The sequence below is a fragment of the Janibacter sp. YB324 genome (assembly GCF_014217915.1).
Taxonomy (GTDB): domain Bacteria; phylum Actinomycetota; class Actinomycetes; order Actinomycetales; family Dermatophilaceae; genus Janibacter; species Janibacter indicus.
In genome coordinates this window covers 3,325,531-3,369,845 of record NZ_CP060120.1, presented here as the reverse complement: position 1 = coordinate 3,369,845, position 44,315 = coordinate 3,325,531, and the positions used below count along the sequence as shown (strand labels likewise).

Annotated in this window: 38 protein-coding genes; 27 read left to right on the top strand and 11 right to left on the bottom strand. The window is 72.0% G+C overall.

Annotated features, from left to right (window positions below; all coding sequences use genetic code 11):
• Nucleotides 1-225 precede the first annotated feature (225 nt).
• The 8 genes from rpmH to H7A72_RS16495 all read left to right on the top strand — a co-directional run bounded on the left by rpmH (nt 226) and on the right by H7A72_RS16495 (nt 5,989).
• Nucleotides 226-363, top strand: coding sequence for a 50S ribosomal protein L34 (rpmH, locus tag H7A72_RS16530; RefSeq protein WP_072626039.1), 138 nt, complete (start codon nt 226-228; stop codon nt 361-363).
• Nucleotides 364-374: 11 nt separating this feature from the next.
• On the top strand, nt 375-749 hold the full coding sequence (gene rnpA / locus H7A72_RS16525) for a ribonuclease P protein component (protein WP_084450999.1): 375 nt from the start codon (nt 375-377) through the stop codon (nt 747-749).
• Nucleotides 746-1,078 (top strand): membrane protein insertion efficiency factor YidD, encoded by a 333-nt coding sequence (gene yidD, locus H7A72_RS16520; protein WP_185221198.1) that lies wholly within the window; start codon nt 746-748, stop codon nt 1,076-1,078. Before rnpA ends, yidD begins: the two co-directional genes overlap by 4 nt.
• Nucleotides 1,075-2,115, top strand: coding sequence for a membrane protein insertase YidC (gene yidC, locus H7A72_RS16515; protein WP_185221197.1), 1,041 nt, complete (start codon nt 1,075-1,077; stop codon nt 2,113-2,115). Before yidD ends, yidC begins: the two co-directional genes overlap by 4 nt.
• Nucleotides 2,116-2,169: 54 nt before the next feature.
• The gene (locus H7A72_RS16510; RefSeq protein WP_223277700.1) at nt 2,170-2,817 is read left to right on the top strand and encodes a R3H domain-containing nucleic acid-binding protein; all 648 of its coding nucleotides are present in this window, start codon (nt 2,170-2,172) and stop codon (nt 2,815-2,817) included.
• A 30-nt stretch (nt 2,818-2,847) separates the two neighbouring features.
• On the top strand, nt 2,848-3,492 hold the full coding sequence (rsmG, locus tag H7A72_RS16505) for a 16S rRNA (guanine(527)-N(7))-methyltransferase RsmG (RefSeq protein WP_185221196.1): 645 nt from the start codon (nt 2,848-2,850) through the stop codon (nt 3,490-3,492).
• Between the two features lie 254 nt (nt 3,493-3,746).
• Entirely contained in the window at nt 3,747-4,838 is a 1,092-nt protein-coding gene (locus tag H7A72_RS16500; RefSeq protein WP_305066837.1) for a ParA family protein, read from the top strand.
• Nucleotides 4,835-5,989, top strand: a complete 1,155-nt coding sequence (locus H7A72_RS16495) for a ParB/RepB/Spo0J family partition protein (protein WP_185221194.1) — start codon at nt 4,835-4,837, stop codon at nt 5,987-5,989. Before H7A72_RS16500 ends, H7A72_RS16495 begins: the two co-directional genes overlap by 4 nt.
• 96 nt (nt 5,990-6,085) lie before the next feature.
• On the opposite strand, the gene trxA is transcribed toward H7A72_RS16495, so the two are convergent.
• From trxA to H7A72_RS16455, 8 genes are all read right to left on the bottom strand, one after another.
• The gene (gene trxA / locus H7A72_RS16490; protein WP_084451009.1) at nt 6,086-6,409 is read right to left on the bottom strand and encodes a thioredoxin; all 324 of its coding nucleotides are present in this window, start codon (nt 6,407-6,409) and stop codon (nt 6,086-6,088) included.
• Between the two features lie 54 nt (nt 6,410-6,463).
• Nucleotides 6,464-7,483 carry a thioredoxin-disulfide reductase gene (gene trxB / locus H7A72_RS16485; protein ID WP_185221193.1) on the bottom strand — a complete coding sequence of 340 codons (1,020 nt, stop codon included), beginning with the start codon at nt 7,481-7,483 and terminating at the stop codon, nt 6,464-6,466.
• Between the two features lie 134 nt (nt 7,484-7,617).
• Complete coding sequence (locus H7A72_RS16480; RefSeq protein WP_185221192.1) at nt 7,618-8,379, bottom strand: hypothetical protein; 762 nt, start codon at nt 8,377-8,379, stop codon at nt 7,618-7,620.
• Complete coding sequence (gene sigM / locus H7A72_RS16475) at nt 8,376-9,002, bottom strand: RNA polymerase sigma factor SigM (protein WP_072626030.1); 627 nt, start codon at nt 9,000-9,002, stop codon at nt 8,376-8,378. The genes H7A72_RS16480 and sigM overlap by 4 nt, the downstream gene beginning before the upstream one ends.
• An 11-nt stretch (nt 9,003-9,013) precedes the next feature.
• Nucleotides 9,014-11,026: a hypothetical protein gene (locus H7A72_RS16470; RefSeq protein WP_185221191.1), complete on the bottom strand. Its 2,013-nt coding sequence runs from the start codon at nt 11,024-11,026 to the stop codon at nt 9,014-9,016.
• 93 nt (nt 11,027-11,119) lie between these two features.
• Nucleotides 11,120-12,796, bottom strand: a complete 1,677-nt coding sequence (murJ, locus tag H7A72_RS16465) for a murein biosynthesis integral membrane protein MurJ (protein WP_185221190.1) — start codon at nt 12,794-12,796, stop codon at nt 11,120-11,122.
• 3 nt (nt 12,797-12,799) lie between these two features.
• Nucleotides 12,800-14,842 (bottom strand): DUF6049 family protein, encoded by a 2,043-nt coding sequence (locus tag H7A72_RS16460; protein ID WP_185221189.1) that lies wholly within the window; start codon nt 14,840-14,842, stop codon nt 12,800-12,802.
• A complete protein-coding gene (locus H7A72_RS16455; RefSeq protein ID WP_072626027.1) occupies nt 14,815-15,297 on the bottom strand; it encodes an NUDIX hydrolase in 483 nt (160 codons plus the stop codon). The genes H7A72_RS16460 and H7A72_RS16455 overlap by 28 nt, the downstream gene beginning before the upstream one ends.
• A 358-nt stretch (nt 15,298-15,655) precedes the next feature.
• Between H7A72_RS16455 and H7A72_RS16450 the strand changes: the two genes are divergently transcribed.
• The 16 genes from H7A72_RS16450 to H7A72_RS16375 all read left to right on the top strand — a co-directional run bounded on the left by H7A72_RS16450 (nt 15,656) and on the right by H7A72_RS16375 (nt 36,977).
• The gene (locus tag H7A72_RS16450; RefSeq protein ID WP_185221188.1) at nt 15,656-17,122 is read left to right on the top strand and encodes a CCA tRNA nucleotidyltransferase; all 1,467 of its coding nucleotides are present in this window, start codon (nt 15,656-15,658) and stop codon (nt 17,120-17,122) included.
• Nucleotides 17,123-17,232: 110 nt separating this feature from the next.
• Complete coding sequence (locus H7A72_RS16445) at nt 17,233-18,546, top strand: hypothetical protein (protein WP_185221187.1); 1,314 nt, start codon at nt 17,233-17,235, stop codon at nt 18,544-18,546.
• A gap of 67 nt (nt 18,547-18,613) precedes the next feature.
• Nucleotides 18,614-19,090: a hypothetical protein gene (locus H7A72_RS16440; RefSeq protein WP_185221186.1), complete on the top strand. Its 477-nt coding sequence runs from the start codon at nt 18,614-18,616 to the stop codon at nt 19,088-19,090.
• Nucleotides 19,091-19,106: 16 nt separating this feature from the next.
• The gene (locus H7A72_RS16435) at nt 19,107-19,580 is read left to right on the top strand and encodes a hypothetical protein (RefSeq protein ID WP_072626022.1); all 474 of its coding nucleotides are present in this window, start codon (nt 19,107-19,109) and stop codon (nt 19,578-19,580) included.
• A 35-nt stretch (nt 19,581-19,615) separates the two neighbouring features.
• Nucleotides 19,616-20,416, top strand: a complete 801-nt coding sequence (locus H7A72_RS16430; protein ID WP_084451026.1) for a PP2C family serine/threonine-protein phosphatase — start codon at nt 19,616-19,618, stop codon at nt 20,414-20,416.
• A 2-nt stretch (nt 20,417-20,418) separates the two neighbouring features.
• The gene (locus H7A72_RS16425) at nt 20,419-22,641 is read left to right on the top strand and encodes an FHA domain-containing protein (RefSeq protein WP_185221185.1); all 2,223 of its coding nucleotides are present in this window, start codon (nt 20,419-20,421) and stop codon (nt 22,639-22,641) included.
• 7 nt (nt 22,642-22,648) lie between these two features.
• Complete coding sequence (locus H7A72_RS16840) at nt 22,649-24,346, top strand: serine/threonine-protein kinase (RefSeq protein ID WP_223277699.1); 1,698 nt, start codon at nt 22,649-22,651, stop codon at nt 24,344-24,346.
• A 5-nt stretch (nt 24,347-24,351) separates the two neighbouring features.
• Complete coding sequence (locus H7A72_RS16415; protein WP_084451030.1) at nt 24,352-24,840, top strand: hypothetical protein; 489 nt, start codon at nt 24,352-24,354, stop codon at nt 24,838-24,840.
• Nucleotides 24,840-25,556: a hypothetical protein gene (locus H7A72_RS16410; RefSeq protein ID WP_072626018.1), complete on the top strand. Its 717-nt coding sequence runs from the start codon at nt 24,840-24,842 to the stop codon at nt 25,554-25,556. Before H7A72_RS16415 ends, H7A72_RS16410 begins: the two co-directional genes overlap by 1 nt.
• 7 nt (nt 25,557-25,563) lie before the next feature.
• Complete coding sequence (locus H7A72_RS16405; protein ID WP_185221184.1) at nt 25,564-26,943, top strand: hypothetical protein; 1,380 nt, start codon at nt 25,564-25,566, stop codon at nt 26,941-26,943.
• Between the two features lie 13 nt (nt 26,944-26,956).
• Entirely contained in the window at nt 26,957-27,925 is a 969-nt protein-coding gene (locus H7A72_RS16400; RefSeq protein ID WP_072626016.1) for a MoxR family ATPase, read from the top strand.
• A gap of 19 nt (nt 27,926-27,944) precedes the next feature.
• Nucleotides 27,945-29,363: a DUF58 domain-containing protein gene (locus H7A72_RS16395; protein ID WP_185221183.1), complete on the top strand. Its 1,419-nt coding sequence runs from the start codon at nt 27,945-27,947 to the stop codon at nt 29,361-29,363.
• The gene (locus H7A72_RS16390; protein ID WP_185221182.1) at nt 29,360-31,789 is read left to right on the top strand and encodes a transglutaminase-like domain-containing protein; all 2,430 of its coding nucleotides are present in this window, start codon (nt 29,360-29,362) and stop codon (nt 31,787-31,789) included. The genes H7A72_RS16395 and H7A72_RS16390 overlap by 4 nt, the downstream gene beginning before the upstream one ends.
• Before the next feature lie 5 nt (nt 31,790-31,794).
• Nucleotides 31,795-36,198 carry an FtsK/SpoIIIE domain-containing protein gene (locus H7A72_RS16385; RefSeq protein WP_185221181.1) on the top strand — a complete coding sequence of 1,468 codons (4,404 nt, stop codon included), beginning with the start codon at nt 31,795-31,797 and terminating at the stop codon, nt 36,196-36,198.
• A 182-nt stretch (nt 36,199-36,380) separates the two neighbouring features.
• Nucleotides 36,381-36,653 (top strand): WXG100 family type VII secretion target, encoded by a 273-nt coding sequence (locus H7A72_RS16380; protein ID WP_159451182.1) that lies wholly within the window; start codon nt 36,381-36,383, stop codon nt 36,651-36,653.
• A 45-nt stretch (nt 36,654-36,698) separates the two neighbouring features.
• The gene (locus tag H7A72_RS16375) at nt 36,699-36,977 is read left to right on the top strand and encodes a WXG100 family type VII secretion target (protein ID WP_125932886.1); all 279 of its coding nucleotides are present in this window, start codon (nt 36,699-36,701) and stop codon (nt 36,975-36,977) included.
• Nucleotides 36,978-37,061: 84 nt separating this feature from the next.
• Here the strand turns inward: H7A72_RS16375 and H7A72_RS16370 are convergent, their stop codons facing one another.
• Complete coding sequence (locus H7A72_RS16370) at nt 37,062-37,280, bottom strand: biotin/lipoyl-binding carrier protein (protein WP_072626011.1); 219 nt, start codon at nt 37,278-37,280, stop codon at nt 37,062-37,064.
• 67 nt (nt 37,281-37,347) lie between these two features.
• Here H7A72_RS16370 and H7A72_RS16365 point away from each other — a divergent pair, with 67 nt between their 5' ends.
• Entirely contained in the window at nt 37,348-38,550 is a 1,203-nt protein-coding gene (locus tag H7A72_RS16365) for a cytochrome P450 (RefSeq protein WP_185221180.1), read from the top strand.
• Nucleotides 38,551-38,649: 99 nt separating this feature from the next.
• Here H7A72_RS16365 and H7A72_RS16360 read toward each other — a convergent pair whose 3' ends face one another.
• Entirely contained in the window at nt 38,650-39,744 is a 1,095-nt protein-coding gene (locus H7A72_RS16360) for an inositol-3-phosphate synthase (protein ID WP_072626009.1), read from the bottom strand.
• On the bottom strand, nt 39,741-40,349 hold the full coding sequence (locus tag H7A72_RS16355; RefSeq protein ID WP_223277698.1) for a PadR family transcriptional regulator: 609 nt from the start codon (nt 40,347-40,349) through the stop codon (nt 39,741-39,743). Before H7A72_RS16355 ends, H7A72_RS16360 begins: the two co-directional genes overlap by 4 nt.
• Nucleotides 40,350-40,536: 187 nt before the next feature.
• Between H7A72_RS16355 and H7A72_RS16350 the strand changes: the two genes are divergently transcribed.
• Together H7A72_RS16350 and H7A72_RS16345 are read left to right on the top strand one after the other, a co-directional pair.
• Nucleotides 40,537-42,894, top strand: coding sequence for a transglycosylase domain-containing protein (locus H7A72_RS16350; protein ID WP_185221179.1), 2,358 nt, complete (start codon nt 40,537-40,539; stop codon nt 42,892-42,894).
• Nucleotides 42,894-44,234 carry a hypothetical protein gene (locus tag H7A72_RS16345; protein ID WP_185221178.1) on the top strand — a complete coding sequence of 447 codons (1,341 nt, stop codon included), beginning with the start codon at nt 42,894-42,896 and terminating at the stop codon, nt 44,232-44,234. The genes H7A72_RS16350 and H7A72_RS16345 overlap by 1 nt, the downstream gene beginning before the upstream one ends.
• Nucleotides 44,235-44,315 lie beyond the last annotated feature (81 nt).

Below are 44,315 nucleotides of genomic sequence, written 5' to 3'. Positions count from 1 at the left end.
GTTGGCATCGTGCTCGGTTTCGTCGCGTGCGCGAGGACCCCGGTCATGGTTTGACCCCGCGCAGAGGCGTCCCGTACCGTGGACGTCGGCCTGTCGGCCGCTTTCGCATGCCCACGATCTCGCTCGGGACTCTTTCGGCGCCGGACGTGGGTTTCCGATCGCGGCCGAAGCCGCCCACCAGACCTCAGCACCGGGCCCTGGGCCCACTGATCATCGGAGACCGCCATGAGCAAGCGCACCTTCCAGCCCAACAACCGTCGCCGCGCCAAGACGCACGGTTTCCGTCTGCGCATGCGCACCCGCGCCGGCCGGGCCATCCTCAGCAACCGCCGCGCCAAGGGCCGCTCGAAGATCTCTGCCTGACGAGCCGCCCGGTGCTGCCCACGCGGCACCGCCTGACGGAGCGTAGGGACTTCGCGACGACGATCCGGGGCCGCGGCGCTCGACGCCAGGGCTCCTCGTTGCTCGTGGTCCACGCCCGAGTGGCGGACGCGACCCAGACCGACGCCCGGGGGGACGACTCCCCGCGCGTCGGTCTCGTCGTGTCCACGGCCGTGGGCAATGCGGTGACCCGCACCCGGGTCAAGCGCAGGCTGCGGGCCCAGGTGGCACCGCTCCTGACGGACCTGCCGCCCGGCACCGACGTCGTGATCCGGGCCAACCCCGCGGCCGCCGACGCCGACTCGCACGAGCTGGGCGCCGCCCTTCGGCACTGTCTGCGCTCGGTGCTCGTTGAGCGGGCGAGATGACTCTCCTCGCCCAGCCCCTCATCTGGCTCGTTCGCGGCTACCAGGTGCTCGTGTCTCCGCTGCTGCCGCAGTCCTGCCGCTACTTCCCCAGCTGCTCCGCCTACGGGCTGACCGCCCTGCGGCGCTTCGGGTTGGTGCGAGGCGGCTACCTGACCGTGCACCGCATCGTGCGGTGCAACCCCTGGTCCGCCGGGGGCATCGACCACGTGCCCGAGACCTGGGCGCAGCGCGGATCGCCTGACCTGGCCAAGCCGCGCTTCGCCGATGTCGAGGGCCACGACGACGGCGTCGGCACCGACGCCACCGACCGAAGGACGTTCACCACGTGAGCTTCAGCGACATCATGTACCCCTTCGAGTGGCTCGTCGCCTGGATCATGTATCTGTGGCACGGGGCGCTCACGGCGATCGGGCTGCCCGAGGCCGGCGGCTGGACCTGGACCCTGTCCATCGTCGGTCTCGTGATCGTCATGCGGGCGGCGCTCATCCCGCTCTTCGTCAAGCAGATCCACGCCTCGCGCAAGATGCAGCTCATCCAGCCCGAGATGCAGAAGATCCAGGCGAAGTACAAGGGCAAGACCGACCCCGACTCCCGGCAGAAGATGACCGAGGAGACGATGGCGCTGTACAAGGACAGCGGCACCAACCCCTTCTCCTCGTGTCTGCCGATCTTCGTGCAGATGCCCTTCTTCTTCGGCCTCTTCCGCGTCCTGAACAGCCTCGACGAGATCGGCTCCGGCGCCAAGGCCGGCATCGGCCCGATCACCCAGCAGGTGGCCGCCCAGGCGGAGTCCTCGTCGATCTTCGGCGCCCAGCTGTCCGCGCAATTCCTCGGGACCGGGGGCGGGATCAGCGTCAAGGTCGTGACGATCACGCTGATCATCCTCATGTCGCTGACGACCTTCACCACGCAGTACCAGCTGATGCGCAAGAACATGCCCGCGGCGGCTCTCGAGGGGCCCTTCGCGCAGCAGCAGAAGATGATGCTGTACCTCTTCCCGATCATCTTCGCCGTCTCTGGCGTGTACTTCCCGATCGGTGTGCTCATCTACTGGTTCACGACCAACGTGTGGACCATGTGCCAGCAGTTCTACGTGATCCGGCGCATGCCGGCCCCGGGCTCCGCGGCTGAGAAGGCCATGCAGGACCGCCGCCGCAAGGCCGGGAAGTCGATCGACACCCCGGAGGAGACGCGCGAGCGCAAGCACGACGCCGAGATGGCCCAGGAGTTGGAGGCCAAGGGCGTCATCTCCGGGCAGCGCCAGCAGCCGACCTCGAAGAAGCGGGCCAAGAAGAAGGGCGGCCCGCCGCCGAAGTCCGGCTCGAGCTCCGCGGTGGACGAAGATCGCCCCCGGACCGACAACTGACCCCCGATGGGCCCGGAGGTCCGGGCCCGTCGACCGCCACACGCAGGAGAGACCATGAGCGACAACCTGACGACCGAGGTCGTCGAGGACCAGGCCGACGCGCCCGCAGAGCAGGCGCCGGCCCCGAAGAAGAACCGACGCCAGCTCCTGGAGCGCGAAGGGGAGGTCGCTGCCGACTTCCTCGAGACGCTTCTCGACATCGCTGACCTCGACGGCGACATCGACCTGGACATCGACGGCGACCGCGCCGCCGTGGCCATCGTCGACTCCGACGAGGGCCGCGTGCCACGCCGCCTCGTCGGGCAGGACGGCAAGGTGCTCGAGGCACTGCAGGAGCTGACGCGCCTGGCCGTGCAGTCGGCCACCGGTGACCGCAGCCGCTTGATGCTCGACGTCGCCGGTCACCGCGCAGCCCGTCGGGCCGAGCTCGTCGAGATCGCCCGCACCGCGATCGAGGAGGTCAAGACCTCCGGCGACTCGGTCGACCTCGAGCCGATGAGTGCCTTCGAGCGCAAGGTCGTCCACGACGAGGTGCTCGCCGCGGGCCTCGCGTCGGACTCCTCCGGCACCGAGCCGCGACGATTCGTCGTCGTTCACCCCGCACAGGTGGCCCCTGCCGCTGGCGAGAGCGCCGAGCCTGTCGACGGGGAGTCCGTGGCGGAGACCACGGGCGAGGCCGAGCCCGATGCATCCGAGGTGTGAGCATCCCGTTTCACGTGAAACGCTAGGGGCATGACGATCGACATCCCCGAGGCACCCGAAGGCGCCCGCCGATTCTTCGGCGGGCGCCTTCCTCGTGCCGAGACATTCGCCGCAGTGCTCGCGGACACGGGCGTGAGTCACGGACTCATCGGTCCGCGCGAGCTCCCGATCCTGTGGGAGCGGCACATCCTCAACTGCGCCGTCATCGAGGACGCCTTCACCGAGGGGGGGAAGGTCATCGACGTCGGCTCGGGAGCGGGCCTTCCGGGCCTCGCCTTGGCCATCGCCCGACCCGACCTCGACGTGCACCTGGTCGAGCCGATGCAACGGCGCACGGAGTGGTTGGGTGCCGCGACCGAGGCCATCGGCCTGGACAACGTCACGGTGCACCGGGGTCGCGCCGAGGAGTTCCACGGGGTCCTGTCCGCTCCGTATGTCACCGCGCGTGCGGTGGCGGCCCTCGACAAGCTGGCGCGCTGGTGCTGCCCGATGGTGGCTCCCGGCGGGCGGCTCGTGGCGATGAAGGGACAGTCGGCCTCGGCCGAGATCGACAAGGCGACCAAGGTGCTGCGGCGACTGGGTGTCACCGCAACCACGATCACCGAGCACGGCGCGGACGTCCTCCCCACCCCCACGCTCACGGTCGACTGCACCGTCGGGATCGCGCGGACCTGAGGCGCGCGCTCCTGACGGCCGCGCGTTTCACGTGAAACGCATCCGGCAATGGGTGTGCCATCCCTCGATGAACTCCTGCGCCCGGCCGTGAACACCCATCCAGTTGTCCACTGATTCTGTGGACAACACGACTGATTCGGTGGAAAACCCCCGAAATGCCCCCCACTTGTCCACAGCCCGCTCCCCGTTTGGCGTGTCGTCCCGGTCTGGGGTTGTATGGCTGGGCTCGCAGTCCCCTGAGGAGGAATGTCTCGGTGACCACACCACGCGCCGTCATCCCGGGTATCGGGTGGCCGACCCTCGGGGTTCCCACCGACACCGCACCGATCGGCTGGCTCGGAGTGCACCCAGCGCCCTCGGAGACCGTGCCCGAGACACCCGACGCGAGCACCGTCGGCACGCTGGTACCGGATGACAGGGTCCACGAGGCCAACGATGACGAGGAGTGTCCAGTGGACCCCACGACCAGCCAACCGGAGGTCGTCGACGGCTCGTCCACGGCACCACGTGTCACCACGGCGCTGCCCCGCCCCCCGCAGCCGCGCATCATCACGGTGTCCAACCAGAAGGGTGGGGTCGGCAAGACGACGACCGCGGTGAACATCGCAGCGGCTCTGGCTGACGCGGGGCTGCAGGTCCTGCTCATCGACACCGACCCCCAGGGCAACGCCAGCACCGCGCTCAACATCGAGCACCACGCCGAGGTGCCGAGCATCTACGACGTGCTCGTCGACGGCACACCGATCTCCGAGGTCATGCAGGCCTGCCCCGACGTCGACAACCTCTGGTGCGTCCCCGCGACGATCGACCTCGCCGGTGCGGAGATCGAGCTGGTCTCCCTCGTCGCCCGCGAGAGCCGTCTGACCAAGGCCATCGCGGCGTGGATGGCCGAGCGTGAGGAGGCCGGGGATCCTCGTATCGACTACGTACTCATTGACTGCCCGCCGAGTCTCGGGCTGCTCACGGTCAACGCCTTCGTGGCCGCGCGTGAGGTGCTCATCCCGATCCAGTGCGAGTACTACGCCCTCGAGGGCCTGAGCCAGCTGCTGAAGAACATCGACCTCATCCGCACGCACCTCAACCCGGCGTTGCACGTGTCGACGATCCTGCTGACCATGTACGACGGCCGCACCCGGCTGTCCGCCCAGGTCGCCCAGGAGGTGCGCGAGCACTTCCCCGAGCAGGTCCTCAGCTCCACCGTCCCCCGATCCGTTCGCGTCTCCGAGGCGCCAAGTCACGGGCAGACGGTCATCACCTACGACCCCCAGAGCACGGGCGCCCGGTCCTATACCGACGCGGCCACCGAGATCGCCCGCCGCGGCGCAGAGCAGAAGGACAACGCATGAGTGACAAGCGACGCGGACTCGGACGTGGCCTCGGCGCCCTGATCCCTGACTCGGGGGCCACCGGCCGGTCTGCAGAGCGACCGGTGGACGTCTTCTTCCGTGACCAGGAGCGGCCCACTGCCCTGCCCAACACCGTCGCCGGCAAGATCGCCGAGGCGACCGCCCAGGCGCCGGCCACCCCGGTCCCCGCGGACCATGACGCCGTGACCATGGACGTCTCGCCCGAGACGGGTACTGAGGGCTCGGTGAGCGGCCCCTCGACCGCCGACGAGGCTCCGGGCACCACGGCCACGACGGACGACCCCGGCGACGGCCTCGCGCCCGTCCCCGGCGCCAGCTTCGCGGAGATCCCGCTCGACGCGATCCGGCCCAACCCACGCCAGCCGCGCACCGTCTTCGACGAGGACGACATGAGCGAGCTGGTCCACTCGATCCGGGAGATCGGGGTCCTGCAGCCGATCGTCGTGCGCCGGGTGACCGATGGTGACGACGGCGCCGACTTCGAGCTCATCATGGGTGAGCGTCGCTGGCGTGCCAGCAGAGCCGCGGAGCGCGAGAGCATCCCGGCGATCGTCAAGGCCACCGAGGACGACGACCTCCTGCGTGACGCGCTCCTCGAAAACCTCCACCGCAGCAACCTCAACCCCCTGGAGGAGGCGGCCGCCTACCAGCAGCTCCTCGACGACTTCGGCTGCACCAAGGAAGAGCTCGCCGGCCGCATCGGCCGGTCGCGGCCGCAGATCTCCAACACGCTGCGCCTGCTGCGGCTGCCGCCGATGGTGGCTCGCCGCGTGGCGGCGGGTGTGCTCAGCGCTGGTCACGCGCGAGCGCTCCTCACCCTCGACGACGGGGAGCAGATGGAGCGGCTGGCGCAGCGCATCGTCGCCGAGGGCCTGTCCGTGCGCAGCGTCGAGGAGATCGTCGCTCTGGGCCTGGCCCCGGAGAAGGAGCGGCGGACGGCTCCGCGCGCCGGTCGCCACCACCCCCAGCTCGACGACCTCGCCGGTCGGGTGAGTGACCGCCTGGACACCCGGGTCAAGATCAACCTCGGGCAGCGCAAGGGCCGGATGACGATCGAGTTCGCCTCGATGGAGGATCTGCATCGCGTCCTCGGTCAGATGGGCGTGGCCTCCGAGGACGTCGACGGCTGAGCTGGACCCCGACATGCGAGAGGGCCCCACGGTGACATCACCGTGGGGCCCTCTCACATGGTCAACGAGACGAATCTCGTTGTGCCCCAAGCAAACTCAGCCGACGAAGGGCTCGAGCTCCTTGACCAGCTTGGGCTTGGGCATGGCGCCCACGAGGGTCTTGACGATCTCGCCGTCCTTGAAGACGTGCATCGTCGGGATCGACGTGATGCCGTAGCGCGCCGTGATCTGCGGGTTGGCGTCGGTGTCGAGCTTGACGATCTTCAGCTTGCCGTCGTACTGACCGGACAGCTCCTCGAGGACGGGGGCGACAGCGCGGCACGGGCCGCACCAGGTGGCCCAGAAGTCGACGAGGACCGGGGTGTCGCTCTTGAGGACGTCCTGGTCGAAGGTGGCGTCGGTGGTGGGGGAGGTGGCCATGGGGGTCCTTCTCTCTCGGTGGGTGTGGTCTGGGGGTCGGTGCGGCAGGACCGCTCAGCGGGCGCCGACGGTGCCGGCGACGGGGTTGTCCTGGGCGGTCAGGGCCTGGTCCACGGCGGGAGCCGCAGCCTCCTCGTGGGCCGCGAGCCAGCGCTCGGCGTCGAGCGCGGCTGCGCAGCCGGAGCCGGCGGCCGTGATCGCCTGACGATAGGTGTGGTCGACGAGGTCACCGGCGGCGAAGACGCCGTCGAGGTTGGTCCGGGAGGACCGGCCCTCGGTGAGCACGTAGCCCTCGTCGTCGAGGTCGACGACGCCCTGGACGAGCTCGTTGCGCGGGTCGTGGCCGATGGCCACGAAGAGCCCGGTGGCCTCGATCTCGCGGGTCTCGCCGGTGACGGTGTCGCGCAGGGTCAGGCCGGTGACCTTGTCGTCGCCGTGGATCGCGGCGACCTCGGAGTTCCACGCGAAGTGGATCTTGTCGTTGGAGTGGGCACGGTCGGCCATGATCTTGCTGGCGCGCAGCTCGTCGCGGCGGTGGACGATGGTCACCGAACGGGCGAACTTCGTCAGGAAGGTGGCCTCCTCGACGGCGGAGTCCCCGCCGCCGACGACGACGATGTCCTGCTCACGGAAGAAGAAGCCGTCGCACGTCGCGCACCAGCTGACGCCGTGCCCGGACAGGCGCTTCTCGTCGGGGAGACCGAGCTCGCGGTAGGCCGACCCCATCGCGAGGATGACGGCGCGGGCCCGGTGGGTGTTGCCCTCACCGTCGGTGACCACCTTGACCGGGCCGGTGAGCTCGACCGCGGTCACGTCGTCGGTGACGATCTCGGTGCCGAAGCGCTCGGCCTGGGCGCGCATGTTGAGCATGAGGTCGGGGCCCATGATGCCCTCGGTGAAGCCGGGGAAGTTCTCGACGTCGGTCGTGTTCATCAGGGCGCCGCCGGCGGTGACGGACCCCTCGAACATCAACGGCTCGAGGTTGGCGCGGGCGGCGTAGACGGCCGCGGTGTATCCCGCGGGGCCGGAACCGATGATGATGACATTGCGGATGTCGGTGCTGGCGTCGGCCACGGGGTGAGTCCTTGGGGTCGGGTGAAGTCGGTCTGAGGTGACAACGTCATCGTAGGCGCGGTCTGTTCCATGGTCGTCCACTGCACGACGAAGGGGGATCACCGCACCGGCCGCCGACCCGCCCGCGGGTCGGGCTACTGCGGGACGGCGACCGAGTCGGGCCAGATCGGCTCGCACCCGGAGGTGATCGCCCAGGCCCGGGCCTCGCCGTCGGGCGGGGTCTGCGCGATGAGCAGCAACCCGTCCTTGCCCTCGAAGGTCGCCACGTCGATGACGACGGCCTGTAGCTGTGGCTGACCCAGGCGGGTGAGGCAGTCCGTCGCCCCGGCCGCGGTCGTCAGGGTGCCGAGGACCTTGTCGTTCTTGGGCTCGGGGGCCTGCGTCGGGTCCTCGAGCAGCGTGGCCGCCTCGGACCCCAGCGACGAGCGCGTGTAGTCGGTGCCGCTGGCGGTGATCGAGAAGGCCGGGACCTCACCCCCAGCTTCGCTGCCGTCCGCGGCCGCCGAGCTCTCGGTGGCCGAGCTCTGGGTCGTGGACTGCATCGGCGCGGCGTCTCCGGCGCTGCCGGCCTCGTCGGATCCGCTCTGCGAGAGCATCAACCCGCCCACGCCCAGCGCGACGACCGTCGCCGCAGCGGCACCGAGGATCCACGGGGCGACCGAGCGGCGCCGGCGGGGACCGTCGGGCTCGCTCATCGTGCTCCAGAAGCCGGAGCCCTCGTCCTCGGCCAGGGAGTCCTCGTCGGGCGCGCCCGCACGGTCGGGATCGGTGCGGGCGGCCTGCTCGTCCGCGAGCGTGGCGCGGATGCGCTCGGCCAGGTCGTCGGGCATCGGCCCGCTCTCCCGGAGGGAGGCGAGGAGGTGACGCATCCCGGTGGGGTCCTGGTCCTGGATCATGGCCGCCTCCCTTCGTCTGTCTGGTGGCCTGTTGTGTCTGACGAGGCAGCGGCGCCTGAGGTTCCGTCGACGCCCACACCTGCGGCCGCGAGGATCTTGCCGAGGGCCTCACGGCCCCGCGAGCAGCGGGACTTGACCGTGCCCGTGGGGATGTCGAGGATCTGCGCGGCCTCGGCCACGGGGAGCCCGTGCATGTCGACGAGCACGAGCGCGACCCGGTGCTCGTCGGACAGGCGGGTGAGCGCCTCGTGCACCGCCAGCCGGGTGTCGACCTTGCCCGTCGCGTCGGCGGCCGGGGGCACCGACGCGATGACCTCGTCGGTGAGCTCGCTCGTGGGGCGGACCTTGCGGGTCAGGTCGATGCAGGCGTTGACGACGATGCGGTGCAGCCACGTGGTGACCGCGGCGTCACCGCGGTAGGAGCCGGCCCGTCGGAAGGCGGAGACGAAGCCCTCCTGGACGGCCTCGGCCGCGATCTCGCGGTCGCCGCACACGCCGACCGCCACGGCCCACATGCGATCGCGGTGGCGGCGGTAGATCTCACCGAAGGCTTCGGCATCGCCCTCGACGTGCCGGCGCATGAGCAGCCGGTCGTCGATCTCGGCGAGGGATGCGTCGCTCATCTGGTGGCCCCTCAGCGGACGGTGATCTCGCCGAGCGCCGCGCGGTAGCGTCCGTCGTCGCTCGGGGTCAGGGAGGTGAACCACACCGTGACGTAGCGGCCGTTGACCGCCGAGGAGGGCTGCAGCTCCACCTCGCCGGTGCGGCCCTGGGTGCGGCCGACCTCGGTACCGGAGTTGGCCGGCTGCTCGCCGGCGAAGACGGTGGCCTGGGCGCTCGTCGGCAGCTGCAGGGTCACCGAGCTGATCGACTGGGACTGGCCCAGGTCGACGGTGATGCCGACGCCCTGCTTGACGCCGCCGAAGGCCTCGCTGCCGTAGCCCTCGGTCGTCCAGGTGGTGTCGGGGTTGCCGTCGTAGACGCGCGGTGCCTCGGCATTGTGCTCGACCCCGTCACCCGGGGCCGGGTCGTAGCCGGCGGCATTGGCGATGGCGAGCGGCTCGCCACCACCCGAGGAGCTGCCCGAGCCGCCGGTGTCCTCGCTCGTGGCGACCGCGGTGGTCTCGTCACCACCGAGGATGCGGCCCAGGTCGGAGCCGGAGCCGATCCGCGAGGCGCCGATCCCGCCGAAGAGGCAGGCGAGCGCGACGAAGCCCGCCATGACCACGAGCACGAGGTTGGCCTGGCGGCGGCTCGGCGGTGCGCCCGCCTCGGCCGGCAGCAGCGGTGCCGGGGCCTCGACCTCGGCGGTCGTCGGCGCCGAGCCGAGAGAGCTGCGGGTGCGCTGGTCGGCCCGGATGGCCTCGCGGCGGGCCCGGGCGTCGTGGATGGCCTCGCGGGAGCGGCCACCAGCCGTCTTGGCCGCCTTGCCGAGTCGGTCGCCGAGGACCTTGCCCCCGGTGCCGACGGCGCCGGCGGCGGCAGCAGCAGCTGCGGCGGCCGCCGCGGTCCGGCGGCCGTGGGCGCTCTCGTCGCGGGAGCCCTCGTCGCGGGAGCGCTCTCGGGGCAGTCGCTGCGTGCTGTCGTCGTCGCGGGCGGCCCGGCTGCGCTGGCTGCGCCCGGCCGGCGTCTCGTCGCCCCGGGTGATCGTGGCGGTGACTCCCTCGCGCTGACGGAGCTTGATCTCGCGGGTCACCTCGTCGTCGCTCTCGCGCGGGATGGCCGTCGTCTCGTCGCCGTCGGCAGCGGACGCCACGGCGGCGCCGCCGGCGACCGCCCCACCGGCGACGGCGGCACCCGTGCCACCCGCTTCGTCGGGAGTCTCGGTGTCGGACCGGGAGCCTGTCGGCACGGTCTGCGTGGTCTCGTCGGCAGCGGACGGCGCGGTGCGCAGGGCCCCGGCGAGCGGGATGCGCGACCAGGGGGCGATCTGGGCGGCGTAGTCACCGGGTGAGTCCGGACCGGTGCCCTCGCCGAGCGTCTCGCGGCAGATCGTGTCGAGGTCACCGGGGACCCCGACCGCCACGCGCGAAGGGGGTGGCGGTCCGCTGCCGTCGCGGGTGGCGCTGGGCAGTCCGCTGGGCCGATCGAGCGGCCAGGTGCCGGTGAGGCCGGCATAGGCCAGGGCCACGACGCCGGTCGCGTCGTCGCGGTCGGCCTCCTCACCCTCGGTCTCGATGCCGGCGAGGGCGGCGGCGGTGGCCAGCCCCTGGACCTTGACCCGGCCGTCGCCGGTGAGGAGCACCAGGTCGGGGGTCAGAGCCAGGTGGTGCAGGCCTCGGGCCCTGGCGGCCTCGATGCCCGTGGCGACCTCGCCGGTGATCCGGCGGACCTCCTCGGCGGGCAGCCCGTCGGTGCCGATGGCCTCGGTGTAGGTCGTCGCGTCGCCCACGGCGTCTTCGGCGATGAAGGACAGCCCGTCCTCGCTGCCGACGTCGAGGATGCGCACCAGCTGGGCCGCCTCGACACCGGCGGCCCGCCGGGCCGCGTCGAGTGCGGCAGCGGTCGAGTCTGCGTCGCTGGGCATGACGACGAGCGTCACGTCTCGGTCGAGCGTCGTGTCGCGCGCCGCCCAGCGCTCGCCGCCGGGGATCTCCTCGATCCGCGTCTCGACGGTGTAGCGACCGAGCTCCGTCCCCGGGTTCACCCCGTGCACGCTGCCCCTCTCGTCGGTGTGTGCCTGCCGCGCCATCCTAGGTCCACCCGGCGGCCCATCCGGGGAGCCGGGTCCGGGGGCGCGTCAGCCACGTCGCAGGCGCCGCGTCAGCGGGGCGAGGAGCTCGGCGACCTCCTCCACCCGCAGGCGGAGGGAGACCGCCAGTGCCACGGCGACGACGACGACGCCCACGAGGGCGGTGATGGCGAGGGCACCGACCCAGGTGCCGCCGTCGACCACGACCAGCAGGCCGCGCAGCACGCCCCAGCCCACGAGGGTCCCGAGCGCGGTCGCGATGCCCATGCGCACGAACTGCCGGACCACGCGGGCCAGCCCCAACGACCCGAGCCGGCCACGCAGCAGCCACAGGCCGATGATCGCGGCGGCGAGGTTGGAGACGGTCTGCCCGAGCCCGACCCAGGTGGCGGCGTGGACCGGGGCGCTGATGCTGCCGACGAAGGTGAAGGTCAGGGCGACCCCGGTGAGGACGAGCTGCAGGACGAAGGGGGTGCGGCCGTCCTCGTAGGCGTAGAACGCGCGCTGCACGAGGAAGAACCAGCCGTAGGGCACGAGCCCGATCATCATGGCGACGAGGACACCGACGGAGGCGTCCGTCTGGTCGCGCGGGGTGCCCGGGAGGACGGCCGCGAGCAGCCACGGGGAGACGAGGAGGATCGCCGCGGTCCCCGGCAGCAGGATCGAGCCGGGCAGCGTCAGGCCGCGGCGCAGGTCGGCGGCCACCGCTCGCGTGTCGCCGTCGTGCGCGGCGTGCGAGATCCGGGTGAAGAGGGCGGTGACGAGGGAGACGGTGATGATGCCGTGCGGCAGCATGAAGAGCAGGAAGGCGTTGGCGTAGGCGGTCAGGCCGGCTCCCTCGACGCCCTGGGCATCGGCGGCGTGCAGGGCGCCCGTGAGCACCCGGGAGTTGACGAGGTAGGCGCCCTGCCCGACGACGACGGCGGCGAAGGCCCACATCGCCATCCGCGAGGCCCCGCGCAGGCCACTGCCGCGCAGCCCCCAGACCGGGCGGAAGCGCAGGCCGGTGCTGCGCAGGGCCGGGACGAGCGCGAAGGCCTGCAGGGCGATCGAGACGGTCGCCGACCCGCCGAGCACGGCGATCATCGTGGGGGTCCACTCGTCGACGGAGCCCTGGCGGGTCTGGTCGGTGAGGACGAACCACAGCAGGCCACCGATGGCGACGAGGTTGGCCAGCGCCGGTGACCACATGAAGGCCCCGAACTTGTGGTGGGCCGTGAGGACCTGGCCGAGCAACGTGTAGAGCCCGTAGAAGAAGACCTGTGGCAGGCACAGCACGGCGAAGGCGGTCGCCAGGGTGCGTGCCTCGGGCGGCCAGCTGCTCGAGACGACGAGCGAGACGAGCAGCGGCGCCGCGAGCATGAGCAGCAGGGTGATGACGGCCAAGGCCGTCACCGACAGCGTGAGCAGCCGGTTGATGTAGGTCGTCCCGCCGTCGGCGTCGCGCATCGCCCGGGTGATCTGGGGGACGATGACGGCATTGAGCACGCCACCGGCGATGAGCAGGTGGAAGATGTTGGGCAGCGTGTTGGCGGCATTCCACGCGTCGGCGGCGATGATCGTCAGGCCGACGACATAGGCCGTGAGGCTGTTGCGGGCGAAGCCGAGCACCCGGGAGAAGAGGGTGCCCGAGGCCATGATCGCGCTGGACCGGCCGATGTCAGGGCCGGAGCGGTGCTCGGCGTCGTCGCCGAGGTCCTCCTGCGGGGTCGCGGCCTCGCTCATGCGTCATGTCCCCTCGGGGTCCGTGGTCTCGGGCGCGGCCGCCCGTGCGCGACGGCCGCCCCGCACGGTACGCCACGTGCCTGCCGCGAGCAGGAGCGCGGCCGCGCCGCCGATGACCCAGTAGATCGAGTCCCCCGTGGGCCGGACCTTGACCTGGAGGGAAGCCGGTGCGGCGATCTCGCGCCCTCCGGGCGTGGTCACCGCGACGTCGACCGGGACCTGCCCGGCCGCCAGGGCGGAGGCCTGCACGGTGACGGTCTGCCGCCCGCCGGGCCCGATGGTCACGGGTTCGGGCTGCTCGTCGATGCGCAACGAGTGGTTGCCGGGGGTGAGGCGGACGGCGAGGTTGGACAGCTGGACGTCGGTGTTGTTGACGACGGTGATCTGCAGTCGACCCGTGTCGGCGAAGAAGTTGACGTCGCCCGACGAGACGACGAGGTCGTCCCGGGCGAGGGTCACCTCCTGCTCGATCTCGTCGTGCATCCGGATGAAGCCGTAGCCATTGCCCCGCCACCGCGTCGACGTCAGCTGCTGGAGCGAGGTCTGCATCTGCGACCGCCAGCCGGTGCCGTCGGAGCGCACCGAGGCGAAGGTGGCCATCGACCGGGCGTCGCGCAGCAGTCGCTGGGCGCGGCTCTCGGCGAGCATCGGGCCGGGAGTCGCCGCGGGCCGGGTCGCGTCGGCGATCTGGCCGCGCGTGCGCGGCGTCTGCGAGGCCTCGGCGTCCCGGGCGTGGTCGAGCGTCGACCGCAGGTCGCCGCCACCGAGCCACGGGATGTCGTCGGTGCTGTCGCGCAGCTCCTGCCAGGCCGTCGCCGAGGGGGTGCTGCCCCGGTCGGGGACGATGACGACGGTGCGGGGGGTGCCGGGGCGCTCGCCAAGCACGGCCGCGGTCTCGGCGACGAGCTGCTGGCGGGCCAGGGTCACGTCGGCGTCGGAGGCCAGGCCCTCGACGACCTGGGACAGCGGCCCGTCGCGCACGACGACCGGGCTCCCGGCGGAGGTGCGCTCGCCACCCGTCGGGGTGAAGCCCGACGGCTCCAGGCTCGTGCTCGGGACGAGCAGCGTCGGGTCGACGCCGCCGGGCCGCAGCTCGTGCAGGGCCTCGGCGCGCTCGCCGGTGGCCAGCCCGTCGGCCGGCCAGAGCACGTCGCTGCGTGCCCCGAGGGCCTGCGCGACCCGGGCGCCGTCGGCGAGCCGGGCCGAGACGAGGCGCCCCGCGGGCTCGGACTCGGCGCCCGCGGCGACGTCGGCGTCGGCGTCAGCGAGCACGAGGGTCCGCGAGCCGACGATCCGCTCGCGCAGGGTGGCGGCGAACTCCCTTCGCACGTCCCGCTCGGCGTCCTGGACGTCACCACCGGTCGCGGGCACGTCGAGCAGGGAGGGGTCGACGAGCCAGAACTCGTCGTCGGCGGGCTCCTCGGCGGTGAGCGCAGCCAGCCGCGAGTCCTCGCCGAGGGTCTCCTGCCAGGCCCGGGTCCGGTCGTCGCGTCCGGTGCTCCACAGGCGGCGGTCGGCGGGCAGGAGGAGCGGGACGCCCCAGAGCAGGTCGAGCGGTTCGTACTCCTTGGTCCGGTGCACCCCGATGAAGGTGTGCACGGCGCGCGCATCGGTCTGGATGCTCACCCAGGCGGCGCCGGCGGAGGTGCCCGGCAGCAGGTCGGTGCCGTCGACCTGCAGGGTGAAGGTCGCCGAGCCACCGGCCGGCACGTCGTCGAGGGTCGTCTCGGCGAGCGCCGTCCCGGAGACGGGGGTCTCCCCCTTCGCCCACTCCGCGATGTCGGACCGGCCGGAGCCGGCCTCCCGGGGGACCACGGCGACCCGCGGCCCGTCGAGGGTCTCGCTGCCGGTGTTGCTCACCCGGCCACGGACGGTGGCGGTGCCGTCGCCGTCGACGACCGGGGTGATCGAGGTGATCGTGATCCGGGCATCGCCCGGAGCGGCGGGGGCGACGGCGGGTGCGGCAGCGACGGGGAGTGCGACGAGCAGGGCGAGCAGCAGGCCCGCGATGCCCGCGCTCAGGCGTCGCCGGCGAGCCGCTGCCACGCCTCCCTCGCGATGCGTCGTTCGTTGGGGAAGGTCAGGTGCCGGTGCGCCTCGCGCAGGGGAAGCCAGGCGACGTCGACGGCCTCGTGGTCGGGGTCGTTGTCGATCGTCAGGTACCCGCCGATGGCCTCGAGCAGGTAGTGGTGGACGAACTTGTGGATGCGCCGGTCGGGGGTGGCGAACCAATAGTCGATGGTCCCGAGCTCGACGAGGACCCGCGCCTCGATGCCGGTCTCCTCGGCGACCTCGCGGGCAGCGGTCTCGACGAGCGTCTCCTCGCCCTCGATGTGCCCCTTGGGCAGGCACCACTCGAGACGACCGGCCCGGTTGCGTCGGGCGATGACGGCAATCCGTGCCTCGCCCTCGTGGACGTCGACGACCACCCCGCCCGCGCTGCGCTCCTCGACCGCGGGCAGACGGCGCTGCGGTCCGGAGGTGGGAGCGGGGTGACTCATGTGGTCACTGTAGCCATGCGACCTCGGGTGCCTCCCGGGTGCCGAACGTCCCATGTCCTGCACTGCACGAACCGTCCGTCCCTGACTACTGTCTGGTAGGCCCGTCAATGAGGACGGACCGCGTCGACGACGACGCCCAGCCGCAGGGCGTCCGGCTGGGGTGCACCCCCCGGGCGGGGGAGAACCCCGTGGTCCTCGTCCACGGCACCTATGTCAACCAGTACGTGCGCGATCGACTTCATCGACATCACCAAGCGCGCGCTCAAGGCCGACGGCTCGGGCACCCTGCGCTGCCTGCCCAACGCCCCGGTGCTGTGATGTCGGGTCGGGGGACGGTGCCCACGTAACCTTGGGCCCCATGTCCCCCGACCTGCCCCCGGAGATCCTGCGTGCCGCCGTGGCCCACCTGGCCCCGACGGTGCCGCTGCTCACCGACCTGGGTGAGCGCTTTGCGAAGGGGGGTTATGACCTGGCCCTCGTCGGCGGCCCGGTCCGTGACGCCTTCCTCGGACGCACCAGCGGTGACCTCGACTTCACGACCTCCGCCTCCCCGGAGCAGACCGAGGCGATCCTCGCCGACTGGGGCGACGCGCACTGGGACATGGGGCGCGAGTTCGGCACCATCGGCGCCCGCAAGGGGTCGGACACGGTCGAGGTGACGACCTACCGCGCCGACGCCTACGACGGGGTGACCCGCAAGCCGGTCGTCGCCTTCGGCGACAACCTCGAGGACGACCTCGTGCGCCGCGACTTCACCGTCAACGCCATGGCGCTGCGGCTGCCCGACCTCGAGCTCGTCGACCCGCACGGGGGCATGCTCGACCTCGCCGCCGGTCGGCTGCGCACGCCGTCGACTCCCGAGGTCTCCTTCAGCGACGACCCGCTGCGGATGATGCGGGCGGCGCGCTTCGTCGCCCAGCTCGGGGTCGTCCCGGCTCCCGAGGTGCTCGAGGCGATGACCGCGGCGGCCGGCACCCTCGAGATCGTCTCGGCCGAGCGGGTGCGTGACGAGCTCGTCAAGCTCCTCCTCGCGGACGACCCGGTGGCCGGTCTGCGGGTCCTCGTCGACACCGGGCTCGCCGAGCAGGTGCTGCCGGAGCTGCCCGCCCTTCGCCTGGAGATCGACGAGCACCACCGGCACAAGGACGTCTACGAGCACTCGCTCACCGTGCTGCAGCAGGCGATCGACCTCGAGGGGCCCCCGCTGTCGGGCCCCGACGCCGACCCCGACCACCCGGTGCCGGCACCGGACCTCGTGCTGCGCCTGGCGGCGCTGCTGCACGACATCGGCAAGCCGCGCACCCGGCGCTTCGAGGCGGGGGGCGGCGTCTCCTTCCACCACCACGACGTCGTGGGTGCCAAGCTCACGGCCAAGCGGATGAAGGCGCTGCGCTTCGACAAGGACACGACCAAGGCCGTGGCCCGTCTCGTCGAGCTGCACCTGCGCTTCCACGGCTACGGCGAGGGCCAGTGGACCGACTCCGCGGTCCGGCGCTACGTCACCGACGCCGGCCCGCTGCTCGAGCGGCTGCACCGCCTGACCCGCGCCGACTGCACGACGCGCAACCAGCGCAAGGCCACCCGCCTGCGCCGCGCCTACGACGACCTCGAGGAGCGGATCACCGTCCTGCGCGAGCAGGAGGAGCTGGACAAGGTGCGCCCCGAGCTCGACGGCAACCAGATCGCCGCGGTCTTGGGGATCGAGCCGGGCCCGGTCCTCGGCGAGGCCTACCGCTACCTGCTCCAGGTGCGGCTCGACGAGGGGCCGATCGGCGCCGAGGCCGCCCAGGAGCGGCTGCGGCAGTGGTGGGCGCAGCGCTCCTGACGCCTGCCGGGCGAAGGGGGGAGTGCTCCCCATGTCCTCCCCGACCGGACCTGCCTAGGTTGGGGTGCTGACCGCACTCGAGGCCCGCGGGGCCATCAGGGGAGAGACACATGAGCGTCCAGCACGGCATGGACTCGGGCCGCGTCCGCCAGATCGCGGGTCAGCTGCGGGGCGAGGTCCAGGCCCTCACGGACGTCCTCGGCGAGGGCAATGCGAGTGCCGAGCGCCTGCGCGAGCACTGGCTCGGTGACGACGGGCAGGAGCTCGTCGTGCGCTGGACCTCCGACGCCGCCAAGCAGATCGGCGCCGCGAGCGAGACCCTCCGTGCGCTCGCCACCGGGCTGGAGCGCCAGGCCGAGGACCAGGACCGGGCCTCGGGGGCCGGCGGGAGCGGTGGACCGGGGGCGGGCGGGTCGCGCGGCGCCGGCACGGTCGGGGACGGTGCCGGCCAGGACGGCCCGCGGCGCACCTACGACCGCCCGAGCGGCTACGACATCTTCGAGCGTGACCCGGGGTCGATGGGCGTTCGGACCAACCGCGACGAACACGGCAACCTCCACCACTACGACCCGCTCACCGGCCGGACCTGGCAGGAGGGGGCGGACGGCACCTGGCGCGACAGCCAGGGCATCTTCGGCGACACGCACACCGACATCCGCACGACCGAGCACGACGGCGGGTGGGAGACCACCCGCGAGAGCACGCGGAGCACCGCCGGACGAGGTGAGTGGGGCGAGTCCTGGTCGCACGAGCGCTCCTTCGACCACGAGGGCCTCGCGACCACCCAGGCCGTCCTCGACGAGGTCCAGAGCGAGCCGATCGTCGAGCAGGACCTGTGGGACGCCGGGGTGAGCGACCGGGTCGCCGGTGGGCACGTCGGCGACGACCAGACCGGCGCCAGCGGCGAGGTCCTGTCCTACAACGCCGAGAGCCAGGGCTCGATGGGCGTCGACGCGACCCGCGGTGCCTATGTCGAGGCCAACGCCGAGGCCGGTGCCTACCTGGCCCGTGGCGAGGCCCACTGGGGCAACGACCATGGGACGACGGCCAACGCCGAGGGCTACATCGGCGCGGAGGCCGAGGCCGGCGCCAGCGGGCAGATCGGCCCGGCCGGCGCCCAGGTGGAGGCCGGCTTCGAGGCCTTCGCCGGCGGCAGCATCGAGGGCGGCGTGAGCCAGGACCTCGGTCCCGCCGATGTCGGGGTCTCCGGGTCGCTGTCCTACGGCATCGGCGTCGAGGCCGACGTCGGCGCCGAGGTCTCCATGGAGGAGATCAGCATCTCCGCCGACATCGGCGCGACCCTCGGCGTCGGTGGGTCGCTGTCCTTCGACGTGTCGATCTCCCCCAACGAGATCGTCGACGGCCTGGCCGACGCCGGTCAGGCGCTCGCGGACTCACCGATCAACCCCGGCAACTGGTGGTGACCCCCCTTCGACCGAGATGGCAGGCTGGGCCGCAGCCCCGCCGCCCTCATGACCACAGGAGAGCAGCATGACCCGCATCAGCTACCCGAGCGAGGTCGTCCCCGGCCCGCCGCCGGTGAGCCTCGACATGCCCGAGGGATGGACCCAGGTCTGGGCCCCCGACACGCTCATCGCCATCCGTGACGACGCGCAGGGCGCCGACCACTTCCTGGCCAACGTCGTCGTCCGCTTCTACCAGCGGCTCGCCCCCTTCGGGCCCGACGAGATCCACGCCGAGCTGACCCAGTACGCACAGCAGCGTCGCGACGGTCGGGTCGGGGCCCTCAAGCAGCTGTCCGTCGGTGGCCGCGAGTGGCTCGGTGCCGACCTGGCCTTCGTCGACGACCAGGCCGGGACCGTCGGCCAGGTCCACTGGTTCACCGCGCAGCAGCAGAACGACGTCTTCGACGTCGTCCAGGTGACCGGGTCGTACGCCGGCTCGCGACGAGAGCAGGACTACGCGACCATTGACGCCATCGTGGACTCCGTCCGCGTCAACCCGTGAGGTAGGACTCTTACCCATGCCAGAGCTGAAGTACCCCAGCGAGGTCTTCCCGGGACCCCCCGGGGTCACCGTCGACGTACCCGAGACCTGGGCGCCCGTGCGCGTCGGAGGGACCCTGCTGTCCTGTCGGCGCATCGACAGCGACCAGGGCTTCGCACCCAATGTCGTCGTCCGCGGCTTCCAGCGCACCGCCGACTTCACCATGCGGCACGCCCTGCAGGAGTTGCGGGGCTTCGTCAGCGACCAGCAGGACGGCCACGTCGACGAGCCCTTCGAACTGACCCTCGGTGAGGTCCCCTTCCTCGGCGTCAACGTCTCGTGGACCGACCCCGAGATCGGGACGATCGTGCAGATCCACCTCTTCGCCGGGTCGCGCCGGGGTCGGATCGTCGACCTCGTGCAGGCCACGGGGTCGGTGGGGGGCGGCGACGCGCAGAGCGCCTATGCTGAGGTGCAGCAGATCCTGCAGACCATCCGGGTCACGAAGTGACTGCGGTGGCGCACCCTGACGAACGCCCCGGCCTGATGCTCCGTGTGGGAGCCGCGACCGACACCGGGCGGGTCCGTGACCACAACGAGGACTCGGCGCTGGCCGAGGGCGGGATCTTCGTCGTCGCCGACGGCATGGGCGGACACGCGGCCGGCGAGGTCGCGAGCGGCATCGCCGTCGAGACGATGCGGGAGCTCGTCACGCGTGGCGAGCTGACCTCCGACGACGTCACCCGCCAGCTGCTCGTGGCCAACGAGCGCATCCTCGAGGGGGTCGCGTCGCACCCCGAGCAGCGCGGCATGGGCACGACCGCCACCGGGATCGTGCTCGTCACCGCCGGCGGGTCCGACCACTGGGCCGTCTTCAACGTCGGCGACTCACGGGTCTACCGGTGGATCGACGGGACCCTCAGCCAGGTGACCGTCGACCACTCCGAGGTGCAGGAGCTCGTCGACGCCGGCGTCATCACCGCCGAGGAGGCCCGGGTGCACCCGGCCCGCAACGTCGTCACCCGCTCCCTGGGCACCGACTACGCCTACCACTCCGACGTCTGGGTCCTGCCGCCCTACGCCGGTGAGCGCTTCGTCATCTGCAGCGACGGCCTGACCAACGAGATCACCGACGAGCGGTTGCGTGAGATCCTGCAGCAGTGCCCCGACCCCCAGGTCGCGGCCGAGGAGCTCGTCCGCGCCGCGGTCGAGGCCGGGGGCAGGGACAATGTGACCGTCGTCGTCGTCAACCTCGACGGCGACGTCGGGGACGACCTGTCGGAGACGAGCCCGCGGCAGCCGGGTGACGACACCACCCCGCGAGAGATCGTCAGCGAGGAGAAGTGACCATGCAGAGCAGGATCGAGGGTCGAGACGGCTGGGTCGAGGTCACCCGCGACGGGGTGGCCGTCCTGGCGAAGGGGGACGCCGCCCTCGCCGAGCGCATCGGCGCCGCGCTCGACGCGGCCGACGGTGACGGGCTCGCCGACGTCGTCACCGACGAGCTGAGCTCTGGCGGGGTCCGACGGACCCCGGACTTCGCCGTCGTCGACCAGGCCTCCAGTCGAGTCCTCGTGCGCGGCACCGCCTCGGTGCAGGTCGTCGCCGCCGACGGCTCGACCCGCGAGTTCCTCGCTCCTGCCCGCGGCCCGTGGGCCGACGAGGACGCCGTCCTCGACGGCGAGGTCGTGCTCGTCACGGGCGAGCCCGAGCCCGCGGCCGAGTCCGGAGCCGCCGAGCCGGAGGTTGCCGAGGCCTCGGGGGCCACGGAAGACACCCCCGCCGATCCGATGAGCCCTCAGGTGGCCCACCCCGAGGCCACCGACGCCGAGCCGACGCCGTCGGAGCCGGCGGAGGCCGGGGCACTCGCGCCCGAGGAGGAGCCGGCCCCGGAGCCGGCCGCCGAGGAGCCCGTCGCCGCGGAGCCGCCGGCTGCCCAGCCGACCGGCTGGGCGGTGCCCTCGGTCTTCGGCGGCGCCCCTGGCGCCTCGGGGGCGGCGACCGGTCGGCCGCAGCTGTCGGTCGTCCCCGACCCCGCGCCCGGGCCGGACTCCAGTGGCCAGCCTGCCCGGGACCCGGCACCCACCGCCCCCACCGACCAGCAGCCGGTCGAGGCCGGCGAGGTCGTTGAGACACCCGCACCGATGCCGCAGGAGATCAGCGAGCCGGAGGCCGCGCCGGCCGAACCCGCCCCGGTGGCCGCGCCCAGTGACACCCCAGGCGAAGACACCCCGGCCGGTGAGGCCCCGGGAGCACCGGCCCCTGCCGCCGCGCGTGGCGACGACGAGGAGGAGCTGCCGAGCTTCGACTTCCTCTTCGGCAACACCCACAGCCACCGCAGCTCGCTGCTCGCCGGTCTCGAGGAGGAGGAGGCGCAGGAGTCCATCGACTCCGGTCCCGTGGCGGCCGCCGGTGGCTTCCAGGCGCAGGACAACCCTGCCAACGCGACCCTCGCCCCGCCCACGGAGGAAGACGAGGCCCCGGCTCCCGCGCGCCCGCAGGGGCCGACCGTGGGGGCCCTCCCGGGCGGGTTGCCGCCCATGCCCGGCAGCGCGCCCGCGCAGCAGGACGACCACGGCGATGCCGGCTGGTCGCCCGAGCAGCCGATGGCGGACGGGCCGGCGGTGCCCCCGCAGGAGCCGGCTGCTGCGGCCCCCGAGGCCCCGGCAGCTGCCGAGGACCCTGCGGTCGACAACCGTCCCGAGGTCGTCGGCGCCTCGACCGGCCGGGGGGACACCCCGGCCCCGCAGCCCTTCGCCGGGTCCGGCCCCTCGCGGGTCCAGGCGGCCCGCGACGACGCCTCCGGCCACGAGCCCGGCGTCGTGCGTCCGCAGTTCGCCGACGGTCACCTCGTCGGCTCGCGCGTGCCGACGAGCACTCCGGTGGCCGCCCCGACGACGGAGGCGGCACCCCCTTCGTCCGCAGCCGAGCCTGCCGCCGACGACGGTGGCGTCATCTCCGCCGTCCCGTGGGGTGGCGGGGCCGCAGCCCCCGGCATGCCCGGCGGACTGCCGCCGCTGCCGACCCCCGACCACGGAGCTGCCGAGCCGGTCCCGGCAGGGGCGGCGCCCGAGGAGGTCGGCGTCGACACCGGTGAGATCCCGAGCGGTCCGATGGTCCTCGCGGTCCGGTGCTCGCTCGGCCACCACAACGCCCCGCACGCGACCCGCTGCCGCGTGTGCGGCCAGGACCTGCCGTCCCAGACGCCCGAGCAGACGCCTCGCCCCGCGCTCGGCCTGCTGCGCCTGTCCACCGGAGACGTCGTGACTCTCGACCGCGGGGTGCTCATCGGCCGCGCGCCCCGCGCGTCGGCCGAGGCGAGCGGCGCCCGCGCCCCGCACCTGGTGCGGATCTCCAGCCCGGACAACGAGATCTCTCGCAACCACGTCGAGATCGTCCTCGACGGCTGGCACGTGCTCGTCCGCGACCTCGGCTCGACCAACGGCACGACCGTCGCCCTGCCGGGGTCCTCGCCGGTGCGCGTGCGCCCGGGTGACCAGCAGACGATCGAGCCGGGCACGACGATCACCCTCGCCGACCAGGTCTCGATGGTCTTCGAGGTCACGGGATGATGCCTGAGTGAGCAGCGCACTTCCTCCGGAGCTGCCCGGGCTGGACTACGTCCAGCCCCTCGGGTCGGGCGGCTATGCCGACGTCTTCCTCTACGAGCAGCAGATGCCGCGGATGAAGGTCGCGGTCAAGGTGCTCAAGACCGAGGGCCTGACCCAGGCGATCCAGCAGCAGTTCATCGACGAGGCCAACACCATGGCCCAGCTCGCCGACCACCCCTACATCGTCCAGGTCTTCCGCTCGGACACCAGCGACGACGGCCGGCCGTACCTCATCATGAAGTACTACCCGCCGCCCAACCTCGCCCAGCGGGCGCGGGCGGCGCGCTTCTCCGTCGAGGAGGTGCTGCGCACCGGGATCCAGCTCTCGAGCGCTGTCGAGACGGCCCACCGGGCGGGCGTCATCCACCGCGACATCAAGCCGGCCAACGTGCTCGTCAGCCAGTACGGCTCGCCGGGCCTGACCGACTTCGGCATCGCCGGTCGCGGTGGTGCGCTCGAGGAGCTCGACGACGACATCGGCGTCTCCATCCCGTGGGCCCCGCCCGAGGTGCTCTTCGGGCAGAGCAACGGCGACGCGCGGGCCGACGTCTACTCGCTCTCGGCCACCCTGTGGCAGCTGCTCGTCGGGCGCTCGCCCTTCGAGGTGCCGGGAGGGGACAACTCCGCCTATGCGCTCATGCCACGCATCCGCTCCAACCCGCCGCCGACGACGGGTCGGGCCGACGTGCCGCAGTCGCTCGAGCGACTGCTGGCGCAGGCGATGAGCAAGAACCCCCTCGCCCGGCCGGCGAGCGCCATCGAGTTCGCCCGCAGCCTGCAGGCGATCGAGCAGGACGAGCGCTTTTCGCGCACGGCGATCGTCGTCCTCGACGAGCTCGGCCACTCCGGGGACTCCGGCGCGAGCCACGCCGACTCACCCGACCGCACCCAGCTGCGCGCGAACTCCGGCTCGGGGTCGGGCGGCGGTCCGCGACCCGTGCCGGGCGCGCCCCCGCCCCCGCTGGGCCAGCCGGTCATCGGCGGCCAGCTGAGCGGCGGACGCACGATCGGCGGGACCGGCCCGGTGCCCATCGCCGAGGGCGTCGCGGCCCGGGCGACGGGCGGCCCGCCGCCTCCCACGGTCTCCGGCCCGCGGCCGTCGCAGCGCAGTGCCCCGCGACCCGGCCACGCCGGCCCGCCGCAGGCTTCGAGACCGCGCCCGCCGCAGGCCTCCGGGCCCCGGCCGACGCAGTCCCCGGGCCCGCAGCCGCCACCATCCACACGTCGGCGGTGGGTGCCGGTGGCGGCCGTGGCGGCCGCCGTCGTCGTGCTCGCCGGCGTCATCGGCACCACGATCGCCGTGACCGGCGACGGTGGTGGGGAGCAGACCACCGGTGGCACCTCGGGCAGCACCGGTGACGGGTCCCTCGGGGCGACGGTCCCCACCGCCGACCTGAAGCAGGAGGGGTCCAGCGCCGTCTTCGTCATGTCGGTCGACGGCTACGAGGACGGCGACAAGTACTTCGTCCGGATGGCGCCCGAACGTGGCGACCTCGACCGGGCGACCGCCTACGGGGTGCAGCAGATCGCGGACGGAACGGGGACCTTCTCCCAGGAGTTCGGCACGGCCGACCAGCTGTGCGGTCAGGCACAGGCGCGGCGCGGCGAGGAGCCTGACGAGGTGCGGACCCCGTGGAGCGACGTCAAGTGCGTGGACAAGGAATGAGTGGGATGTCAGGTCGTGTCCCGCCGCCGGGCCAGCCCGCGGCGCCCGAGCCGCCGTCGAAGGGGATCGAGGTGGGCTTGATCCCCTTCGTCGCCAGCATCGTCGGGGTGCTCCTCGTCATCGGCATCATCGGGGGCGTCCTGTGGGTCACCCGCGACGGCGAGGAGGTCAGCTCGTCCACGAGCACCGGGGCCGAGACCCCCGGCGGCGCCCTGTCGGGGCGGCCCACGCTCAAGGTGAGCGTCGAGGGCAACCAGCTCACGTGGACGATGGACTACGAGGGCCTGCGGGAGGGCGACTACTTCAGGATCAAGACCGGTGGTGCCCCCGACGCCATCACGGGAGATGGGACGCCGGTCCCACGTGGCCAGACGGAGTACGAGCAGACGATCTCCCCGGGGGTGCGGCAGTGTGGCATGGTGCAGGTCGTCCGGGGTGGCGGGACGCAGACCTCAGGGTGGTCGGCGGTCCAGTGCGAGGAGGCAGGTAGCTGATGAGTGACAGCGTCGTGACGGTGGACTTCTGCGGAGAGGTCCACGAGGCACCGCGGGAGGGGACGCTGACGATCGGCCGCGAGGGCGACGTCGAGATCGACGACAACCCCTTCCTCCACCGCCACTTCCTGCAGATCACCCACGAGGGCGGCTGGTGGTGGCTGACCAACATCGGCTCGACCCTCACGGCGACCGTCGCCGACAAGAAGGGCCTCTTCCAGGCCTGGCTCAACCCCGGCGCCCGCATCCCGCTCGCCTTCGAGCGGGTCACCGTGTGGTTCACCGCCGGACCGACGACCTACGACTTCGACGTCCTCGTCGGCAACCCCAGCTTCACGTCCGTCGACCACGAGGTGCTGCTGCCGCAGCAGGGCGGCGAGACCACCGTGGGGCGGGTCGCCTTCACCCCCGACCAGAAGCTGCTCGTCGTCGCGCTGTGCGAGGACTTCCTGCGGCGCGACGGCGCCGGCCAGGGGACGATCCCGTCCTCCGCCGTGGCCGCGGAGCGTCTGGGCTGGAAGGTCACGAAGTTCAACCGCAAGCTCGACAACGTCTGCCAGAAGCTCGCCGACGCCGGGATCCGCGGCCTGCACGGCGGCCCGGGCAAGCTCGCGAGCAACCGCAAGTCGCGACTCGTGGAGCACGCGCTGTCCACGCGCATGGTGACGGAGGAGGACCTCGTCCTCCTCGACGACCCCGAAACCGCGGAGGGCTGAGCGCCGGATGAGCGCGCAGGGGGAGGAGAGCAGGGGCACCGGCAGACGTCGCCGTCCGGTGTGGCTGCGGGTGGTGTCCGGAGGAATCGTCTCGCTGCTCGTCGTCGTCGCGGCGATCTTCGCCACCCGCTCCGACGGTCAGCCGGTTCACGACGTCGCCCTCACCGACGGTGGTCTGTGGGTCTCCGGCGGTCGGACCGGCTACTGGGGGCGGGTCAACACGGGCGCCCACCAGTTCGACCTCCTGCTGAGCGGCGCGGGTGACGCCGGGACCGGCGAGGACGTGCTGCGCGCCGACGTGCTCCAGGACGGCCGCAATGCCGTCGGGGTCACCGCCGACCGTCGCCTCATCGCCTTCGACACGCGGAAGGGGGAGCGGATCAAGGGCGAGGTGCAGGTGCCCGAACCCACCTCGGTGACCGGAGTCGACTTCCACGAGCCCGACCGGGTCGCCCTCGGTGGTGACACCCTCGCGGTCGTCGACCACGACACCGGCCGGATCTGGGGCAAGCGCCTCGACCCCGCGGGCGGCACCCCGATCGCCGACCTGCTCGACACCGGCGAGCTCGACACGGTGGGCAAGCAGGCCGCGGTGACCGTCGACCTCGACGGCGACATCATGGCGGTCTCTGCCGACAGCGGCCGGGTCGTCGAGATCCCCGCGGAGGGTGACGGCTTCGGCCAGCCGATCCGCACCGACCTGGACTTCTCGGGCCGCGCTGCCGACATCACCGCCGTCGGCGACGAGTGGGTCGTCCTCGACCTCGAGACCGGAGAGGTGATGTCCGAGCACCTGCAGGACCCGCAGCCCATCGCGGGCAGCGGCCAGGACAACGCCGGCGAGGACCTGGCCATGGTCGCCCTGCAGCAGCCCGGGCCGGCGAGCGACGTCGTCGGCTACCAGACCCTCGAGCGGGCCGGCTACGCGCGCATCACCGAGGACAGCGACCACGACGGCGCCGACGTGGGCGTCGTCTCGGGCCTCGACGAGGGCGACGAGCGCCCGCAGGCGCAGTTCAACAAGATCTCCCGCCCGGTCGTCAACGGCGACTGCCTCTACGCCGCCTGGGGGATGGGCGGCACGATCCTGTGGGGTCGGGCGTGCGGCCAGACCCAGGCGCAGACCAGCCAGCTGCCCGTCGCCGGCAACCTCACCCGTCGCAACGGCGTCGCCGTGCGGCACGACCGCGGCCAGCTCGTCCTCAACGACCTCGACACCGGCCGGGTCTACGACCTGACCCTGCCGGGGGACCTGCGCATCGACACCTGGCCCGGAGGAGCCCCGCGTGGCGACCCGGAGCGCTACGACCCCTCCGGGTGGGGCGAGGACCCCAGCCCGAGCAAGTCCCGCACGAGCAGCCCCACGACATCGACGAAGACCGGATGAGGAAGCAGGAACGATGAGCGTCTCCCAGGAGCAGGCCAGCTGGTTCAGCCAGGCCTTCCAGCAGATGGTCGGCAACGTCGACCAGGTCGTCCTCGGCAAGCAGCACACCGTGCGGCTGGCCCTCACCTGCCTGCTCTCCGAGGGGCACCTGCTCCTCGAGGACTATCCCGGCACGGGCAAGACCCAGCTCGCCCGGGCGGTCGCGGGCACGGTCCAGGGCTCCTCGAGCCGGATCCAGTTCACCCCCGACCTGCTGCCCAGCGACGTCACCGGCGTGACGATCTACGACCAGCAGACCAAGAAGTTCGACTTCCACCGCGGCCCGGTCTTCGCGACCATCGTGCTCGCCGACGAGATCAACCGCGCCTCGCCCAAGACGCAGTCCGCGCTCCTCGAGGTCATGGAGGAGGGCCGGGTCACCGTCGACGGCACGACCCACGAGGTCGGCCGGCCCTTCATGGTCGTCGCCACGCAGAACCCCATCGAGCAGGCCGGGACCTACCGGCTGCCCGAGGCGCAGCTCGACCGCTTCCTCATGAAGACCTCGCTCGGCTACCCCGACCACGAGGCGACCGTCGCGGTCCTCGCCGACGCGGCCCGCCGCGACCGTACCCAGGGTCTGCGGCCCGTCGTCACGGCCAAGGTCGTGCAGGACATGGCGGGCCTGGCCGACCAGGTGCACATCGACCCGGCGATCCTCGCCTACGTCTCGCGGATCGCCGAGGAGACTCGACGACACCGCAACATCCGCCTGGGCCTGTCGGTGCGTGGTTGTCTGGCCTTCGTGCGCTGCGCCAAGACCTGGGCCGCGAGCCAGGGCCGCACCCACGTGGTGCCCGACGACATCAAGGTCCTCGCGGAGCCCGTCATGACGCACCGGCTGCTGCTCACCGCCGAGGCCGAGTTCGCCGGCGTGCGCACGAGCGAGGTCATCGCCCAGATCCTCGGCGAGGTCGCCCCGCCGACCGAGCGGGTCGCCTGACCCACGAGGGACACCAGCGATGACGACAGGACTGCCCACACCCCCGCCGCAGGCCCCGCGCGGGCGCGGCCGGGTGCGCGAGGGCGGTGCCATGCCGGGCGGCACGCGGCAGGAGGACTCCCGTCTGGAGCAGATGGCGACCTCCGCGCGGCTGCGGTCGACGGGTACCAAGCGCACGGTGACCCTGCCCGGGGCCTCGGTCGTCAACGCCGGTCGCGGCGCGACCCGAGCCGTGCGGCGCGGCGCGACGGCGACGGACGAGCGGGTCCGGCGCCAGTGGTTCGGTGGGCGGCTCGACTGGATCACGCCCCTCGGCTGGACCCTCCTGGGCCTGTCCGTCGTGCTGTGGGTGCTCTCGGCCCTGCTCGGCTGGGCCGAGCCGGCGATCATCGCCGCGACGATGCTTGCGCTCGTCGTCGTATGCGTCCTGCTGTCGATCGGGAGCCACCGGGCCGACGTCGAGCTCGTCGTCGAACCCCTGCGGGCGGAGATCGGGGACCTGGCGCAGGCCCACGTCGTGCTCACCAACTCGACGCGGCGCACGATGCTCCCTTCGCTCGTGCGGTTGCCCGTGGGCGACCACGAGGAGGTGCTGCCGGTCCCGCTCCTGCGCAAGGGGGCCAGCCACCGCACGGCCTTCCCCATCGCGACGCCGCGCCGCGGCGTCATCCCCGTCGGTCCGGCGACGACCGTGCAGGGCGATCCGCTGGGCATCACCCGCCGGACCGTGACCTTCGGTGGCGTGCAGCTCATGCACGTGCACCCGCGGCGGATCGCCCTCGAGTCCGGGGCCCACGGCCTCCTGCGTGACCTCGAGGGTGAGGTCACGCCCGAGCTGTCCATGGCCGACATCGACTTCCACGCGCTGCGCGAGTACGAGCCCGGCGACGACCGGCGCTACGTGCACTGGCGCTCCTCGGCCAAGCACGACCGTCTCCTCGTGCGCCAGTTCCAGGAGACCCGGCGCTCGCACCTCGGGATCGTCGTCGACACCGACCCCGCGATGTACCCCGGGGGCGAAGGGGACGTGGAGACGGCCATCGCCGCGGCGGCCTCGCTCATGGTCCAGTCGATCACCGACGAGCAGGAGGCCTCCGTCGTGTGCAACGACGGCTTCGCCTCCCGCACCACCGTCCCGCTCGTCCTCGACACGCTGACGACCGCAACCGTCGGCCGGGTCGACCTCGTGCGCTCCGCGCGGCTGCTCGTCCAGCAGGCGCCGGACTCCTCGGTCGCCGTCCTCGTCACCGGCCCGGGCCGGGCCTTCCTCGAGATCCAGCAGTGCCTCGGCGAGTTCGAGACCGAGGTGCACAAGGTGGCCGTCATCGTCGACTCCGCGGCCGACGCGAGCCTGCGACGACTGCGGGGGCTGAGCATCGTGACCATCGGTGAGCTCACCGACCTGTCCACCGTCTCCGGGGGGCTGGTGCCGGCATGAGCGGCGGACGAACCACCGACGTGAGCGTCATCGGGGCCCCCAAGGAGGGGATGATCAAGCCCCAGCTGACGGCCAAGGAGCAGGTCCGGGCCACGCTCGGCCGGATGCGTCCCGGGCCGGCCCACTGGGTCGACACCGTCTTCACCATCGCGGTCGTCGCCTGCGGGCTCGTCGGGCTGCGCACCGTCGTCTTCGGCTGGGAGTGGTGGCGGGCCGCCGCCGTCGGCGTCCTCCTCGGCCTCGTCCTCGGGCACATCCAGGGCACCTACCGGTGGCCGCTCGTCGCCACCACCGCGCTGGGCGCGGCCATGTACTTCCTCCTCGGTGGCATCCTCGCGGTGCGCGACGACGTGAAATGGGGCGTGCTGCCCACGGGCCAGACCTTCAAGGACCTCGCGGCCGGCCCGATCTCCGGCTGGATGGACCTGCTGACGCTCGTGCCACCCGTCGACGCGCGCGGGCACATCCTCGCCGTGCCGCTCTTCATCGCCCTCGTCGCCACGACGCTGACCTACGCGACCGCGCGCATCACCCGCTCCCGCCTGCGGCTCGTCGCGACCCCCTTCGCGCTGCTCGCCGTGACCATCGCGCTCGGCACGATGGAGCCGGCATCGCTGCTCGTCCAGGGACTGCTCCTCGCGCTGCTGCTCATCGGCTGGGTCGTCGCCCGCGACCACCTCGACCCCGACATCGGCATCGCCCGGCCCGGGATGCGCCGACCGGCTCTCTCGCGGGTCGTCTCCGGCACCCTGATCCTGCTCGTCGCGGCGCTCGTCGGCGGCACGCTCGGGCCCTACCTGCCCGGTCGCGACCACGAGGACGAGCGTCGGGTCGTGCGCACGGGCGTCGTGCCGGGCCACGACACGACGATCATGGCCTCGCCGCTCAGCCGCTTCCGCAACTTCACGCAGGACAGCCCCTCGCAGCTCTACAACCGCGAGATCCTCCGCGTCGAGGGGGTGCCCCGCAACACCCCGATGCGCCTGGCGACGCTCGACACCTGGGACGGCTCGACCTGGGGCATCGCCGGGCGCGGCGACACCCGGGCCGACGCCGGCCGCTCCTTCCAGCAGTTCGGGCGGCGTGTCGGCGTGCTCGCGAGCGGGCGCCCCACGCAGGTCAAGGTCACCGTGCCCGAGGAGGGCTACACGGGCGGCTGGCTGCTCACCTCGGGCCGGGTCGAGGGCATCGAGTTCCTCGGTGCCGCGCAGAAGCGCCTGCAGGACAAGGCCTGGCTCAACCTCAGCACCAACACCGTCCTCGTGCCGCCGGGGCTGCGCCCCGGCGACACCTACGAGGTGCGCACCGCGCTGCCGCCGGAGGGGTCCGGCGCCCTGCCCGAGAGCCTGCCCGTGTCGCGGGGCGACATGCCCATGACCGGCGACACCACCTTCGTCGATGCCCGGATCCAGGTGTGGAAGGGCGACTCGCAGGACCCGTGGCAGCAGTTCCGCCAGATCGCCACGACGATGCGCGAGGAGGGCACCTACACCGACGGCACCCCGGCCACCGGGTCGGAGGCACCGAGCGACAAGGAGCGGGCCGCGACCGCGCGGACCGCCCAGCTCTACCCGGCCGGTCACGGTCAAGGCCGCCTCGACCGCTTCCTCAACTCCGAGGTGCTCGCCGGCAACGACGAGCAGTACGCCGCGACCCTCGGCATCATCGGCAACCGCCTCGGCATCCCCACCCGCGTCGTCGTCGGCGCCACGGCGACCGACGACGGGCTCCTGCGCGGCCGTGACATCCACGCGTGGGTCGAGGTGCGGCTGCGCGACGGCAGCTGGTACCAGGTGCTGCCGCAGACCTTCGTCCCCGACCGGGCCGAGCAGGCCACCCCCGCCGACAACGACCCCCAGGAGTGGGACAAGCCGGCGGCCGAGCCCCCGCCGCCCCCGCCGGAGGAGCCTGCCCCGCCGCCCGAGCCGGTCGTCGACTGGAGCTCGCCGTCGACCTGGCCGCTGTGGGCCCAGCTCCTCGCCGTCTTCGTCCTGCTGCCGCTGCTCGTGCTGCTGCTCACCCCGGTCGTCACCGCGGTCCGCCGCGCCGTGCGGCTGCGGCGGGGCACGCCGGACCAGCGGGTCGGTCGCGCGTGGAACGACCTGCTCGAGGAGGCCCGCGTCCTCGGGGTGCCGCTGCCGGCCGGTGGCACCCGCATGGAGCAGGCCCGGGCCCTCGGCCCGCAGGTCGACGCCGCACCCGCCGCGATGCGGGCCGACGCGCTCGTCTTCGGCCCCGCCCCAGCGGACCCGACGGCCGTGGGGCACTGGCAGGGTGAGCTGCGGCAGGTGCGGCGACGACTGCGGCGCACCGCCCCCTTCGGCAGTCGCGTGCGGGCGACCTTCGACCCCCGCTCCCTGCTGTCCCGCCACGAGGACATCGGGATGTACGACACGACCACCTCCACCCGTAAGGCGCTGAGATGAAGCTGATGTTCACCCTGCGAGGGTCGGGCAACGAGGACACCGACCTCGTCGCCACGGTCGACGGCCGCACGACCGTCGGCGACCTCGCCGAGCACCTGGTCCTGTCCGACCCGGAGCGGCAGCGCAGCGGCGGTGCGGCGCACGAGCGCTCGGACCTCGGCGAGCACACGCTCGCCCTCGTCGACGAGAACTACCGCGCGGTCGACCCCAACACCACGGTCCAGGAGTCGGGCCTGCGGTCCGGCGCGCACCTCACCGTCACCCGCCGCTCGTCGGGCTACAAGGACACCGAGGCCCCGATCGCCGTCGCCAAGGTCGTCGCCGGCCCGGACGCGGGCCGGGAGTACCAGCTGCAGCGAGGGACCTCGCACGTCGGCCGCGGACGCGACTGCGAGGTGCAGATCAACGACGCGTCCGTCTCGCGCAAGCACGCCAAGCTCCTCGTGGCCGACGTCGTCGAGGTGACCGACCTCGGCTCGTCCAACGGCGTCATCGTGGGTGACGAGCAGGTCGACCGGGCGATCCTGCGCGAGGGCGAGACCTTCACGATCGGCGACACGACCTTCGAGATCTCCGCCAAGACGCGGGCCGCAGGCGTGACGACGACCGACTCCGGCGACGTGGCCTTCACCCGGTCGCCGCGCATCGCGCCGATCTACCAGGGGCTGCAGTTCGAGGTGCCCGAGCTGCCCGAGCGCGGCAAGCCGCAGCGCATCCCGCTGGCGATGATGCTCGTGCCGGTCTTCATGGGCGCGACCCTCTTCGCCATCACCCGCTCGCGCTTCACGATCATGTTCATGCTCATGATGCCGATGATGATGCTCGCCAACACGTGGGAGTCCAAGCGGCGCGTGCGGCTGGACTTCGAGGAGGCGATGGAGGACTTCCGCGAGGACGTGGGCTACCTCGTCGAGGACATCGAGGTCGAGCTCGACCGCGAGCACGACATCCGGCGGCAGGAGCACCCGGCCGTCACCGACTTCGCCCGGGCGGTCGCCGTCCACCACCCGCTGATGTGGACCCGACGGCCCAACGACCCGGGCTTCCTCGAGTACCGGCTCGGTCTGGGCGTGCGCCCCAGCCGCAGCGAGATCAAGCTGCCCAAGATGGGACGCACCCGGGCCGAGGCCTGGCTCGAGGTCTCGCAGCTCATGCAGGGCCTGGGCGTCGTCGCCGACGTCCCGGTCACCGCGCACCCGCTGCTCGACGGCGCGATCGGCGTCTCCGGTCCGCGCGAGGCCGCGCTCGGGCTCGCCCGCTCGCTCGTCGTGCAGACGATGGCCGCGCACTCGCCGGCCGAGGTGGTCCTGTGCGCCCTGGCGTCGACGACCTCCGCGCGCGACTGGGACTGGCTCAAGTGGTCCCCGCACACCTCGTCCCCGCAGAGTCCGCTCGACGTGCAGCACACCGCGAGCTCCGGCCCGGGGTGCGCGGCGATCATGGAGCAGCTCGAGGGGCTCGTGGCCGCCGGCTCCGAGCGCGACAGCTCGACGCCGACGACCGGCCCGGCCGTCGTCGTGCTCGTCGAGAACGACGCCCCCGTGGAGCTGGCGCGCCTCGTCCAGCTCGCCGAGGCCGGGTGGCGCCACCGCATCGTCGTCATCTGGGTCGCCCCGGTGACCGAGCAGCTGCCCGCCGCGTGCCGCACCTTCGTCGAGGTCGCCGAGGACGGCAGCTGCCAGGTCGGCTGGGTCGGACCGGCCCAGGTGGCCAGCGGGGTGCAGACCGACCTCATCCGGGTCGAGGATGCCGTCGCGGCAGCCCGCAACCTGGCCCCGATGACCGACTCCAGCGCGGTCTCCCAGGACGACTCCGACATCCCGCGCTCGGTCTCCTACCTGGCGCTCGTCGGCACCGAGATCGCCCACTCCGAGATGGCGGTCATCGAGCGGTGGAACGAGAACCGCTCGATCCTCACGGGGCGGCACGCCCCGCCGACCCCGAGCCGCAAGCCGGGCTCCCTTCGCGCCGTCATCGGGCAGTCCGCGATGGGCACGCACAGCGTCGACCTGCGCACCGACGGCCCGCACGCCCTCGTCGGCGGCACCACCGGTGCCGGCAAGTCGGAGTTGCTCCAGGCCTGGATCCTCGGCATGGCGACGGCCAACAGCCCGCAGCGCGTGACCTTCCTGCTCGTCGACTACAAGGGTGGCTCGGCCTTCCGCGACTGCGTCCAGCTGCCGCACACCGTCGGCATGGTCACCGACCTGTCACCGCACCTCGTGCGCCGGGCTCTTGCGTCGCTGTCGGCCGAGCTGCACTACCGCGAGCACCTGCTGGCGCGCTTCAAGGCCAAGGACCTCGTCGAGCTCGAGCGCCGCGGTGAGGTCGAGGCGCCGCCGAGCCTGATCATCATCGTCGACGAGTTCGCCGCGCTCGTGCAGGAGGTGCCCGACTTCGTCGACGGCGTCGTCAACATCGCCCAGCGTGGCCGTTCGCTCGGCATCCACCTGATCCTCGCGACGCAGCGTCCCGCCGGCGTCATCAAGGACAACCTGCGCGCCAACACCAACCTGCGCATGGCCCTGCGCATGGCGGACGAGGACGACTCGTCCGACGTGCTCGGCACCAAGGACGCCGCCTACTTCGACCCGGGTCTGCCCGGGCGTGCGATGGCCAAGTCCGGTCCCGGACGTCTCGTGCCCTTCCAGACCGGCTACGCCGGTGGCTGGACGAGCAACACCCCACCCCCGCCGGACATGCTCGTCTCCACGCTCACCTTCGGTGCGCCCGTCACCTGGGAGCTGCCCGCCAAGCCGAAGGGGGACGAGGACGCCGACCTCGGCCCGACCGACATCCAGCGCGTCGTCGAGACGGTCGAGAAGGCTCGCGTCGAGTCGGAGATCCCCATCCCGCGCAAGCCGTGGCTGCCCGAGCTCGCCGAGGTCTACGACCTCGCGAAGCTGCCGACCGAGCGCCGCGACGACGAGCTGGTCATCGGCATCGCCGACAACCCCGAGAACCAGAGCCAGCCGACGATCTCCTTCCGCCCGGACGCCGAGGGCAACCTCGCGGTCTTCGGCGCGTCCGGGTCGGGCAAGAGCTCCTTCCTGCGGACGATCGCCATCGCGGCCGGCTTCACCGTGCGCGGTGGTCCCTGCCACGTCTACGGGCTCGACTTCGGCAACCGCGGTCTGGCCATGCTCGAGGAGCTGCCGCACGTCGGCAGCATCATCTCCGGCCAGGACGAGGAGCGCGTCAAGCGGCTCATCACGATGCTGCGGGAGATCATCGAGGAGCGGGCCGTGCGCTACTCCAAGGCCAATGCCACGACGATCACCCAGTACCGCCGGCTCACCGGCAACACCTCCGAGCCGCGGATCTTCGTGCTCGTCGACGGCCTGACCGCCTTCCGCAATGCCTACGAGTCGGCCGGCGCGCTGATGAAGTGGCTCGACGCCTTCACCTCGCTGCTCGCGGACGGCCGACCGGTCGGGGTGCACTTCGTCCTGTCGGTCGACGCCCGCAACGGCCTGCCGGTGTCGATGGGCTCGTCGGTGCAGTCGCGCTTCTCGCTGCGGATGGCGACCGAGGACGACTACTCCTTCCTCGGGCTGCCCACCGACGTGCTCACCCCCGACTCGCCGCCGGGGCGCGGTCTGTTCAAGAAGCGTGAGGTCCAGGTCGCCGTCCTCGGCGGCACGTCCGACGCGTCGGAGCAGTCCCGCATGGTGCGCGGCTTCGCCGAGACGATGGCCAAGTCCGGGGTGCCCAGGGCGCCCGAGGTCGCCTCGCTGCCCGAGATCGTGCCGGCGGCGGACCTGCCGGCGCAGGTCGACGAGCTGCCGGTCATCGCGATGAACTCCGACGACCTCGCACCGATGGCCATCGACCCACGAGGTGGCTTCGTCGTCACGGGTCCGCCCGGGAGCGGGCGGACCACGACGATGGTCCAGCTGGCCAAGGCCATCAAGCGGTGGCGGCCCAGCGCCCAGCTGCACCTCATCACGCTGCGGCGCAACTCCGAGCTGACCGCACTGCCGGAGTTCGATCGCACGGCCACGCGCGAGGACGACATCAAGGAGCTGTGCGAGCTGCTCAAGGAGCGGGCGCTCGACGAGGGCTCGCCGCTGCAGGTGCTCATGGTCGAAAAGCTCGACGACCTGAACACCTCGCCCTACCAGAGCCCGCTGCAGGACGCGATCAAGCCGCTCGTCGACAACGACCACTTCGTCGTGGCCGAGGCTGACCCGAGCGCCATGACCACGAGCATGGGTCTGCCGGGCCTGGTCAAGGCGGCACGCTCGGGGATGGCGCTGGCCCCCGACGGGTCCGAGTCCTCGATGATCTTCAAGACCAACTTCCCGCCGCTCGCGCGGGTCTTCATGCCCGAGGGGCGGGGGGTCCTGGTGCGCAAGGGCAAGGCGGAAATCGTCCAGATCGCGCGCCCGGAGATGGCCGTTCGATGACGAATGTCGTTGTGCGACAAGGCAATTGGCTTCTCCTCTGTTAGTTGGGGAGTGGGTGGGGAGTCCTCCCCATGTACCTCGCGAGCACGTTGTCCCTAGTGTTGACCTCAGTCGGGCAGGGGAACAGCAGCCCGCAGGGAACACAACAGACCAGCAGCAACACCTACACGCAGGAGGACAAGATGGCTTGGCTCGGAATGAACCTCGAGACCGTCAAGGGCGAGCTGCCGAAGTGGCAGAACCTCGCTGAGGAGCTCAACGGCGTCATCAACAACGTCAACACCCAGGTGCAGCAGGCCAACGAGGCCTGGAACGGCCCGGACTCGGAGAAGTTCGTCTCGGAGTGGGAGGGTCAGCACCGCCCGGCGCTCGAGAAGATCAAGGCCCTCATCGAGCAGCTCTGCGAGCAGCTCCAGAGCGACATCCAGCAGCAGGCCGAGGTCTCCGGCTCCTGAGCCGCGACCCACACGACGACACACGAGACTTAAGGAGAGATTGACATGGGTGGAAACCTGACCGACGGAATGGACACTGGCAGGGTCAAGGAGGTCGCGGGTCAGCTCAACACCGAGGCCGGCCGCGTGGGCGAGATCAGCTCCAACGGCACCTCGCAGGCGGGCACGCTCAAGGAGAACTGGCTCGGCCCGGACTCCGAGCAGTTCGGTGACGCCTGGGGCGACGCCGCCAAGGCCCTCCAGCAGGCCCAGGACGCGCTGCAGGCCTACTCCAAGGCCGCCATCCAGCAGGCCGACCAGCAGGAGAAGGGCTCCGGCGCCTGATCCGGCTCGCACGTCGAGGGGGCGGATCCGACCACACGGTCGGGTCCGCCCCCTTCGTCATGCCGTGGGGTGCAGCAGCGCAGATCAGTCGTCGATGACGACGAGCACCTCGCCCTCCTGGACCACGTCGCCGGCGGCCACCTTGACCTCGAGGACGCGACCGGAGCGGTCCGCCAGGACCGGGATCTCCATCTTCATCGACTCGAGGAGCACGAGCTCGTCGCCCACGGCGACCTGCTGGTCGGCAGCGACCTGCACGGCGATGACATTGGCGACCAGCTCTGACTCGACTCTGTGACCCATGCCACTGAGGTTAGTCGGGCGGGGGTGTGGTGGACACCGCCGGTCCGTGGGTGGCCATGATGGCGGCATGACCACGGTGGACCTCCTCGACCCGGCCCTTGTCGACGACCCCTACCCGCTGCTGGCGACCTGGCGGGCTGCCGGGCCCGTGCTCCGGGCCACCGACGGGCGCTGGGTGGCGACGACGCACGCGGCGGTGAGTGCCACCCTTCGGCACCGGGCACTCGGGCGGATCTGGACGGACTGGCAGCCGGCCGAGCAGATGGAGCCCTTCAACACGCTGCACCGCAACCAGCTCATGGAGAACGAACCGCCCGAGCACACCCGCATGCGCCGCCTCCTCGCCGGGGCCTTCGCCAAGGGGCACGTCGAGCGGATGCGTCCGCGGATCGAGACCCTCGCCGACGCGCTCCTCGACGAGCTCGACCCGACCGGCCCCGTCGACGTCCTGGCCGCCTACGCCGAGCCGATGCCCGTCTACGTCATCGCCGACCTGCTCGGGGTCCCCCGCGAGGACCACGTCCGCCTGCGCGACTGGTCGCAGGCCATCGTGCACATGTACGAGCAGGGCGTCGACGAGGCGACCCGGGAGGCCGCCGTGCGCGCGAGCGCGGACTTCGCGGACTACGTGCGGGGCGTCGTGGAGCTGCGTCGCGCGCAGCCGGGCGAGGACCTCGTGAGCGACCTCATCGCCGAGCGTGACGGTGGCAGCGGGTTCAGCGAGGAGGAGCTCGTCGCGACGGTCGTCCTGCTGCTCAACGCCGGCCACGAGGCCTCGGTCAACACCTTCGGCAACGGCCTCCACGCCCTGCTGCGCCACCCCGACCAGCTGGCCCGCGTCACGACCGGTGAGGTCACGCCGGCGACTGCGCTCGAGGAGCTGATCCGCTTCGACGCGCCGCTGCAGCTCTTCGAGAGGACCGCCACCGCGCAGGTCGAGATCGCGGGCGTCACCGTGGCGAAGGGGGAGACCGTCGCCTGCCTCATGGGCTCGGCCAACCGCGACGCTGCCGTCTTCGGCGCCGACCCGGCGACGGGTGCCGACGCCTTCGACGTCGCGCGCAATCCCAACCCGCACGTCGGCTTCGGCCTCGGTCGCCACTTCTGCCTCGGCGCACCGCTCGCCCGGGTCGAGCTCGAGATCACCCTGCGACGGCTGCTCGAGCGATTCCCCGACATCGCCCTCGCTGGCGCCCCGCCCCGCCGCCCGACCTGGGTCCTGCGGGGTCTGGCCGCGCTGCCGGTCACCGTGGGGCCCGCTGGCCGCTGAGCACGACAAACACCCCCTTCGCAAGGGTTTCAAACCCTTGCGAAGGGGGTGTTTGTCGGGTGACCCGGAAAACGCGGGGCGGGTGGGTCAGCGCTCTGGTCAGCGCTCCTCGGTGCCGGCGATGAAGGCCTCGAGCTTCGCGCGGCCCTCGGTGTCCTCGCGCTGCTCCGGCGGGGACTTCATGAGGTAGCTGCTCGCGGAGAGCAGGGCGCCGCCGATACCGCGGTCCTTGGCGATCTTGGCCGCGCGGATCGCGTCGATGATGATGCCCGCCGAGTTGGGCGAGTCCCAGACCTCGAGCTTGTACTCGAGGTTGAGCGGGACGTCGCCGAAGGCGCGACCCTCGAGGCGCACGTAGGCCCACTTGCGGTCGTCGAGCCAGGCGACGTAGTCCGACGGGCCGATGTGGACATTGCGGTCGTCGGCCCCGACACCGGCGAGCGGGCCGTCGAGGTTGGAGGTGACGGCCTGGGTCTTGGAGATCTTCTTCGACTCCAGGCGCTCGCGCTCGAGCATGTTCTTGAAGTCCATGTTGCCGCCGACGTTGAGCTGGTAGGTGCGGTCGAGGACCACGCCGCGCTGCTCGAAGAGCTTGGCCATGACGCGGTGGGTGATCGTCGCGCCAACCTGGCTCTTGATGTCGTCGCCGATGATCGGGACGCCGGCGTCGGCGAACTTCTGCGCCCACTCCGGGTCGGAGGCGATGAAGACCGGCAGCGCGTTGACGAAGGCGACGCCCGCGTCGATGGCGCACTGGGCGTAGAACTTGTCGGCCTCCTCCGAGCCCACCGGCAGGTAGGAGACGAGGACGTCGACCTCGGCGTCGCGCAGCGCCTGGACGACGTCGACCGGCTCGGCCGGCGACTCGTCGATCGTCAGGGCGTAGTACTTTCCGATGCCGTCGAGGGTGTGTCCGCGCTGGACCGTCACGCCGGTCGTCGGGACCTCGGCGATCTTGATCGTGTTGTTCTCCGAGCTGTTGATCGCCTCGGCGAGGTCCTTGCCGACCTTCTTGTCGTCGACGTCGAAGGCAGCCACGAACTGCACGTCGGAGACGTGATAGTCGCCGAAGGTCACGTGCATCAGGCCGGGCACGGTGCCCTGCGGGTCGGCGTCCTTGTAGTACTCGACTCCCTGGACGAGCGAGCTCGCGCAGTTGCCGACGCCGACGATGGCGACGCGGATGGCGGTCATGGGTTCTCCTTGGTGGGGGGCGGGTTGAAGGCGGGATGGGCGGGGTCGCCCAGCGAGCCCGGTCGCACCTGGGGTGCGCGACGCTCGGCGTCGAGGAGCTCGTCGAGCCAGGCGACGGCACGCTCGGTCGCGTCCTCGCCGTGGCTGTGGAGTGCGGCGGTCCACCGGTCGAGGCGCTCGCCCTGCTCGGCGGCGCGCATCGCGCCCAGCTGCTCGGCCAGGCGGGCGCGGCGACCCTCGAGGATGCGCAGGCGCACCTCGCGCTCGGTGCGGGCGAAGAAGGCCAGGCGCACGTCGAAGGCGTCGTCGGCCCAGCTGCTCGGGTCGGTGCGCCCGGCGATCGCGGCGAAGGCCTCACGGCCGGCATCGGTGATCGTGTAGGTGATCCGCTGCCGGCGGCTGCCCGCGGCGCGCGGCTCGTCACGGTCGACGCTCACCAGCTCCTGCCCCTGCAGGCTCGCGAGGCAGGGGTAGAGCGTGCCGAAGGACAGCGCGCGGAAGGCGCCGAGCCGGGTGTTGAGCCGACGCCGCAGCTCGTAGCCGTGCAGCGGGCTCTCGTGGAGCAGGCCGAGGACGGCGAACTCGAGCATCTCTCGACGGCGCACGTCAGCTCCCTTCGCTCCATCGGTGGACCCGGCCGAAGGGGGCAGCCCGGGTCGGGCGTCGATCGGCGCGGTGCTCGAAGGTTACCCGATGTATCGAACAGATACATCGGGTTGTCGTTGGAGCGGCGCGTCGCCGTGCCCCCATACTGGAACGAGCCGTACCGTCCCCCGTCCCACCGAGGTGCTCATGTCCAACGCCCCCCGCTCGCGCGCCGAGTCGCGCTCCCGCCGCACGCGCTCTCGCGGCCGCGGACGACGTGGCGGCCGCGGCATCCTGCGCAAGCTCCTGCTGGGTCTGGCGGCCCTCGTCGCCCTGGGGACCGCTGCCATCGTGGCGGCCTACCTGCTCATCGACATCCCGAAGCCCAACGACCGGGCGGTCTCGCAGGCCTCGGTCCTCTACTACTCCGACGGCAAGACCGAGATGGACCGCATCGCCACGGTCAACCGTGAGTCGGTGGAGCTCGAGAAGGTGCCCGAGGGGGTGCAGCACGCCTTCATCGCCGCCGAGGACCGCAGCTTCTACGACAACCGGGGCATCTCGCCCAAGGGCATCTTCCGCGCCGTGAGCGGTGCGGTCGCCGGCGAGGACCGCGGGGGTGGCTCGACGATCACCCAGCAGTACGTCAAGAACTACTTCCTCACCCAGGACCAGACCCTCGAGCGCAAGGGCCGCGAGATCCTGCTGTCGATCAAGATCGACGGCGAGCTGAGCAAGGACGAGATCCTCGCCAACTACCTCAACACCATCTACTTCGGCCGCGGCGCCGACGGCATCCAGACCGCCTCCAAGGCCTACTTCGGCAAGGACGTCAGCAAGCTGACCCCCTCGGAGGGTGCCCTGCTCGCCAGCGTCATCCGCGGACCCTCGCTCTACGACCCCGCTCTCGGCGAGCAGCAGACCCAGTCGGCCAAGGACCGCTGGGCCTACGTCCTCGACGGCATGGTCGCCGAGGGGTGGATGACCCCCGCAGAGCGGGAGAAGCAGACCTTCCCCAAGACGATCGCCCCCAAGCAGCGCTCGCAGGCCGCGTCCGACGACATCGGCTTCATCACCGAGGAGGTGCGCGAGGAGCTGCGCAACCGCCTCAAGCTGTCCGACGCCGACATCGACCGCGGCGGCTTCAAGATCGTCACGACGATCGACCGCAAGGCGCAGCGCTCCGCGGCCGAGGCGGTCGAGGAGTCGCGACCGACCGGTGAGGGAACCTCCGACCTGCACATCGGTCTGGCCTCGATCCAGCCCGGCGACGGCGCGATCCGGGCGATGTACGGCGGACCGAAGTACGGCAAGGGCCGCTACGGGTACTTCAACTCCGCGGTCGACGGCAAGATGCAGGCCGGCTCGACGATGAAGCCCTTCACGATGATCGCTGCTCTGCGCAAGGGGATCCCGCTGTCGACGACCTACAGCGGGGCGAGCCCCTACTACAACCGTGCCTTCATCTACGGCGGTGCCGATGCCTCGGACATCCAGCGCCAGGGTGGCATCGTCAACTTCGGCAACAGCTCCTACGGCCCGGTCAACATGCGCACGGCGACCCAGAAGTCGGTCAACACCTACTACGCGCAGCTCAACCTCGCCGCCAAGCCCAAGGCCACGGCCGAGTCGGCCAAGGACGCCGGCGTCGTCGCCTACGACGGCGACAAGCGCACCGGCCTGTCGACCGGTCCGGGCAATGTCTTCGGCACCGACGCGGTCCGGGTCATCGACATGGCCAACGCCTACGCGACGATCGCCGCCGAGGGGCGGCGTGCCACGCCCTACTACATCTCCAAGGTGACGAGCACCGGCGAGCACGACCTCGAGTACGAGGTGAAGAAGGACGTGCGCCGCGCCTTCCCGCAGGACGTCGCGCGCGACGCCATCCAGGCCATGAGCCTCGTGGGTCAGCCCGGCGGCACCGGGTACCCGACGGTCGCCGACCTCGGTCGGCCGGTGGGCGGCAAGACCGGCACGACCTCCAACAACTACGCGGCGTGGTTCGACGGCTTCACGCCGGGACAGCTGGCGACCGCGGTCGGCATGTACAAGGGCGACGGTCGTCTCGTCGAGAAGAACCAGCTGAAGAACATCGGCGGCTTCGCCGAGGTCACCGGCGGCACGATCCCGGCCCGGATCTGGACGGACTACATGATCGGGGCACTCGAGGGCGAGCCGGTCAAGAAGCTCCCCCCGGCCGGCAACGTCACCTACCGCCCGCAGACGGACAACACCACCGCGCCGGCGCCGATCACGACGACGCAGACGCCCGTCCCGGAGCCGACGACGACCCGGTCGACGACCCAGGAGCCGGAGCCCACCTCGACCTCCTCCTCGTCGACGTCGTCCAGCTCCAGCAGCTCGAGCTCGTCGTCCACCTCCTCGACGACGAGCAGCACGACCCGGACCACGCCGCCGACGAGGACCACGACGTCCACGCCTCGGCCCACGACGGAGGAGCCACCGCCGCCGCCGCCGACGACTTCGGAGCCGACGCTCCCGACGTCGACGGTGCCGAGCTTCACCCCCAACGGCGGTGCCACCACCGGGCAGCGTGACTAGTGCCTCGTGAGTGGACGGCGCGCGACCTGCTGCCGCCGGAGTCGAGCGCGGTCCTGGGCGGGCCCCTGGGTCGCCGGGCGTCGAGTCGTGAGCGCTCGCTGCCCCGGCTGCTGCCCCTCGTCGTCGCCCTCGTCGTGCTGCCGATGGCCGGCGCCTTCCTGCGTCAGGGGCACTGCGTCGTCAACGGCTGGAACGGCAACGACCAGTTCTGGCGCGGGTGCTTCTCCGACCTGCCGGCGCAGTACCAGCTCGCCGGGCTCGACCGTGGACTCGGCGGCTGGCTCACCGGCGAGGCCCGCCTCGACCAGATGCCCCTGCTGTCGGGTCTGATGGCCTTCGTCGGTGGCCTGGTCCCCGATGCCGGGTGGCTCGACGAGTCGCGGTGGTACCTCACCCTGTGGACGGTGATCATCGCGCTGTGCCTCGTCGTCGCGGTGTGGTGCGTCGCCCAGCTGCGGCCCGAGCGACTCGACCTGGCGACCCAGCTGGCCCTGTCGCCGGTCCACGTCGTCGCCGCGCTGCTGTCTCCCGACCTCGTCGTCGTCACCCTCCTCGTCGCCGCGATGCTGGCCGACACCCGACGTCGCCCGGTCCTCGCCGGGGTGCTCCTCGGCCTCGCGCTGCTCGGTCATGCCTGGGTGGGGCTGGCCGCCGTTGCCCTGGTCATCGCCGCCCGTCGGGTCGGGCACGAGGCCGCGGCGGTGCGGACCGTCCTCGTCGCGCTCGGGACCGCGGTCTCGCTCGCGGTCGTGCTCGCGCTCTCCGCCCCCGCGATCGTCACCGGCCCGCTGCGGGCGTGGTGGGGCGAGAAGCCGGGCTACGGGTCGGTCCTGCTCATCCCCGAGCTCGCCGGTCACCCGCTGCCGGACCGGGTCGCCCCGCTCGTCTCGCTCCTCGGCGTCGCCGTCGCGGTGTGGGCCTGCGTCGTCATGGCCCGACGGGCGTGGCGACCGGCCACGTGGGCGCAGGTCACGGCCTTCGGGGTGCCGGTCATGGTCCTCACGAGCACCTCGGTGCCGGTCCAGGCAGCCCTGTGGGTCCTGCCGCTGGCGATCCTCGCCGGGATCTCCTGGCGCACCCACCTGGGCTTCGCCGCGGTGGAGGCCGTGCACGCGACCGCACTGTGGCTGCACATCGGTGCGGCCGCGGACCCCGACAAGGGACTGCCGGCCCAGTGGTACGCGGTCGTCGTCCTCGGCCGAGCCATCGCGTGGGGCTTCCTGCTGTGGTCCGTCTGGTACACCCCCGTCGACAACCCGGTCGGGCGGCCGGCGTCCGCCGACCGTCCCCAGACGCCGCGGGCCCGACCCCACGATCCACAGCACGCGGCCACGGTCTGAGGCGCCCCCCTTCGTCCGGCACGCTTTGGTGCGAAGGGAGTGCAGCCGATACCCTGAACCGTCCCCCCTCCAGGTCGTCAC

Excerpts from the sequence above, each read along its gene's own strand:
- yidD (WP_185221198.1), top strand. The coding sequence starts at position 746 with ATGACTCTCCTCGCCCAGCCCCTCATCTGGCTCGTTCGCGGCTACCAG.
- H7A72_RS16455 (WP_072626027.1), bottom strand. The coding sequence starts at position 15,297 with ATGAGTCACCCCGCTCCCACCTCCGGACCGCAGCGCCGTCTGCCCGCG.
- H7A72_RS16450 (WP_185221188.1), top strand. The coding sequence starts at position 15,656 with ATGTCCCCCGACCTGCCCCCGGAGATCCTGCGTGCCGCCGTGGCCCAC.
- rsmG (WP_185221196.1), top strand. The coding sequence starts at position 2,848 with ATGACGATCGACATCCCCGAGGCACCCGAAGGCGCCCGCCGATTCTTC.
- H7A72_RS16365 (WP_185221180.1), top strand. The coding sequence starts at position 37,348 with ATGACCACGGTGGACCTCCTCGACCCGGCCCTTGTCGACGACCCCTAC.
- H7A72_RS16435 (WP_072626022.1), top strand. The coding sequence starts at position 19,107 with ATGCCAGAGCTGAAGTACCCCAGCGAGGTCTTCCCGGGACCCCCCGGG.
- H7A72_RS16410 (WP_072626018.1), top strand. The coding sequence starts at position 24,840 with ATGAGTGACAGCGTCGTGACGGTGGACTTCTGCGGAGAGGTCCACGAG.
- H7A72_RS16395 (WP_185221183.1), top strand. The coding sequence starts at position 27,945 with ATGACGACAGGACTGCCCACACCCCCGCCGCAGGCCCCGCGCGGGCGC.
- rpmH (WP_072626039.1), top strand. The coding sequence starts at position 226 with ATGAGCAAGCGCACCTTCCAGCCCAACAACCGTCGCCGCGCCAAGACG.
- H7A72_RS16350 (WP_185221179.1), top strand. The coding sequence starts at position 40,537 with ATGTCCAACGCCCCCCGCTCGCGCGCCGAGTCGCGCTCCCGCCGCACG.
- trxA (WP_084451009.1), bottom strand. The coding sequence starts at position 6,409 with ATGGCCACCTCCCCCACCACCGACGCCACCTTCGACCAGGACGTCCTC.
- H7A72_RS16510 (WP_223277700.1), top strand. The coding sequence starts at position 2,170 with ATGAGCGACAACCTGACGACCGAGGTCGTCGAGGACCAGGCCGACGCG.
- H7A72_RS16390 (WP_185221182.1), top strand. The coding sequence starts at position 29,360 with ATGAGCGGCGGACGAACCACCGACGTGAGCGTCATCGGGGCCCCCAAG.
- H7A72_RS16430 (WP_084451026.1), top strand. The coding sequence starts at position 19,616 with ATGCTCCGTGTGGGAGCCGCGACCGACACCGGGCGGGTCCGTGACCAC.
- H7A72_RS16495 (WP_185221194.1), top strand. The coding sequence starts at position 4,835 with ATGAGTGACAAGCGACGCGGACTCGGACGTGGCCTCGGCGCCCTGATC.
- H7A72_RS16405 (WP_185221184.1), top strand. The coding sequence starts at position 25,564 with ATGAGCGCGCAGGGGGAGGAGAGCAGGGGCACCGGCAGACGTCGCCGT.
- H7A72_RS16385 (WP_185221181.1), top strand. The coding sequence starts at position 31,795 with ATGTTCACCCTGCGAGGGTCGGGCAACGAGGACACCGACCTCGTCGCC.
- H7A72_RS16445 (WP_185221187.1), top strand. The coding sequence starts at position 17,233 with ATGAGCGTCCAGCACGGCATGGACTCGGGCCGCGTCCGCCAGATCGCG.
- H7A72_RS16380 (WP_159451182.1), top strand. The coding sequence starts at position 36,381 with ATGGCTTGGCTCGGAATGAACCTCGAGACCGTCAAGGGCGAGCTGCCG.
- H7A72_RS16400 (WP_072626016.1), top strand. The coding sequence starts at position 26,957 with ATGAGCGTCTCCCAGGAGCAGGCCAGCTGGTTCAGCCAGGCCTTCCAG.
- H7A72_RS16440 (WP_185221186.1), top strand. The coding sequence starts at position 18,614 with ATGACCCGCATCAGCTACCCGAGCGAGGTCGTCCCCGGCCCGCCGCCG.
- H7A72_RS16360 (WP_072626009.1), bottom strand. The coding sequence starts at position 39,744 with ATGACCGCCATCCGCGTCGCCATCGTCGGCGTCGGCAACTGCGCGAGC.
- H7A72_RS16480 (WP_185221192.1), bottom strand. The coding sequence starts at position 8,379 with ATGATCCAGGACCAGGACCCCACCGGGATGCGTCACCTCCTCGCCTCC.
- H7A72_RS16425 (WP_185221185.1), top strand. The coding sequence starts at position 20,419 with ATGCAGAGCAGGATCGAGGGTCGAGACGGCTGGGTCGAGGTCACCCGC.
- H7A72_RS16370 (WP_072626011.1), bottom strand. The coding sequence starts at position 37,280 with ATGGGTCACAGAGTCGAGTCAGAGCTGGTCGCCAATGTCATCGCCGTG.
- murJ (WP_185221190.1), bottom strand. The coding sequence starts at position 12,796 with ATGAGCGAGGCCGCGACCCCGCAGGAGGACCTCGGCGACGACGCCGAG.
- H7A72_RS16415 (WP_084451030.1), top strand. The coding sequence starts at position 24,352 with ATGTCAGGTCGTGTCCCGCCGCCGGGCCAGCCCGCGGCGCCCGAGCCG.
- sigM (WP_072626030.1), bottom strand. The coding sequence starts at position 9,002 with ATGAGCGACGCATCCCTCGCCGAGATCGACGACCGGCTGCTCATGCGC.
- H7A72_RS16375 (WP_125932886.1), top strand. The coding sequence starts at position 36,699 with ATGGGTGGAAACCTGACCGACGGAATGGACACTGGCAGGGTCAAGGAG.